Source organism: Candidatus Accumulibacter propinquus (assembly GCF_056856495.1).
This window is the reverse complement of sequence record NZ_JBSEHC010000005.1, coordinates 1-57,671: the sequence shown is the minus strand read 5'-3', so window position 1 is coordinate 57,671 and position 57,671 is coordinate 1. Positions and strand designations below refer to the sequence as shown.

At 62.1% G+C, this 57,671-nt stretch carries 49 protein-coding genes (1 of these 49 running past the window's edge); 18 read left to right on the top strand and 31 right to left on the bottom strand.

Annotated elements, in window-relative coordinates:
* From AC15MQ_RS17920 to AC15MQ_RS17910, 3 genes are all read right to left on the bottom strand, one after another.
* Window positions 1-816 carry the beginning of a methyl-accepting chemotaxis protein gene (locus AC15MQ_RS17920; RefSeq protein WP_483080862.1) on the bottom strand. 1,206 nt of this gene lie to the left of the window's left edge, so only the first 816 of its 2,022 coding nucleotides appear in the window; it begins with the start codon at window positions 814-816; the stop codon falls past the left edge of the window.
* A 66-nt stretch (window positions 817-882) separates the two neighbouring features.
* Complete coding sequence (gene lolD / locus AC15MQ_RS17915; protein ID WP_287668179.1) at window positions 883-1,569, bottom strand: lipoprotein-releasing ABC transporter ATP-binding protein LolD; 687 nt, start codon at window positions 1,567-1,569, stop codon at window positions 883-885.
* Window positions 1,562-2,809, bottom strand: a complete 1,248-nt coding sequence (locus AC15MQ_RS17910) for a lipoprotein-releasing ABC transporter permease subunit (protein ID WP_483080861.1) — start codon at window positions 2,807-2,809, stop codon at window positions 1,562-1,564. Before AC15MQ_RS17910 ends, lolD begins: the two co-directional genes overlap by 8 nt.
* Window positions 2,810-2,978: 169 nt before the next feature.
* Here AC15MQ_RS17910 and AC15MQ_RS17905 point away from each other — a divergent pair, with 169 nt between their 5' ends.
* Together AC15MQ_RS17905 and recJ are read left to right on the top strand one after the other, a co-directional pair.
* The gene (locus AC15MQ_RS17905; RefSeq protein WP_483080860.1) at window positions 2,979-4,034 is read left to right on the top strand and encodes a hypothetical protein; all 1,056 of its coding nucleotides are present in this window, start codon (window positions 2,979-2,981) and stop codon (window positions 4,032-4,034) included.
* A complete protein-coding gene (gene recJ, locus AC15MQ_RS17900) occupies window positions 4,031-5,749 on the top strand; it encodes a single-stranded-DNA-specific exonuclease RecJ (RefSeq protein ID WP_483080859.1) in 1,719 nt (572 codons plus the stop codon). Before AC15MQ_RS17905 ends, recJ begins: the two co-directional genes overlap by 4 nt.
* 59 nt (window positions 5,750-5,808) lie before the next feature.
* On the opposite strand, the gene AC15MQ_RS17895 is transcribed toward recJ, so the two are convergent.
* Window positions 5,809-6,642 (bottom strand): PEP-CTERM sorting domain-containing protein, encoded by an 834-nt coding sequence (locus AC15MQ_RS17895; RefSeq protein ID WP_287654501.1) that lies wholly within the window; start codon window positions 6,640-6,642, stop codon window positions 5,809-5,811.
* Window positions 6,643-6,716: 74 nt separating this feature from the next.
* Between AC15MQ_RS17895 and AC15MQ_RS17890 the strand changes: the two genes are divergently transcribed.
* The 4 genes from AC15MQ_RS17890 (at window position 6,717) to mnmC1 (ending at window position 10,845) form a co-directional block, all read left to right on the top strand.
* Window positions 6,717-7,028 (top strand): hypothetical protein, encoded by a 312-nt coding sequence (locus AC15MQ_RS17890; RefSeq protein WP_483080932.1) that lies wholly within the window; start codon window positions 6,717-6,719, stop codon window positions 7,026-7,028.
* Window positions 6,945-8,049, top strand: a protein-coding gene (gene prfB / locus AC15MQ_RS17885) for a peptide chain release factor 2 (protein WP_287654502.1) whose coding sequence is annotated in 2 segments (ribosomal slippage) — window positions 6,945-7,025 and window positions 7,027-8,049 — 1,104 coding nt in all. Because the reading frame shifts where the segments join, the coding sequence is not laid out codon by codon here. The genes AC15MQ_RS17890 and prfB overlap by 84 nt, the downstream gene beginning before the upstream one ends.
* Before the next feature lie 55 nt (window positions 8,050-8,104).
* Window positions 8,105-9,616 (top strand): lysine--tRNA ligase, encoded by a 1,512-nt coding sequence (lysS, locus tag AC15MQ_RS17880; RefSeq protein WP_483080858.1) that lies wholly within the window; start codon window positions 8,105-8,107, stop codon window positions 9,614-9,616.
* A 20-nt stretch (window positions 9,617-9,636) separates the two neighbouring features.
* The gene (mnmC1, locus tag AC15MQ_RS17875) at window positions 9,637-10,845 is read left to right on the top strand and encodes an FAD-dependent 5-carboxymethylaminomethyl-2-thiouridine(34) oxidoreductase MnmC1 (RefSeq protein ID WP_483080857.1); all 1,209 of its coding nucleotides are present in this window, start codon (window positions 9,637-9,639) and stop codon (window positions 10,843-10,845) included.
* 63 nt (window positions 10,846-10,908) lie between these two features.
* Here mnmC1 and AC15MQ_RS17870 read toward each other — a convergent pair whose 3' ends face one another.
* The 3 genes from AC15MQ_RS17870 to AC15MQ_RS17860 all read right to left on the bottom strand — a co-directional run bounded on the left by AC15MQ_RS17870 (window position 10,909) and on the right by AC15MQ_RS17860 (window position 13,934).
* A complete protein-coding gene (locus tag AC15MQ_RS17870) occupies window positions 10,909-11,403 on the bottom strand; it encodes a GNAT family N-acetyltransferase (protein WP_287654505.1) in 495 nt (164 codons plus the stop codon).
* Window positions 11,404-11,574: 171 nt separating this feature from the next.
* Window positions 11,575-13,248, bottom strand: coding sequence for an Eco57I restriction-modification methylase domain-containing protein (locus tag AC15MQ_RS17865; RefSeq protein ID WP_483080931.1), 1,674 nt, complete (start codon window positions 13,246-13,248; stop codon window positions 11,575-11,577).
* Window positions 13,249-13,310: 62 nt separating this feature from the next.
* Window positions 13,311-13,934, bottom strand: coding sequence for an iron chaperone (locus AC15MQ_RS17860; protein ID WP_483080856.1), 624 nt, complete (start codon window positions 13,932-13,934; stop codon window positions 13,311-13,313).
* 112 nt (window positions 13,935-14,046) lie between these two features.
* Here AC15MQ_RS17860 and AC15MQ_RS17855 point away from each other — a divergent pair, with 112 nt between their 5' ends.
* Entirely contained in the window at window positions 14,047-14,331 is a 285-nt protein-coding gene (locus AC15MQ_RS17855) for a hypothetical protein (protein ID WP_287654506.1), read from the top strand.
* A 177-nt stretch (window positions 14,332-14,508) separates the two neighbouring features.
* Here AC15MQ_RS17855 and AC15MQ_RS17850 read toward each other — a convergent pair whose 3' ends face one another.
* On the bottom strand, window positions 14,509-15,834 hold the full coding sequence (locus AC15MQ_RS17850; protein ID WP_483080855.1) for a ferredoxin reductase family protein: 1,326 nt from the start codon (window positions 15,832-15,834) through the stop codon (window positions 14,509-14,511).
* Between the two features lie 603 nt (window positions 15,835-16,437).
* Here AC15MQ_RS17850 and AC15MQ_RS17845 point away from each other — a divergent pair.
* Complete coding sequence (locus AC15MQ_RS17845; RefSeq protein WP_287654508.1) at window positions 16,438-17,028, top strand: YiiX/YebB-like N1pC/P60 family cysteine hydrolase; 591 nt, start codon at window positions 16,438-16,440, stop codon at window positions 17,026-17,028.
* A 293-nt stretch (window positions 17,029-17,321) separates the two neighbouring features.
* On the opposite strand, the gene AC15MQ_RS17840 is transcribed toward AC15MQ_RS17845, so the two are convergent.
* The 14 genes from AC15MQ_RS17840 to AC15MQ_RS17775 all read right to left on the bottom strand — a co-directional run bounded on the left by AC15MQ_RS17840 (window position 17,322) and on the right by AC15MQ_RS17775 (window position 35,416).
* The gene (locus tag AC15MQ_RS17840) at window positions 17,322-19,688 is read right to left on the bottom strand and encodes a GspE/PulE family protein (protein ID WP_287654509.1); all 2,367 of its coding nucleotides are present in this window, start codon (window positions 19,686-19,688) and stop codon (window positions 17,322-17,324) included.
* Window positions 19,689-19,811: 123 nt separating this feature from the next.
* The gene (locus AC15MQ_RS17835) at window positions 19,812-20,579 is read right to left on the bottom strand and encodes an MBL fold metallo-hydrolase (protein WP_287654510.1); all 768 of its coding nucleotides are present in this window, start codon (window positions 20,577-20,579) and stop codon (window positions 19,812-19,814) included.
* 93 nt (window positions 20,580-20,672) lie between these two features.
* Window positions 20,673-21,353 (bottom strand): FHA domain-containing protein, encoded by a 681-nt coding sequence (locus AC15MQ_RS17830; RefSeq protein WP_287654511.1) that lies wholly within the window; start codon window positions 21,351-21,353, stop codon window positions 20,673-20,675.
* 14 nt (window positions 21,354-21,367) lie between these two features.
* Window positions 21,368-22,198: a Stp1/IreP family PP2C-type Ser/Thr phosphatase gene (locus AC15MQ_RS17825; RefSeq protein WP_287654512.1), complete on the bottom strand. Its 831-nt coding sequence runs from the start codon at window positions 22,196-22,198 to the stop codon at window positions 21,368-21,370.
* A 144-nt stretch (window positions 22,199-22,342) separates the two neighbouring features.
* Window positions 22,343-23,302, bottom strand: coding sequence for an ornithine cyclodeaminase family protein (locus AC15MQ_RS17820; protein WP_483080854.1), 960 nt, complete (start codon window positions 23,300-23,302; stop codon window positions 22,343-22,345).
* 177 nt (window positions 23,303-23,479) lie between these two features.
* Window positions 23,480-24,373: a succinate--CoA ligase subunit alpha gene (gene sucD / locus AC15MQ_RS17815; protein ID WP_287654514.1), complete on the bottom strand. Its 894-nt coding sequence runs from the start codon at window positions 24,371-24,373 to the stop codon at window positions 23,480-23,482.
* 9 nt (window positions 24,374-24,382) lie between these two features.
* A complete protein-coding gene (sucC, locus tag AC15MQ_RS17810; RefSeq protein ID WP_287654515.1) occupies window positions 24,383-25,543 on the bottom strand; it encodes an ADP-forming succinate--CoA ligase subunit beta in 1,161 nt (386 codons plus the stop codon).
* A gap of 57 nt (window positions 25,544-25,600) precedes the next feature.
* Window positions 25,601-26,152, bottom strand: coding sequence for a DUF2889 domain-containing protein (locus AC15MQ_RS17805; RefSeq protein WP_287669890.1), 552 nt, complete (start codon window positions 26,150-26,152; stop codon window positions 25,601-25,603).
* 134 nt (window positions 26,153-26,286) lie between these two features.
* Window positions 26,287-30,960, bottom strand: a complete 4,674-nt coding sequence (locus AC15MQ_RS17800) for an NAD-glutamate dehydrogenase (protein ID WP_287669892.1) — start codon at window positions 30,958-30,960, stop codon at window positions 26,287-26,289.
* Window positions 30,961-31,092: 132 nt separating this feature from the next.
* Window positions 31,093-31,821: an amino acid ABC transporter ATP-binding protein gene (locus tag AC15MQ_RS17795; protein ID WP_287654518.1), complete on the bottom strand. Its 729-nt coding sequence runs from the start codon at window positions 31,819-31,821 to the stop codon at window positions 31,093-31,095.
* 65 nt (window positions 31,822-31,886) lie between these two features.
* Window positions 31,887-32,567: a glutamate/aspartate ABC transporter permease GltK gene (gene gltK, locus AC15MQ_RS17790; protein WP_287654519.1), complete on the bottom strand. Its 681-nt coding sequence runs from the start codon at window positions 32,565-32,567 to the stop codon at window positions 31,887-31,889.
* A 1-nt stretch (window position 32,568) separates the two neighbouring features.
* Window positions 32,569-33,306: an amino acid ABC transporter permease gene (locus AC15MQ_RS17785; RefSeq protein WP_287654520.1), complete on the bottom strand. Its 738-nt coding sequence runs from the start codon at window positions 33,304-33,306 to the stop codon at window positions 32,569-32,571.
* 70 nt (window positions 33,307-33,376) lie between these two features.
* Entirely contained in the window at window positions 33,377-34,444 is a 1,068-nt protein-coding gene (locus AC15MQ_RS17780; protein ID WP_483080853.1) for an asparaginase, read from the bottom strand.
* 66 nt (window positions 34,445-34,510) lie between these two features.
* A complete protein-coding gene (locus tag AC15MQ_RS17775; protein WP_483080852.1) occupies window positions 34,511-35,416 on the bottom strand; it encodes a glutamate/aspartate ABC transporter substrate-binding protein in 906 nt (301 codons plus the stop codon).
* A 318-nt stretch (window positions 35,417-35,734) separates the two neighbouring features.
* Here AC15MQ_RS17775 and AC15MQ_RS17770 point away from each other — a divergent pair, with 318 nt between their 5' ends.
* Together AC15MQ_RS17770 and pdxH are read left to right on the top strand one after the other, a co-directional pair.
* Window positions 35,735-37,528 (top strand): M61 family metallopeptidase, encoded by a 1,794-nt coding sequence (locus tag AC15MQ_RS17770; protein ID WP_483080851.1) that lies wholly within the window; start codon window positions 35,735-35,737, stop codon window positions 37,526-37,528.
* A 119-nt stretch (window positions 37,529-37,647) separates the two neighbouring features.
* Window positions 37,648-38,286 (top strand): pyridoxamine 5'-phosphate oxidase, encoded by a 639-nt coding sequence (gene pdxH, locus AC15MQ_RS17765; RefSeq protein ID WP_483080850.1) that lies wholly within the window; start codon window positions 37,648-37,650, stop codon window positions 38,284-38,286.
* Window positions 38,287-38,298: 12 nt separating this feature from the next.
* Here pdxH and AC15MQ_RS17760 read toward each other — a convergent pair whose 3' ends face one another.
* The 8 genes from AC15MQ_RS17760 to ompA form a co-directional block, all read right to left on the bottom strand.
* The gene (locus AC15MQ_RS17760; RefSeq protein WP_483080849.1) at window positions 38,299-38,760 is read right to left on the bottom strand and encodes a hypothetical protein; all 462 of its coding nucleotides are present in this window, start codon (window positions 38,758-38,760) and stop codon (window positions 38,299-38,301) included.
* Window positions 38,761-39,033: 273 nt separating this feature from the next.
* Window positions 39,034-39,744, bottom strand: coding sequence for a tRNA (N6-threonylcarbamoyladenosine(37)-N6)-methyltransferase TrmO (gene tsaA, locus AC15MQ_RS17755; protein WP_483080848.1), 711 nt, complete (start codon window positions 39,742-39,744; stop codon window positions 39,034-39,036).
* A complete protein-coding gene (locus AC15MQ_RS17750; RefSeq protein WP_483080847.1) occupies window positions 39,741-40,151 on the bottom strand; it encodes a sirohydrochlorin chelatase in 411 nt (136 codons plus the stop codon). Before AC15MQ_RS17750 ends, tsaA begins: the two co-directional genes overlap by 4 nt.
* An 83-nt stretch (window positions 40,152-40,234) precedes the next feature.
* A complete protein-coding gene (locus tag AC15MQ_RS17745; protein ID WP_483080846.1) occupies window positions 40,235-40,891 on the bottom strand; it encodes an HAD-IA family hydrolase in 657 nt (218 codons plus the stop codon).
* The gene (gene ubiG / locus AC15MQ_RS17740; RefSeq protein ID WP_483080845.1) at window positions 40,884-41,582 is read right to left on the bottom strand and encodes a bifunctional 2-polyprenyl-6-hydroxyphenol methylase/3-demethylubiquinol 3-O-methyltransferase UbiG; all 699 of its coding nucleotides are present in this window, start codon (window positions 41,580-41,582) and stop codon (window positions 40,884-40,886) included. Before ubiG ends, AC15MQ_RS17745 begins: the two co-directional genes overlap by 8 nt.
* Before the next feature lie 105 nt (window positions 41,583-41,687).
* Window positions 41,688-42,368, bottom strand: a complete 681-nt coding sequence (locus AC15MQ_RS17735; protein WP_483080844.1) for an OmpA family protein — start codon at window positions 42,366-42,368, stop codon at window positions 41,688-41,690.
* 76 nt (window positions 42,369-42,444) lie between these two features.
* A complete protein-coding gene (locus AC15MQ_RS17730) occupies window positions 42,445-43,770 on the bottom strand; it encodes a TRZ/ATZ family hydrolase (protein WP_483080843.1) in 1,326 nt (441 codons plus the stop codon).
* A 70-nt stretch (window positions 43,771-43,840) separates the two neighbouring features.
* Window positions 43,841-44,509 carry an outer membrane protein OmpA gene (ompA, locus tag AC15MQ_RS17725; protein ID WP_483080842.1) on the bottom strand — a complete coding sequence of 223 codons (669 nt, stop codon included), beginning with the start codon at window positions 44,507-44,509 and terminating at the stop codon, window positions 43,841-43,843.
* A 309-nt stretch (window positions 44,510-44,818) separates the two neighbouring features.
* Here ompA and AC15MQ_RS17720 point away from each other — a divergent pair, with 309 nt between their 5' ends.
* The 3 genes from AC15MQ_RS17720 (at window position 44,819) to AC15MQ_RS17710 (ending at window position 50,219) form a co-directional block, all read left to right on the top strand.
* Window positions 44,819-45,604, top strand: a complete 786-nt coding sequence (locus AC15MQ_RS17720; protein WP_483080841.1) for an SIR2 family NAD-dependent protein deacylase — start codon at window positions 44,819-44,821, stop codon at window positions 45,602-45,604.
* A 75-nt stretch (window positions 45,605-45,679) separates the two neighbouring features.
* Window positions 45,680-49,132 (top strand): transcription-repair coupling factor, encoded by a 3,453-nt coding sequence (gene mfd / locus AC15MQ_RS17715; protein WP_483080930.1) that lies wholly within the window; start codon window positions 45,680-45,682, stop codon window positions 49,130-49,132.
* Between the two features lie 13 nt (window positions 49,133-49,145).
* Entirely contained in the window at window positions 49,146-50,219 is a 1,074-nt protein-coding gene (locus AC15MQ_RS17710; protein ID WP_287669910.1) for a 3-deoxy-7-phosphoheptulonate synthase, read from the top strand.
* A 61-nt stretch (window positions 50,220-50,280) separates the two neighbouring features.
* On the opposite strand, the gene AC15MQ_RS17705 is transcribed toward AC15MQ_RS17710, so the two are convergent.
* Complete coding sequence (locus tag AC15MQ_RS17705; protein ID WP_483080840.1) at window positions 50,281-52,020, bottom strand: SulP family inorganic anion transporter; 1,740 nt, start codon at window positions 52,018-52,020, stop codon at window positions 50,281-50,283.
* Between the two features lie 194 nt (window positions 52,021-52,214).
* On the opposite strand from AC15MQ_RS17705, the gene AC15MQ_RS17700 reads away from it, so the two are divergent.
* The 5 genes from AC15MQ_RS17700 to AC15MQ_RS17680 form a co-directional block, all read left to right on the top strand.
* Window positions 52,215-52,523, top strand: coding sequence for a hypothetical protein (locus tag AC15MQ_RS17700; protein WP_332336627.1), 309 nt, complete (start codon window positions 52,215-52,217; stop codon window positions 52,521-52,523).
* Window positions 52,524-52,666: 143 nt separating this feature from the next.
* The gene (locus AC15MQ_RS17695) at window positions 52,667-53,200 is read left to right on the top strand and encodes a lipocalin family protein (RefSeq protein WP_287654450.1); all 534 of its coding nucleotides are present in this window, start codon (window positions 52,667-52,669) and stop codon (window positions 53,198-53,200) included.
* A gap of 115 nt (window positions 53,201-53,315) precedes the next feature.
* A complete protein-coding gene (locus tag AC15MQ_RS17690) occupies window positions 53,316-53,564 on the top strand; it encodes a hypothetical protein (protein WP_287654451.1) in 249 nt (82 codons plus the stop codon).
* A 176-nt stretch (window positions 53,565-53,740) separates the two neighbouring features.
* Window positions 53,741-54,940 carry an OmpA family protein gene (locus AC15MQ_RS17685; RefSeq protein WP_483080839.1) on the top strand — a complete coding sequence of 400 codons (1,200 nt, stop codon included), beginning with the start codon at window positions 53,741-53,743 and terminating at the stop codon, window positions 54,938-54,940.
* A 17-nt stretch (window positions 54,941-54,957) separates the two neighbouring features.
* The coding region (locus AC15MQ_RS17680; RefSeq protein ID WP_483080838.1) for a caspase family protein at window positions 54,958-57,671 on the top strand (2,714 nt) is incomplete at its 3' end.

Below are 57,671 nucleotides of genomic sequence, written 5' to 3'. Positions count from 1 at the left end.
CGAGAGAATGTCCTGGTTGACCAGCCCAGTCATCTTTTCTGCCGCCGCGCCCATATCGCGGATCACCGCCGCCAGCGAGGACTGCAAGCCCGGGTTATAGCGCGAGGTCTTGGTGAGATTGACCCGCAACGCGTCGACCGAGGCGTTGAGTCCGGCCAGCAAGACGGTGAACTCGACCTGCTGCGAGGGCACCAGCGGCACCTGCTTCGCCAGCACCCCCGTCCCGAGGCCCCGCAGTTGGCCCATGCGTTCAATCGCCCAAGGCAAGCTGTCGACCAGCGTATCGATCAGGTAGGTGGCGTCGATGTCGGGATCGTTGGTCAGGGCATAGGTATCGGCAATCGTCTTCTGGAAAGTCAAACAATCGGCGATCAATTCGGTGTGCGCCAGGAAGTTCTCGCGCGGGATCAACCCGAGGCCATCGCTCTGAAGGAACTGCCAGCCCTCCTGTAATTTCTTCCAGTCGGCGCCGGCGGCCAGTTGTGGCGTCAATCGGGCAGTCACGGCCTGCACGGCGCCGGCCACTACCTTTTCCGTGGCCGCGCGCTGCTCCTCCATCGCCGTGTTGCCGTTGAGCACCCCTGCTGAAAGCCCGCGATGCGCCTGCAATTGCTGCAGCGCGTGCGCCAACGGCACCAGGACCTGCAGGCCGCTCCGTTCCTGCAGCGAACTGTCGATCACGCGGTGCAGGCTCAGGAAGAGGTTGAGCAGCAGCACGGCGATGGCCATCAGCGCCAGTGCCCCCATGATCGCGAATTTCTTGGTGTAGCCCACTCGATTGAGTAACGCAATGGCCGGGGCAAACAGAGTCTTCATGGTCATTGCCCTTCAGGTCGCTGGTTCCCACAGCATAAAGGTCGCGCGTGCACGTCCGCCTGGCGCTCAATCATCGGCCGACTGCAGGCGCCCGTCACGCAGCGTCAGGATTCGCCCGACACGGCCAGCCAGCGCCGGGTCGTGGGTGACGACGACGAAACTCGTCTGCCGCGAGCGGTTGAGCGCGAGCATCAATTCGAAAACCCCTTCGGCGGTCTGCCGGTCGAGATTTCCGGTCGGCTCGTCGGCCAGCACGCAGGCCGGCTCGGTGACCAGTGCGCGCGCGATCGCCGCCCGTTGCCGTTCGCCACCCGACAGTTCGGACGGCGTGTGCTGCAGGCGGTGTCCAAGGCCGACCTCACCCAGCACCACCGCGGCGCGCGCTTCCGCCTCGGCTTTCGGCAGCCGCCGGATGAGCAGCGGCATGGCGACGTTCTCGAGCGCGCTGAACTCGGACAGCAGATGGTGAAACTGATACACGAAACCGAGGTGGCGGTTGCGCAGGATCCCGCACTGCGCGTCGTCGATCGTCGCCAGATCGTGCCCCATCAACTGGACGCTGCCACCGCTCGCGGCATCGAGTCCGCCCAGCAGGTGCAGCAGCGTGCTCTTGCCCGACCCCGACGCACCGACGATCGCCACCCGTTCGGCGACCTGGATTTCGAGATCGACCCCCAGCAGAACCGGGACGTCGGTGTCGCCCTGGCGGAAAATCTTGCTCAGGCCCTGGCAGGCCAGTACCGGCTCACTCATAGCGCAAGGCCGCCGCCGGATTGACCCGCGCCGCCCGCCAGCTCGGATAGAGCGTCGCCACCAGCGCCAGCACGAAGGCAACGCCGGTGATCGTCGTCACGTCTCCCCACTGCAACTCGGAAGGCAGGTTGGAAATGTAGTACACCTCCTTGGCCAGGAACTGCGTGCCGAGCAGGCGTTCGATAAACGGCACGACGACATCGACATTGAGCGCCAGGGCCACGCCGCCGGCAACGCCGAGGCCCAGCCCGATGAAGCCGATCAGCGCCCCCTGCACGATGAACACCGCCATGATGCTCAGCGGACTGGCACCGAGCGTGCGCAGAATGGCAATGTCGGCCTGCTTGTCGGTTACCGCCATGACCAGCGTGGAAACGATATTGAATGCCGCAACGGCGATGATCAGCGACAGGATGATGAACATCATGTTCTTCTCGATCTGCACGGCACGAAAGAAATTGGCATGGCTGCGCGTCCAGTCGCTGATGAAGGTATTGGTGTCGAGGGATCCCACCAGCAGGCGCGCCACGCGCGGCGCCTGGAAGAGATCGTCGAGTTTCAGGCGTACGCCGGTCACTCGATCATCCATGCGGTACAGGCGCTGCGCGTCGGCAAGATGGATCAGCGCCAGACCACTGTCGTATTCGTACATGCCGACCTCGAACAGTCCGACGACGGTAAAGGTTTTCAGACGCGGCACCACGCCGGCCGGGGTCACCACGCCTTGCGGCGCGATCAGCGTGACGCGGTCGCCGACGAAGACGCCAAGGGCGCGCGCCAGTTCGGAGCCGAGAATGATATTGAAGCGATCCGGAAGCAGGGCATCGAACTCGCCGCTCTTCATGTGGCGGCGAAAATCGGCCACCTGGTCTTCCAGATCCGGCTGGATGCCGCGCACCATGGCGCCGCGCACGGCTTGCCCGTAGGCCAGCATGCCCTGCGCCTGTACGAAGGGCGCGGCGGCGACAACCTGGGGTTGTGCCGCGGCCTGTGCTGCCACCCGCGGCCAGTCGACCAGTTCGCCGCCGACGCCACTGATCTCGACGTGCGAGACGACAGCGAGAATCCGCGACCGCAGCTCGGTCTGAAAACCGTTCATCACCGACAGCACGACGATCAGCGCGGCAACGCCCAGGGCGATGCCGAACATCGAAATCAGCGAGATGAAGGAGATGAAGTGGTTGTGCTTCTTGGCCCGCGTATAACGCAGGCCGATCAGCAACTCGTAGGGAAGGGCCATCGGCGGCGGCAACTCATATCAAGGCAGCGCTGCGAACGCCGCAAAGGCAAAAAGCGCTATGCTACACTTTTTCCGGGAGCGACCGCCCCTTGCCGGCTCCCGTCTTCCCGCCAGGCAGCGGCAGCGCGCGTCCACCCCCTGCCGCCACCGCCGAAAACCGCCCATCCCGATGCAGCTCACCCTGGTTGTTCCCGAACTCATCTGGCCCGAACCCGACGACCGCGAAAGCCTCGACGCCCTCCCGTGCCCGGGCCTGAACACGCTGATCGCGCGCAGCCGGTGCAGCCACCGTCCGCCGCAATCGCTCGAAGCGACCCTCTGCGACAGCTTCGGCCTGGGCGAGCATGCACCCTACGCCGCTTTCCGCGTCCTCGGCGAAGACGCCGCCCCAACGGCGGCCGATGCCTGCTGGCTGTGCGCCGACCCGGTGCATCTGCGCCTGCACCAGGAGCGACTGATTCTCGCCGACGGCGGCAGTCTCGGGATTCACTCCGCGGAGGCGCAGGCCATCGTCGACGAACTCAATCGCCAGTTCCCGGATCGCGGGACTTTTCACGCCGCCGCCGTCGACCGCTGGTACCTGCAACTGCCTGCCGGCACTGAACTCGGCCGCTTCGATGTCCTGCCACTGTCGGCCGTCGCCGGCCGCAGCGTCGGCCGGCAATTGCCCGCCACCCCCGAGACACGCTGGTTGCGCCAGATGCTCAACGAGGCGCAGATGATCCTGCACCAGCATCCGGCCAATGCCAGGCGCGAAGACGAAGGCCGATCGACGATCAACAGCCTGTGGCTGTGGGGTGCCGGCAAGCTGCCGACCGGCGGCGCGGGGGAATTCGCCGGCCTGTGGAGCGACCAGCCGCTGGCGCGCGGGCTGGGCCGCGCTGCGGCCATACCGGTGCAGGGGGTACCCGAAAACGCCGCGGCGCTGCTCGCCCGGTCACCGCCCGGCAGCCGCCAGATACTGCTGCTCGATGCGCTGCAATCGCCGGTGCAGTATGAAGACAGCGAGGCCTACCGCGCCACCTTGCTCGACCTCGAAGCCCGCTGGTTCGCGCCGCTGCAGAAAGCGCTCGCCGGCGGCAGGATGCAGCGCCTGCGCCTGGTAGCGACGACGGCTTACGGCGCACTGGCCTGGGACAGCAATCGCCAGGCGCAGTGGCAACTGTGGCGCCGCCCGCAGCCGCTGGCGGCCACCGCGCAGGCGCTGGCCAGAGGCGAGCGATGACCCAGCTGCGCAGCCGCCCCGTCTCGCAACGGGTCCAGTGGCAACTCGAACAGCAGGGTCTGCACCCGCTGCTGGCGCGCGTCTACGCCGGCCGCGGTATCGTCGCACGCAGCGAACTCGACTACGAATTCTCGTCGCTGCTGCTGCCGACTCGCCTGACAAACGCCGCCGCGGCGGCCGTCATCCTGGCCGACGCCATCGCCGACCGGCAGCGAATCCTGATCGTTGCCGACTACGACTGCGACGGCGCCACCGCCTGCGCGCTCGGCATCCGGGCACTGCGCGCCTGTGGTGCGACAGTCGATTATCTGGTACCGAACCGCTTCACCTACGGCTACGGCCTGTCGCCCGACATCGTCGACCTCGCGGCGAGCAGAAAACCGGCGCTGATCGTCACCGTCGACAACGGCATCGCCAGCGTCGACGGCGTGGCTCGCGCCCGACAGCTCGGCATCGCCACGCTGATCACTGACCACCACCTGCCGGGCGACGAGTTGCCGGCAGCCGACTGCATCGTCAACCCGAACCTCCCGGCCTGCGCCTTTCCGAGCAAGTGTCTGGCCGGCGTCGGCGTAATGTTCTACGTGATGCTCGCGCTGCGCGCCGAGTTGCGCAGCCGCAACTGGTTTGGCTCGGGCAGCGGGCGAAGCGAGCCGAATCTCGCCAACCTGCTCGACCTGGTGGCGCTCGGCACCGTCGCCGACGTCGTCAGCCTCGACCACAACAACCGCGTCCTCGTCAGCCAGGGTCTGCAGCGCATCCGGCAAGGCCGATTGACGCCGGGTCTGCGCGCCCTCTTCGGCGCCGCGGGCCGCAATCCTGCGCAAGCGTCGAGCTTCGACCTCGGGTTCATGATCGGCCCGCGCCTCAACGCCGCCGGCCGCCTGTCCGACATGTCGCTGGGTATCGAATGTCTGATCACCGACGATCAGGGACGCGCCCTGCACATCGCACAGCAACTCGACGCGCTCAATCGTGAGCGACGCGAGATCGAAGCCGGCATGCAGGAACAGGCGCTGCTGCAGGTCGCCAAGGCCGCCGCCGACCTGGAGGGTGAACCCGCCGCCGCGGTGTCGCTGTTCGACCCTGACTGGCACCAGGGCGTCGTCGGCATCGTCGCCGCGCGCATCAAGGAGCGACTGCATCGCCCGGTGTTCGCCTTTGCCCGTGGCGATGCCGGCGAAATCAAGGGCTCGGGACGTTCGATTCCCGGCCTGCATCTGCGCGATGCGCTCGATCTGGTGTGCAAACGCGCGCCCGGCCTGCTGCTGCGGTTTGGTGGGCACGCCATGGCCGCCGGGCTGACGCTGCGCGAGAGCGACTTTGCGCGCTTCCGCGAGCGGTTTGCACAGGTCGCCGAGGAGTTGCTCGCGCCCGCCGATCGGACGCGCACGCTGGAGACCGATGGCGGCCTCGAATCCGCTTACTTCTCGATCACCACCGCGCGGCTACTCGAAGCCGAAGTCTGGGGCCAGGGCTTCCCTGCCCCGCTGTTCGAGGACGAGTTCGCGGTCGAAAGCCAGCGCATCCTCAAGGACAAGCACCTCAAGCTACGGCTGCGCAAGGGGATGCAACAGTTCGAGGCGATCCAGTTCAACTTCCGGATGGCGCCGGGCAACCATATCCGTGCCGCCTACCGACTGGCAATCAACGACTTCAACGGCGTGCAGACGCCGCAGTTGATGATCGAGCACATCGAGAATCGCCCGGCGTAAGGGATCACCGGCCGGTCGCGGTGGCGCCGCCCACCCGGCCGGATCGCTGCTTCCCCCGCTCAGCCCGCCGGCCGGCGCTGACGTCGCCCGATCAGGCCGCAAACCAGACCGAGACCGGCCAGCGCAAGCGCGGAAGGCTCCGGGACGGCGCGGCTGGGCTCGGCATAGAGGAAGTCGTCCATCACCACGACATCATCGTTCGGGTTGCCGAGCAGACCATTGGCGACGATGGTATTCAGTCCCGACGTCAGGCGCACCCGGCTGATCTTTTCGCCACCGGTGGCCACCGCGCCGAGGAAGCTCAAACCCTGGTTGCCGGCGACCAGAACGTCGCGCGCATAAATCAGCGCGTCGCTGTCGTCGAAGAACTCCATTCTGCTCAAACCGGCGGATTCAACGTCAACAAAGACGGCGCCGAAGGCGCTGGTCGTGGCGGCGAGCGTCGTCCCCGGCACAAAGAACGTGACATCGGTGATGTTGCTGTTCACCGCGGTAAACAGCTTTTGCGCGCTGAACGCCTGGAAGTCGCCCGGAAAACCGAACAGCGTCGGATTGGCCGCGCCGCCGTTGGTACTGACCAGAAAACCGCTGCCCGGCGTACTGAAAACCACGCCGCGCGGTGAATTGACATTGAAGAAGTCGGCGGGCAACAGGTTGGGGTCGGTCCGCCCGTCAGGTACTCCGTCCCAGTTGATCTCGCGGCGCAGGCCGCCGAAGGAACCGTTGGCCGCGGCGATGCTGCCGCCGCCGACCGTGCTGCGAAAAGCATCGCGCGTCGGAGTGATCGCCGCCGCATCGGGACCGGTCGACTCGAAGGTGAGCAGCGCAGCCCAGGCCGATGGAGCCAACAGCAAGGCAGCCAGCACGCCCGCGGACTTGTGGATTGAAATCATCTTCTTTCTCCTCTCATTGATGGGATGCTGCGCCAGCGACGCCGCCAATGACTCGTGGAGGGCTGGAGCGGGCAATGCAAGCAAAATTCCCGCCAGAACATTTTGTTCTTTTACAACAATGTGCTATGGACAGCGTGCGGGTGCCATGCCTGGCCGGTGTAAAGAATCCCGACAGCCATCGGCAACGCACCCGCGCGACGGCGAAGACCTGCAGATTGACCGCGTGGCGCCCGGATGCCAGTCGCTATCGTCAGGCGTATATAATTCGGGGTTCATTCATCACGCGCGCAGGGATCTCATTCATGGAAGCCGAACAACTCAACACCATCGAAAACCGGCTCGCCGACCTGGGTCTGCGGGCCACTGAGCTGCGGAGGTATCTTTGACTACGATCAGAAAGCTGATCAGTTAAAGGCCGTCGCCCGCGAACTCGAAGATCCCAAGGTCTGGGACAACGCCGAACGCGCACAGGAACTCGGCCGCGAAAAACGGGCGCTGGAAAATGTCGTGCTCACCCTGAATCGGGTCGACGATGGCCTGCGCGACGCCGACGACCTGTTTGCCATGGCCCGCGAGGAAAACGACGACGACACGCTGCACGCGGTCGTCGCCGACATCGACGGCATCGACAAGGAAGTTGCCGCCCTGGAATTCCGACGCATGTTCAACAACCCGGCCGACCCGCTCAACTGCTTCGTCGACATCCAGGCCGGCGCCGGCGGCACCGAGGCACAGGACTGGGCGGCGATGCTGCTGCGCATGTACATCCGCTACGCCGAACGCAAGGGCTACGCGGTCGAGGTTCTGGAAGAATCGGAGGGTGAAGTCGCCGGCATCAAGACCGCCAGCATCAAGCTCAGCGGCGAGTACGCTTACGGCATGCTGCGTTCGGAAACCGGCATCCACCGCCTGGTACGCAAGTCGCCGTTCGACTCGAACGCCCGCCGCCACACCAGCTTCTGCTCGGTGACGGCCTACCCCGAAATCGACGACTCGTTCGAGGTGGACATCAATCCGTCCGACCTGCGCATCGATACCTATCGCGCCTCCGGCGCCGGCGGCCAGCATATCAACAAGACCGACTCGGCGGTACGCATCACGCACCTGCCGACCAATATCGTCGTGCAATGCCAGAATGACCGTTCGCAGCACCGCAACCGCGCCGAAGCGATGGCCATGTTGAAGTCGCGCATCTACGAAGCCGAGATGCGCAAGCGCCAGGCCGAGCAACAGAAACTCGAAGACGCCAAGTCCGACATCGGCTGGGGCCACCAGATCCGCTCGTACGTTCTCGACCAGTCGCGGATCAAGGATCTGCGCACCAACGTCGAAGTCGGCAATACCCAGGGCGTGCTCGACGGCGACCTCGACCAGTTCATCGAAGCCAGCCTGAAGCAGGGCGTGTAGCGCGTCCGACGCCTGTACTACCCATCCGAGCACCGATCGCGAGAATCCGCACATCATGTCCCAGACCCACAGCAGCCCCGAAGGCTCGCCACCCGACGAAAACCACATCATCGCCGAACGTCGTGCCAAACTCGCCGAATGGCGCCAGAGCGGGCAGGCCTACCCGAACGACTTCGCGCGCGAGAATACCGCCGGCAAGATCAACGACCTCTACGAAGCCAGAAGCCGCGAGGAACTGGCCGCGGCGCCGGTCGAAGTCCGGGTCGCCGGGCGCATCATGCTCAAGCGGGTGATGGGCAAGGCCTCGTTCATCACCCTGCAGGACCTCTCGGGCCGCATCCAGGTCTATGTCAGCCGCGACCACATCGGCGAGTCCGACTACGCGGCGTTCAAGCGCTGGGACATCGGCGACATCGTGGGCGCCGTCGGCACGCTGTTTCGCACGCGCACCGAAGAACTGACCGTCGAGTGCTCGGAGATCCGTCTGCTCTGCAAATCCCTGCGGCCACTGCCGGAAAAGTTCCACGGCCTGACCGACCAGGAACAGAAGTACCGCATGCGTTACGTCGATCTGATCACCAACGAGCAGTCGCGCTTCACCTTCGCCGTGCGCAGCCGCATCGTGCAGTCGATTCGCGGCCACATGGTCAAGCACGGTTTCCTCGAAGTCGAGACGCCGATGATGCACCCGATTCCCGGCGGCGCGACGGCGAGACCGTTCGCCACGCACCATAACGCGCTCGACATGCCGCTGTTCCTGCGCATCGCGCCGGAGCTCTATCTCAAGCGTCTGGTCGTCGGCGGCCTCGAAAAGGTCTTCGAGATCAACCGCAATTTCCGCAACGAAGGCATCAGCCCGCGCCACAACCCCGAATTCACGATGATGGAGTTCTACGAGGCGTACTCCGAGTACCGCCGGTTGATGGACTTCACCGAAGGTCTGCTGCGCCACAGCGCGCGCGAGGCGCTGGCCAGCGAGGTCTTCACCTACCAGGGCCGGACGCTCGACTTCGCCAGGCCGTTTGCCCGCCTGACGATCATCGAAGCCATCCGGCAGTTCCATCCCGGCTTCAGCGTCGCGCAACTCGGCGACGCCGCCTGGCTACGGCAGAAGTTGACGGCGATGAAGGTCGAAACCGGCGCGGAAGCCGGCGTCGGCGCGTTGCAACTGAAACTCTTCGAGGAAACCGCCGAAGCCGAACTCTGGGACCCGACCTTCATCATCGACTACCCGGCCGAAGTCAGCCCGCTGGCGCGCCGCAGCGACAGCAACCCGGAGGTCGCCGAGCGCTTCGAGCTGTTCATCGCCGGCCGCGAGATCGCCAACGGCTTCTCCGAGTTGAACGACCCCGAAGACCAGGCGGCACGTTTTCTCGAACAGGCGAAGGCCAAGGAGGCCGGTGACGAGGAAGCCATGTACTACGATGCCGACTACGTGCGCGCACTCGAGTATGGCCTGCCGCCGACCGCCGGCTGCGGCATCGGCATCGACCGGCTGGTGATGCTGCTCACCGACGCGGCGAACATCCGCGACGTGATCCTCTTCCCGCAGATGCGCGCCGAGTAGGCTGCCGAAGCCGCCGGCGCATGCGCCGCCACGCGATCGTCATCGGCGCAGGCCTGGCCGGCAGCAGCGCCGCCGAACGGCTGGCCGCGCGCGGCTGGGCGATCGCCCTGATCGAACGCGCTCAGGCGCCCGGCGAAGGCGCCTCCGGCAACCTCGCCGGCGTCTTGCGGCCCTTGCCCTCGCTCGACGACAACCGCCTCGCGCGGCTGACACGCGCCAGTTTTCAGTATACTTCCGCGCATCTCGCGACCCTGACCGCCGCCGGTCTGCCGCTGCGCTGGGGTCGGACCGGCGTGCTGCATCTGGCGCGTGACGAGCGACACGCGAGCACCCAGCAACGCGTCGTCGAAGCCCAGCAGCCGGCCGCCGACTACCTGCGCTTCGTCGACCGTGAACAAGCCAGCGCGCTCGCCGGCTGGCCGGTCGCCGGTGGTGGCTGGTGGTTTCCCGGCGGCGGCTGGGTCGATCCGGCGTCGCTGTGCCGGGCCAACCTGGCGCGACACGCCGCTTTGATCACCGCCCACTACGGTTGCCGGGTCGCGCGCATCGAACGCCACGCCGACCGGTGGTGCGCTTACGACGCCGCCGGAGATCGCATCGCCGAGGCGCCGGTGCTGATTCTCGCCAACGGCAGCGCGACCCGCGACTTCCCGGCGGCCGCACATCTGCCGCTGCGCGCCGCGCGCGGACAGGTTTCGCATCTGCCTGCCGAGGCGGTGTCGGCGCCGGCCATCGTCGTCTGCCGCCTCGGCTACGTGACCCCGGCGATCGACGGCCTGCGCTGCGCCGGAGCCACCTTTGCCGTCGACGACGACGAAGCGGCGCTGCGCGTCGCCGACCACGCCGAGAACCTCGCCAAACTCGATTTCATCCTGCCCGGCTACAGCCGTGGCCTGCGTCCCGAGGCCCTCGCCGGCCGCGTCGGCTTCCGCCCGCTGTCACCCGACCGCCTGCCGTTGATCGGCGCTGTCGCCGACGCCGGCGCGGTCGACCCCGGGCGTCCCTCGCCGCCCCTTGATCAGCTGCCGCGCCTGCCGGGCCTCTACCTGATCAACGGCTTCGGTGCGCGCGGCATCGTCTGGTCGGCGCTGGCCGGCGAACTGCTGGCCTGCCTGATCACCGGCGAAGCACCGCCGCTCGCCGGCGAGCTGGTCGACGCCGTCGATCCCGGGCGCTTCCTGCTGCGTGGCCGCCGGCGGTCTGGATTGCGGCTTCCTGACGAGCGTTGAAGGCGGCGCGTGACCCGCGCCTGGCGGCGAATCCAGAGCGGGCACACGCGCCCCGCGTCAGGTTCAGGTCGGCGCGGCCTGCAGCGACACCTGCTTGCTGCCGCCGGCCACCCACTGGGTGCCCTGCTCCCTGAAGCCAAAGCGGTCGTGAAACAGGCGTGACGGCTCATTGGCCGGCACGATGTTGTATTCGCAGGTCACCACCGGCAGGCCCTGCCGGCGCGCGTAGCGGAAGAGGTCTTCGTACAGCAGCGAGGCCAGGCGCCTGCCGCGAAACGCCGCCGACACCACGATTCGGTCAATATACAGAAAGCGCGGGTAATGCCGGGAGAACCAGCTGAAGTTGTCGTTCTCGTATCGCGCGTCGTGACGCATGGCCAACAGAAAAGCGACAACTTGCCCTTCGACGCAGCCCAGCTTGTGGTAACAGGCAAGCCGGTCGAGAGCCTGCAGGCGAGCGACGTCCATGTCGCTGGTGTGCTGCACCTCGGCGAGATTCAACGCGCAGATGGACTCGAAGTCGCCTGACGCAGCCTCACGAATGGCAATGTTCTGCATGGAAAATCCTCACGAAGCCGGATGGACGCGTACTGATGCAGTTCCGGATCATGTGTCGGTGAGCGCGCCCGGCGGCGACGGCGGCGCTTGCATTGCACCCCGGCAGCATGCGTCAGCCGAGTCTGGCAGCCTCTCCGGCAATGTGACCAGCCAGAGCGGTAACGAATGTCTTCACTCTCCATTCCCTCCAAGGGTTGACTGCTCTTCGCTGCTCAGGCCATACAGTTTGAATACGGCACGGTTGCACGCCTGCAGGTCCCTTTTGATGGCGGCATCTGCCAGTTCCGCCCGCAGTTGCGCGGATACCTCCGCCCAACGTGGAATGCGGATGCGCCGCAGGTACTGCGCCTGAAACCTCAGGAACCCGCCACGCATCTTCGTTGAGTAAGTGGATACGAAAAGACGGGTCGCGGCTGAGAGCATGACGGCCTGCAAGGCTCGCAAGTCCCAATCCTTCGATACGACATAATAGAGGTTGTGATGGGGATACAGCTCCCCCCCTTCGAAAACCACATGCGCCTCACCTTTGATGTCTGGTATCAGGAGCTTCGGAGTCGTCGCGAGTGCCGGCGTGATGCGGTCAATCGTGCGATACCAGTTGGCCGGATTCTTTTGCGCGCAGTGACGACCGGCAATGACGTCGCGACGCAGTTCCAGGTAAAGGCGCAGGCGCGGATAATGGCGGAGATCGACAAGACCTCCACCCTCGGCAAACGGATTGACGATGCCCTGCCCCCGCCATTGCACTTCGCCGGAGGCAATGTCCCTGGTGGTCACCAGCGGCAGTTTGCGATCCGCCTCGACATCGAGCGCCTTGAAGTCAGCGATGTATGCCTTGTCCGCGCCGGTCGCTACGCCGATCCCCACCTTGCAGCCCACTTCCTCAAGGCTGGGAAAACGCCGCTCCAGGCGGCGAATCAAGGCCATCTGATCCAATGATTCGAGCAGCCACGGCTGCGAACCATCGGCAACGCCCACCATCTCGCGCACCAATCCAGGCTCCTTCGGCACGATCCGCGCGCACAGCGCATCGGTCAGTGTCGCCAGCGTCGCGCGGTCGATGGCCGGGCGATGGGCAATGCGTGTCGTGCCTGGCGCTTCGCGCGTAATGACGGTGATCGCCGGATACGCGATCACATCGGAGTGGAATGCTGGAGTGTCCATCATGTCGATATAGATCTTCAGGTGGAACTGCTCGGCCACGAGGCTGCGCAGCGGCCCGCCATAGCGGTTCTTCATCCAGCGATCCGCGCAGATGAACGCCAGACTGCCGCTCTTGCCGAGCAGCGAAAGTGAACGCTCAATAAACGGGATGAAGATATCGGCCCGGTCATACATCGTTTGATAGCGGCTGCGGTATTCTGCCAGCAGCGGCGCCGGAATCGATTCCTGGCGAACATAGGGCGGATTGCCAACCACGAAGTCGAATGGCCCATCGAGAGGAGCCAACAGGAAGTCGCCCAGGGAAAGCCAACGCTCGGCCAGGAGCATCGCCGTTCCGGCAGCCAGGCCTTGCTGCCTGAGCAAGGCCTGCACGGCCGCGTGCGTCGCCTGAAAAGTCTCACGATGCAGCTCGACGGCCCGGATGGCATCGCCCAGATCTTCCAGCGGCGAGTCGGTTGCCCGCTTGGCCCGCCACGCCCGCAGCAGCCTGCCGACGACGGGCAGCAGGAAATCGCCGCCGCCAAATGCAGGCTCCAACAATCGCTTCGCATGCAGCGGCTGGTCGTCGGTATAGCCCGCAAGGTCGAGGATGAAATCAACCACCTCGGAGCGGGTAAAGATGGCGCCACGCGATTCCGTTCCGGCGGCACTGGACAGTTTCTCGATCGCCGCAGCCACCATTGGCGAATGCCCAGTGTTCCGATCGTCACACAGATCAAGGCTGAACTGCCTGGACAACACCTTCATGATCCTCCCTGCCTGCTGCCAGATTTTTCACCAGGTACGTCGCCGGCCGCATCGCTGGCCGGGCGGCGGCCAGACCCGCTCAGCGCGGGCACGGCAACATCCTGCCGACAGGGCGACGCCGGAGTATCCGCCCGGCCCTTGCTGCCGGCCCTGGCGAGGTTCTCCCCGACCCGGAAGCGGGTCATCGCGGTGATCAGCGCGACCGGAATATCGACGCTCAGCGGCAACTGCAGCGTTCCCTTCGATGTGGGATAGGCGGCGATCTCGTCGCGGAATTCGGCGATCGCCGACGCGCCCGGGTAGAACCCGAGGTGATTGGTGAACGCGGCAAAGTGCACCAGGTTGCCGTGCTGGACAAAGGTCGGGATCCGGTAGCTGATCTTCTCCGTCGCGTCCGGCGCCGCCAGCCTGATGGTCGCGCGCATCGCTTGCAGAACGGCCTGGATGTCCGCGGGAAACGCCGCGATATAGGCATCGATGTCTTCGGGGATTACCGGGTTCGCTCGCATCGTGGACTTTCTGCCGGAGAAATTCGGGGCGTCACTGCCCGACAACGGTGGCGCAGCGGTGGCGACTTCCTGTCGATTCCGATGCCGCGTCAACCTGGCCGGCGTGCTCATGATGCCACGCCGGCCGACTCCGCGCGAGTCAAGGCGTTGTTTATCGAGCTGCTGAGCGAACGCATCGTCGACGGCAAACCGGCAGCCGCGATCAACGCAGAGACCGGGCCGGGTGCCGCAGCAACCACAACAACAACCAGTTTCGGGCCAGGTGCCGAGTACCTATCTTCTCGCACACCATGTTCCGGATGTGCCAAAACCCGTGACATCAGGAAGGATTGATCAGCCATCTGCTTACAACTTTGAGTTCATCGAACCAGGACTGCAATGTCGCAAGGTCAAGGTTTACAGAACCAATGATGCGGCAGAACAGCTTTACAAGGATACGATCCCGCTTGATCAGGGTGGCTTCCAGATCATTGTCGTCGGCACGCGTAATCCCGACTATATTCCTTGAACAACTGACATCACAGGGGCGCGAAGCTCATTCGGAGACCTGACCACGAAGTTTCGCTACGGTCCACTGGCAAGACCGGCACTGCCTAGGGCGGAGCCATCGAGGCGCAGCCCGCCAGCAGCGCGGCGGGCGCCAGCATGGCTGGTAGCGATCTGGCGTGGCACGGTGGCGTGGCGGTCACCGCAGTTCGAACAGTTCTTGATGGAAGTCCTCGGCAGGCAATCGCCTGGCACGGAAATCGCGGCGCAGATCATGGCCAAAGCCCGACGGACCACAGAACCAGATATCGCTGGATTGCCATTTCGGAACGACCCGCGTGATCCGTTCCACGGTCAACGGGGTGTCCCCGCCCTTGAGCACGTGCAGCGTGACCTTCGCCACCTGCGCGTCGCGTCGCAGGCGGCTGATGATCTCGTCGTCTGCCCGAGCGGTACTGTAGAACAGGTCGACGATCTTGCCATCGGGTTGCCGCGCGAGTTTTTTCATGCGCGCCACGAACGGGGTGATGCCGATGCCACCGGCAATCCAGATCTGGCGCGGTTTGTTTCCGATAAAGTTGAACTGGTCGTAGGGACCCTCGACCTTGACCGGATCGCCGACCTTCAGCGTCGCCGGCAGGGTCTGCGTATAGTCACCCAGGGCCTTGATCGCAAAGCGCAGGCGTCCATCGCCATTCCACACCGAGGTGATGGTGAACGGGTGCGGACCTTCCTGCGCATCGAAAGTGACGAAAGCGAACTGCCCGGCCTGGTGACCGCGCCATCGACCCTTGAGCCGAATCGCCACTTCGAGGACGTGGATGTCCTGATGGCGGCTGATTTCGTCGATCACCGCCACCGCCCGACGGCTCTGCCCCACGCGGCTGCAGAGGATGCCCAGGGCGGCCGCGCTGCCGGCCATCAACAACCCTGCCAGCACCGGCCCGACGGCCTCGCGCCAGTAGCTGAACTTCATCAGCACCACCGAATGAAAGACCAGGAACAGATACGCCACCGCCAGCAGGCGATGGGTCTTGAAGAAGTGGCGATAGGGAAAGCGCTTCAGCAGCGCCAGCACGATCAACAGCGCGGTGGCGTAGAAGGCCCATTCGCCGATCCCCTCCGCCAGCCCGCGCTGACTCTGGAAGAATTGCTGCACGCCTTCACCCGGCGCGGGCGCACCATGGCGCGCAGGCCGCGCCATCAAGCCGAGACCGACGAGCCATTGCGGTGCCTGCGTCAACAGCCAGTGCGTACTGGCCATCAGCAGCGCGCCGATACCGAGCCACTTGTGCAGTCGATACATCTTGTCGAGGCCACCCAGGAAGGGTTCGAAGAAGACCGGCCTGACCGCCAGGATCATGGCCACGCTCATCATGCCGATGGCGATGATGCCGCTGTAGTTGATCAGCAAAGCACGCAGCACCAGGAATTCGTATGGCACCGAAAACGGCGGCTCGGCCGCCAGGCACAGCCCGGTCAGCACGATCGCGATGCCCCAGAAGCTCAGCTTGACAGGCTTCATGGCACTTCCAGCGTGCCGCGTCGCGCCGGCCCGGCAAAGGTCAGCGAAGTCTGGCGAAGATCCATTCCTGGGCAGGCGGGGACTGAGGCACTGCTGATGATCGAGAGAGGCATTTGTTGTTCTTGCGAGTTGATCACTGACCCTCCGGGTGGGCCTGGGCACTGCCTCCGTATCGTGAGCGCACGGCGCCGGGTGGTCTGTGCGCCAGAGCACCGAGCCGGTTGAGCTGCGCCGCTCGTGGATTCGCCAATCCAGCCAAGGTCGAAGTTTACTTGCGCAGTTACCCGAACCTCTGGCACGAACTCTCCTACCGCTACGGCATCACCGACGGCAATTGCCAGATCCGCGCCGACTGGAAGCGGCTGTTCGAAAAGTACCGGAACGTTTTCTGATCGGATCGGATACCTGGATCGACGAGCGCTGGGACAGCTACGGCAGTATCATGGCCGACTACCGCGCCTGGTTGCGACAACTGCCGGCCCAGGTGGCCGAAGAAATCGCCTTTCGCAACGGCGAGCGACAGTTTCGCAGATCATGGCGGCGCCCTTTCCGCGTTCGCGATGGCCGCGGCCGCAGAACCTTGACCCCTCACCGGAGCCCCGCATGGCCGATACCCTTGCCGTCAAGACCGTCGCCAGGCTCCCCGTACTTGACTATGAGCAGGTGCGCGACCAACTGCGCACCGGTGATCTGGTTTTCTGCTCGGGCAGCTATTTCTTCTCGAAGACGATCCAGTGGTTCACCCGATCCGTCTGGAGCCACGTCGGCATCATCTATCGCGACGACAACCTGCAGCGCATCTTCGTTCTGGAGAGCGAGACCGTCATCGGCGTTCGCCTGGCGCCGCTTTCCAAGTATCTTCGCGACTACCACGGCCGCAACAAACCCTACAAGGGACACATCATCATCGGCCGCATCGATCCCGCGCCGGACCACGAGAAGCTCAAGAAGGCGATCAGCTTCGGCATGGACGAACTGACCAGACCCTACGACAACTGGGAAATCTTCCGCATCGCGATGCGCATTCTCTTCAAGCGCGGCCGCAAGAACCGCGACCGCAAGTACATCTGTTCAGAACTGGTCTACGAGGCGTTCCGCAAGGCCGAGATCGCCTTCAGGTTCAACCGCAACTCGATCAGCCCCGACGACATCTGGCAGGATGGACGCGTGCTGATGAAATTTCGGATCATGTGACGGCGAGCGCAGCCGGTGGCGATGGGGCTGGGAGCTTCGGCAAGAATAGGAGGGGGGCAGGCTTGCTTTCTCAGCCCCTGCAGCAACCGCTTGAATGCCCAGTGTTCCGATCGTCACACAGATCGAGGCTGAACTCTGCCTGGACAACAACTTCAGATTCTCCCTGCCTGGCGCTGGAAGTCACTCATAGTACTTTCCTCGCCTCGGGGCCACCAGTCTCGAAGCCCTCTTCCCGACCGGCTGATCGCCAACACCAGGCCATTCGCCAACCGCGGCGGCCCCCTTGCGGGCAGCTACTTGATGCAGACCGCCCGCACCTGCTTCAGGTCGGTAACTCCCGACAGGACTTTTTCGATGCCGTCCATCTTGAGGGTGTGCATGCCTTCATTGAGCGCGGTGGTAAGCAACTCGGCCACGCGCGCGTGCTCCTGAATCTGACGCTTGAGGCGGTCGGTACCGATCAGCAGTTCGTGCAGGCCGACACGCCCCTTGTAGCCGCTGCCCGCACAGGCATCGCAGCCGCGGGCACGGTAGAGAGTGAAGCGGCCCTCGCTGGCGTAGCGCGCCAGCCATTCCTGGCGCACGCGCTCGATGGCAGCCTGCGCGTCGGCCTGCCATTGCGCCGTGTCCTTCATTTCGGCGCAGTACTCCGAGAGCAGCAACTGGATGTCTTCCGGCGTCGCCTGGTAGGCAGTCTTGCATGATTTGCACAAGCGCTTGCCGAGCCGCTGCGCAAGAATGCCCAGCAGCGCATCGGCGAAGTTGAAGGGGTCCATGCCCATGTCGAGCAGGCGGTTGATCGACTCCGGGGCGCTGTTGGTGTGCAGTGTGGCGAACACCAGGTGGCCGGTCAGCGACGCTTCGATGCCGATCGACACGGTTTCCTTGTCGCGCATTTCGCCAACCATGATCACATCGGGGTCGGCTCGCAGGAAGGCACGCATCACGGTCGCGAAATCGAGTCCTGCCTTCTTGTTGACCTGTACCTGCCGCAGACCTTTCTGGGTGATCTCGACCGGGTCCTCGGCCGTCCAGATTTTCGTTTCCGGCTTGTTGATGTAACTCAGGATCGAATGCAGGGTGGTCGTCTTTCCCGATCCGGTCGGGCCGCAAACGAAGAACAGCCCGTAGGGCTTGGCGATCACGTCTTTAAGCCGTTCGAGGTTATGTGGCGTCACACCGAGATCATCGAGTGGAATCGGCTCGCCGGCGGCGAGGATGCGCAGCACGACATCCTCCATGCCGCCGGCCGTCGGCAGCGTTGCCACGCGCAGTTCGATGTCCAAAGGCCCCCACTTCTTGAACTTCATCTTGCCATCCTGTGGCCTGCGCTTCTCGGAAATATCGAGATCGGACATGATTTTCAGGCGCGCGATCAGGGCGCTGCGATAGGATGCCGGCACTTCGATGTAAGGCGCCAGAGAACCATCCCGACGGAAGCGAATCAGCGTCTTTTCCTTGCCGGGCCGAGGTTCGATGTGAATATCGGAGGCCCCTTTCTGGTAGGCATCGACGATGATCTTGTTAACCAGCCGCACGAGTTCGTTGTCCGCTGCGGCACTGAGGACCTCGGCATTGCTGCCGGGCGTATCGCCCACTTCATCGTCGTCGAGACCGGACAGCAGATCCCCGACCGAATCGATGTTCGACAGGGCGCCGAAGAATTGGTCGACCAGTTGCGAGAAATCCCGCTGCGTGGTGACGCGGTAAACAATCCGCCGCTTCGGGAAAATGTTGTTGACCATCCGCGAACCCTTGAGGCGCTCAGGGTCGATGGTGACCACCACCACGCCCTCGCTGGTCTCCTCGATCGGCAACCAGTGATTGGCCTCGGCGTAGTCCCGCTTGAGATTCTTCAGCAGATCGATCGGCCGGATGCGCTCGCTCTGGAAGGGCTCGTAAGGAACGCCGAAGAACTTGGCCAGTGACGCCCCGATCGCCGGCAATTCAACCTGGAATTCCATGCGCAGGACTTCTTCGAGACTGCTGTTCTTGCGGCGTGCAGAACGTTGCGCGAGTTCAAATTCAGCGGACGAGATGATCGCATCGCTCACCAGTGCATCGTATTTCCCTTTCAGCACCGGGCGTTCCTTCTGGCGCTGCGCAAAGGCTACCGCCAGGGTCTGTGCCAGGGCCTGGATGCCTTCGTCGGCGACGCCCGGAAACGGGATGTCCGAGCGATTGTTGATCAGTTGAACAACCCCCAGCAACTCACCGTTCTGGGCGTTGACAATCGGCGCGACCAGCATCTGCTTGGATCGGTAGCCCGTACGCTGATCGACTTCTTTAAGGAAATACAGGCGCGGGCTATGGCCCGCCAACTCGCGATCATCGTAGACGTCGCGAATGTTGACCGCCTTGCCGGTCGCGGCGACATAGCCGGCAACGCTCTGCTCGGAAATCGGCAACCTGATCTCCTGATGCGAAGCGAGCCCGGTTTTTACCTTGGAGACGATGCTCTTGCGGTCGTCGCTGATCAGGTAGATCGTCAGGCGATCGCTGTGGAACAACTCGCAGATATCCTCCGACATCTCGAGGATGATTTCGTCGATGTTGCTGGTGCCGTGAATCTTGGTCGTGACGCGCTGCAGGTTCTTGAAGAACCCGAGGCGGCGACTCATGTCACCCAGGTTGGTTTCTAGCGGCCAGTCGGCTGACATCTATGCTTATCCTCGTTGCGCGGCAGCATCCGGACTGCCGCCGGCACGTATTGCAAGTGGTGGTACTGGAAATCACACAGGGAAAATCTACCGCGGTTTGCCGTCCCGTTCATCGCCGATTGCTCAAAATTCGAAGACCTGATTGTTCTGCAGCATTCGGGGCCGGAAGTCTGCGGCGCAGGCCTGGATTTCAGCCATCGTCAACTCGATCTGGCTGGGCTTGAGATGACTGATATAGATCTCGGCGGCGATCGACAGCTTCCTCAACTCACTGGCCAGCAAGCTTGGACACAAGTGTTTGGATAACTCCGCAAGCCGCTGTTCGCGATTCGGGAAGGCGGTTTCGATCAGTAGATAACGCAGATTGGCAATGCGATTGACCACTGGCCAAAAGCGGTCATTGACCGTTGTGTCGCCGGTGAAAACCAGGCTGCCAGCCCCGGAATCAAGCTGATAGCCCACCGCTGGAACCGTGTGCTCGGCAGGGAGCGCCGTGATCGTTCTCTCGCCCAGCCGGACGGACTGTCCCAGAGCGATGGCCCGATACTGCATGAGAGCTGCCTCCGGGCTTGGGATCATGGTGAAATCCGGCCAGATCGCCCAGTTGAAGATGTGCTCGCCGAGGATCTCGAGCGTCGCGGCCGTGGCATGAACCGTCAGCGGTTTGTCTCGCAGATCACTGACCGAGTCGATCAACAACGGCAGCGAGGCAATGTGGTCAAGGTGTGAGTGGGTGAGAAAGACATGGTCGATCAGCGCCAGTTCGGCAAGCGGGAGATCGGCGACACCCGTACCCGCGTCGACGAGAATATCGTGGTCGATCAGCATCGAGGTGGTCCGCAGATGGTAGCCGCCAATCCCGCCACTGCAGCCGAGAACCCTGACTTTCATGCTAGTTTCGCCGCATCCTCTGCTCCCCGGATCTGCCGCTTGCCTTGGTTGCGGTCTTGTTGCACCTTCGCCCAAGCGGCATACTATTGCCCATCAGTTCTTCAGAAAGAATTCCATTTTCACACCTGCCATCTCGATCAGGTCATGATCCTCGAGGCGCTGCGCCTGCGCATCGACGACCCGGCCGTTCAGCACCGGGAAGGCTGCACCTTCAGCGTGCGTCAAAAAGTAACCATGCGGCCGCCGGGCAATCACCGCCACCTGCCCAGGCTTTCCAAGCGTGGTCAGCGTCTTGGTCAACTGCAGTTGGTGGCCGGCGTTGCTGCCGCTGAGCAACCTGATCGCAGCGGCCGGTGGACCAGGCGGCGCCACGTTACTCGCTGCCTGGCTGGTGGCGAGTACATCAGCGCCATGCGCAAGCCCTGGCCCCGGAATGGACGCGACGCCCACCGTACCGCTGTAGTCCGAGGCCTCTCCCGAGGCTGCCGGTGCGGCAAGATACTTCATCTTGTATTTGCCAAGCTCGATGACGTCGCCGTCCTTCAGGAAATGCTTCTTGACCGGCTGACCATTGACCAGCGTTCCGTTGGTACTGTTCAGATCCTCGAGAAACGAATCACTGAGAATCGTCACCACCGCCGCATGTTCGCCACTGATCGCCATATTGTCGATCTGGATGTCGTTGTGTGCCTTGCGGCCCACGGTCATGCGTTCCTTGACCAGCGGGATTTCCTTGAGTACCAGCCCATCCATGCTAAGTATCAGCTTTGCCATCGCTATTCTCGCCCTTAATTGAGCCATGACCAGAGTTTCGACCAGCCGCCTCTGGCGGCAGGAAACTCGCGCAGAACCTTGACCACCGCCACCGAGATATTGTCCTCGCCACCGTTGTCGTTGGCTATCTTGATCAGTTGCATCGCCGACAGATCAAGATTTGCGCCGGACATTTCCAGGACGTGCTGGATTTCCTCCTCCTCGACCATATCGTACAAGCCATCCGAACACAGCAGATAGACATCGCCCGCCCGTACCGGATAGACGTGAATTTCCGCTTCCACATCGGGATCGACGCCGATGGCGCGGGTCACCAGATTCCGGTTGAGCGCGTGCCGCGCTTCTTTGGCGGTGATCAGACCGCGATCGATTTGTTCCTGGAGGACCGAGTGATCGTGGGTCAGGGCCACGAACTCCTCACCGCGTAAACGATACAGGCGCGAATCGCCGACATGCGCGACGATCACCTTGTCATCGCAGAACACGGTCGCCACCAGCGTGGTGCCCATGCCGCCGAGTTGCGACTGACTCGCCGACGCGACATAGATCGCCGCATTTACCGACGCAATCTGCTCCCCTAGAGAACGGCGCGCAAACGGCTGCCCCGTCTCAATGTCGTGTTCGTATGCTGCGGTGACCTTGAAGGCCTCTGCCAGTTGCCTGGCCAGCAGCGTGGTGGCCATGCTGCTGGCGACTTCACCGGCGTTGTACCCGCCCATGCCATCGGCGAGGATCGCCAATCCCTGGCTGGCATCACCAAACACCGAATCCTCGTTCTGACCGCGCACCAGCCCGGGGTCGGTATGGACGACGATTTCCAGCGCACCCAAGAGACTGTTTGTCACGTACTCCCCCATCACTGAACAGCACCACCGACCAACAGCAATCTGCCGCATGTCCGAAAGGATCCCCGGACCGAAAGCCCGGCTGCAACGGCAACGAGAGGCATCAAGCCCCTTGGACTGCAAACACCCAGCATTGTGCCAAGACTAGCTACCATAAGGCAATTCAATGCCAACACCGAGTTCACGCGCCAGCTCCTCAAGGTGGACCGCCACCGCCAGATCCTGAATGGCCATGCCCTGGGACTCGAACAACGTAATCTGGTCATCGGTCGAACGTCCGGCGTGCCGGCCGCAGATCACCTCCCCGAGTTCGAGCAACTCGCGCGCGTGCAGGCGCCCCTTTTCCAGCCAAGGCAGCAGATCACCGGCCTCACGCAGAGCCGTTTCGACGCTGTCTACGACGATCGGCGAGCAGCGTTTCAGGACGTCCTCACCAAGTTCCCGACGAATCAATGAATTCGAACCGGCAGCATTGACATGTGTGCCCGGTGACAACCATTCGGCATTGAACAGGGGCGTCGCCGAGGTGGTGACCGTACTGACGATATCACTGCCTCGTACCACATCTTCCGGCGAAACTGCGGCGATCACTTCGATGCCAAGGCGCGCGGACATTCTGGCGCAGAAGGCAGCCAGCTTTTCGGTGCGGCGCGCAAACACCTTCACCCGCCTTAGCGGTCGCACTGCGGCAAGCGCTTCGATATGCCCCTCGGCCTGCCAGCCGGCGCCGAAGACACCGGCCACCTGCGCGTCGGACCGCGCCAGCCAGCGTGTGGCAATGCCTGCGGCCGCACCGGTACGCATCATGCCCAGGCGATCGGCCTCGATGACCGCACGCAGGCTGCCGCTTGACACCCTATAGAGATGTACCAGAAAGCGCACGCCCGAACGATTGCTGGTGTAGGCCTTGTACCCGATGGCGTCCAGCCTGGGCAAAGCGCCCTGCAGAATATGCAGGGTCGTCGTCGGCAGGCGGGTACGTTGCCTGGGCACATCGCAAGCCTGCCCCGACGAAAGATCGCGGTGCGCCGCCTCGACGGCCTCCAGCACCATCGGCATGCTCAACAGTTGTTCAACATCCTTTTCACTCAGAAACAGGGACATCCTGGCCTCGAACGGGGAAATTCAACGATCAACACGCTGTGCTCGCAGCAGCCCGACAAATGGCGCCAAACACTTTCATCGACGATTCTACCGGCAATTGACGCGCAGCAAGGGCAAACAAAAAAGGCAGACCGCAGTCTGCCCCTTTTGCCACGACTTCATGCCGGCACACTGCCCTTAGATCAGCGCCTTGATCAGCTTGCCCATTTCCGACGGATCGCGGGTCACCGTGAAGCCACACTCTTCCATGATCGCGAGTTTGGCATCCGCAGTATCTGCCCCCCCCGAAATCAACGCACCGGCGTGTCCCATGCGCTTGCCCGCCGGTGCGGTCACACCGGCAATGAAGCCGACGATCGGCTTTTTCATGTTGGCCTTGCACCATACCGCCGCATCGGCTTCATCCGGACCGCCGATTTCGCCGATCATGATCACCGCATCGGTTTCCGGATCATCGTTGAACAGCCGCATGATGTCGATGTGCTTGAGGCCGTTGATCGGGTCACCACCGGTACCGACTGCCGAAGACTGGCCCAGACCGATTTCGGTCAGCTGCCCCACTGCTTCGTAGGTCAGCGTACCTGAGCGTGAAACCACGCCGATACGACCCTTGCGGTGGATGTGACCGGGCATGATGCCGATCTTGACTTCGTCCGGCGTAATCAGACCGGGACAGTTCGGGCCGAGCAGCAAGGTCTTCTTGCCTCCGGCGGCTTCTTTCCGCAACATCTTGTTGCGCACCACCAGCATGTCGCGCACCGGGATGCCTTCGGTAATGCAAACCACCAGATCGAGATCGGCTTCGACCGCTTCCCAGATCGCGGCCGCTGCACCAGGTGGCGGTACGTAGATCACCGAGACGGTTGCACCAGTCTGGGCAGCTGCCTCCTTGACCGAGCCATAGATCGGGATGCCGAAAATACTCTCGCCCGCTTTCTTGGGGTTAACCCCGGCGACAAAGCAGTTCTTGCCGTTGGCGTACTCCTGGCACTTTTCGGTATGGAACTGTCCGGTCTTGCCGGTGATGCCCTGGGTGATGATTTTGGTATCTTTGTTAATCAGAATCGACATGGTGGCTCCTTAACTGACCGCAGCAACGATCTTGGTGGCGGCTTCAGCCATTGAATCGGCAGTGATGATGGGCAAACCTGAATCGCTCAGAATCTTCTTGCCGATGTCCTCGTTGGTCCCCTTCATGCGTACGACCAGCGGCACGGAGAGATGCGTGACCCTGGCTGCTGCCACGACGCCGGTGGCGATCGTGTCACAGCGCATGATGCCACCGAAGATGTTGACCAGAATGCCCTTGACCTTGGGATTTCTGAGCATGATCTGGAAAGCCTCGGTCACCTTCTCGGTTGTCGCGCCGCCACCGACATCCAGGAAGTTCGCCGGCTCGGCGCCGAACAGCTTGATGGTATCCATGGTTGCCATGGCCAGTCCGGCGCCGTTGACCAGGCAGCCGATGTTGCCATCGAGCGAAATGTAGGACAGATCGAACTTTGAAGCTTCGAGTTCGTCAGGATCTTCTTCGTCGAGGTCGCGGTAGGCAACGATTTCCGGTTGCCGATAAAGTGAATTGGAATCAAAGTTGAACTTGGCGTCGATGGCTTTGATGTTGCCGTTGCCCTCGAGGATCAGCGGATTGATCTCGGCCAGCGAAGCATCGGTTTCCATGTAGCACGTGTACAGGCCCTTCAGCGCCGCAACCGCGCGGTCAACCGACTCCGCCGGAACACCAATGCCGTTGGCCAGCTGTGCCGCCTGCTCGTCGCTCAGCCCATCCACGGGATCGATGAAGACCTTGAGGATCTTCTCGGGCGTCTTGTGGGCAACTTCCTCGATATCCATGCCGCCTTCGGAAGAAGCCATCATCGCGACCTTCTGCGTCGTCCGGTCGGTCAGCGCCGCCACGTAATATTCCTTGCGGATGTCGGCACCTTCCTCGATCAGCAACCGGCGCACTTTCTGGCCCGCCGGTCCGGTCTGGTGCGTGACCAGTTGCATGCCAAGGATCTGGTCGGCGAACTGGCGAACCTCGTCCAGCGACTTGGCCACCTTGACGCCACCGCCCTTGCCACGACCACCAGCGTGAATCTGGGCCTTCACCACCCAGACCTTGCCACCCAGGGATTCGGCTGCCTTGACCGCGTCATCGACGGATTGACAGAACACCCCGCGCGGAACCACAACGCCGAATTTCTTCAGGAGTTCCTTGCCCTGATATTCGTGAATTTTCATGCGCTTTCCTTGCTTGAGTTAAGGTTGCGAAACGTAATGAACCACAGGCAGAACGTCCTACCCGGGCTTCTGGCCACGGTACCAGCGCGGGTAAAAGCGCCGAACCGCGTCCGAATGCGATTCCAGGGCGTGGCAACGGTCAAGCTGATAGGGCTTCTGCCCGCTATCGTCGTTGTCGCGTACGTCACTGGCAAAGGTCTGCAGCGCCGCGGTCGGCAGGAACATCAAGAGTTCGCTGAGATGCGAGCAACCACGCGTGCCACGGAACAGGGTCTTGACTGCCGTCCGGAAACCGTGAAAGAGGTTGAGGCCGACCACTTGGGCGTAAGCCGGGGCAATCTGGTCGCAATAGCCCGCGTAGGGCATGGCATCGGTGCAGGCGATGGCATCCAGGATGTTCATCTGGTGGTCAATGGTCACCCGTACCCACATGTCGTGGACCGCCTCGCCCCGCTTCCGCAGGCCGGACGACAGCGGATAGTCATGGTCCTTGACATCGACCAGGCGTGCCTCGATGTCCCAGCAGCCGTCGGTACGCTTGTAACCGTCGAGCTGAACGCTGCGAAGGTGCATGCGGGTGCGGTGGACAGAGGGGGGGGGCAGCGGCATCGATGATCCTGAGGGGATTCGCGCGCGTGTCAAAGCTTCACGGCTGGCACCGAATTCTACACCAAATCACCCCACGCAATCTCGTCAAAATTCATAATTATGAGTGCTCGATGGTGTTCAGGCGGTGACCATCATCAGCAGGCAACGATACGTCTGATTTCCGCCAACCCGGCCGAAAGCATGGCCAGATCCTGTGGCTCGCTGCTCTTCAGCTCATCGAGGACATGTTGGGCGTCGCCGATGGACAGCGGGCGGCCGCCGAGAACCTGCCGCAACAGATGCTGCCGCAGATCAGCCACCTCGGTGGTGAGCTGCGCGCGCGCCCTCGCCTGCCAACGGTTGCCGGCGGGAAGGCGGTTGACTGCAGCGCCGAGCCAGTCCAGATCGATCTGTACTCCCATTTCCCGAAGCGCCTTGGCGACCTCGTACAGAGGATGGCCACAGGCGCTGGCAAGATTCACCAGTTCAAACGCCGCAACGATCGACGCCCGCTCATCGATCAGTGCAATCAGCGCCTGCCCAGCATTCTTGCCGTGACGAATCCGCTGCATGCTTTCGGCAACAGCCGTGCGATAGTCGGCCACCAACTGGCCAATTCTGGCACCACCGAGATGCCTCGTCAGCACCAGCGGAGTGGCTGCCGCGGTCATGGACCGCAATCCCGCCATCAGCGCCATCTGGCGGTCGGCCGGAACCATCAGGTCGAGCGCCTCCAGATCATGCCACAATGCTTCGGCGCCAAGGACGCAGCTTGCGGCGTACCACGCCCCGGCCACCTGCGCCGGCGAGGCGCCCGTCTCGTCACTCACCTGCATGACGAAGGTCGTTCCCATGCGATTGACCAGACGATTGACGAGTTGCGTGGCGACGATGTCGCGCTTCAGCGGATGTGTCGACAACAGTTCGCGGCAGGACTCGAGCAAGGCCGCGGGAAAGTAGTTGACCAGCAGTTCATGGACATCGTCGGAGTCGGGCAGACTCGACTTCAGGAGTGCCTGCTTGAGCGTGATCTTGGCATAGGCCAGGAGCACCGCGATCTCCGGCGCGCTGAGACCGCGTTTCTGCTGTGCCCGTTCGCTGAGGCCCTTGTCGTCGGGCAGCGCTTCGATGGCACGGTGCACGGCGCCCTGGGCTTCGAGATTGCGGATCAGGCGCCCATGCACCTCGATCAGGCCCGGTGCCACCGCAGCCTCCAATGCTATGGCCAGCGTCTGCTGGTAATTGTCGACCAGAACCAGCGAACCCACTGCTTCGGTCATTGAGGCCAGCAGCAGATCGCGCTGCTTGCCGGTCATGTCACCGCGCCGGATCAGCCCGGCGAGCAGGATCTTGATGTTGACTTCATGGTCAGAACAATCCACGCCAGCCGAATTGTCGATCGCGTCGGTGAAGATGCGCCCGCCATTCAGCGCAAATTCGATGCGTCCCTTCTGCGTCAGACCGAGGTTGCCGCCCTCGCCGATCACCCGCGCTTTCAGCTGGCTGGCATCAACCCGCAAGATGTCGTTGCCCCGATCATTGGCCTCCTGATGACTCTGCGTACTGGCCTTGACATAGGTACCGATGCCGCCGTTGTAAAGCAGGTCGACCGGCGCCTGCAGAATGGCCTTGATCAACTCGGCAGGTGTCATATGCAGCGTTTCGGTACCCAGCCAGGCGCGCACCTCCGGTGAAAGCGGAATGGACTTGGCGCTGCGCGACCAAACCCCGCCACCGTGAGAAATCAAAGCCGGATCGTAGTCGGCCCAGGAAGAACGTGCGAGCGCGAAGAGGCGTTGCCGCTCGGCAAAACTGCGCGTGGCGTCCGGATTCGGGTCGATGAACAGATGGCGGTGATCAAAGGCCGCCAGCAGCCGCACTTGCGACGACAACAACATGCCGTTGCCGAACACGTCGCCGGACATGTCGCCAATCCCGACGACGGTGAACGGCTGTTGTTGCGTGTCCAGTCCCAACTCGCGGAAGTGTCGCTTGATGGCCTCCCAGGCGCCGCGGGCGGTAATCGCCATTTTCTTGTGGTCATAACCGACCGAACCACCCGAGGCGAACGCGTCGCCGAGCCAGAAACCATATTCTATGGCAATGGCGTTGGCAATGTCCGAGAAGGTCGCCGTTCCCTTGTCTGCAGCCACCACCAGATAGGGGTCGTCGCCATCGCGACGGCGTACGCCGCTGGGCGGTACGACCTGCTCGTCGACCCGGTTGTCGGTCAGGTCGAGCAGGCCGCGAATGAAGGTCGAATAACAGGCAATACCCTCGGCCTGAAAGGCTTCCCGTTCGCCCACGGACGGCAGACGCTTGCAGACAAACCCGCCTTTCGAACCCAAAGGAACGATCACCGCGTTCTTCACCATCTGCGCCTTGACCAGACCGAGTACCTCGGTGCGGAAGTCTTCCATGCGATCGGACCAGCGCAGGCCGCCACGTGCCACCCGCGCACCGCGCAGGTGGACGCCTTCGACACGCTCGTTGTAAACGAATATCTCGTAAAGCGGCGCCGGCGCGGGCAGGAAGGGAATGTCCTGCGAGGAGAACTTGAACGACAGGTAGCCTTTGGCCTTCCCATCGCTACCGATCTGATAGGCATTGGTCCGCAAGGTGGCTTCAATCACCGTCTGCAGGGCAGCAATAATTCGATCATCATCAGGATTGCTGACCTGCAGCAAGGCCGTGCTGACTTCATCGTAGAGGACCCTGGCGCGAGCATCGTCTGCGCCCGGAGAAAAAAGGGCTTCGAAGAACTCGACCAGAGCACGCGTGATCTGAAAATGCGTGGCCAGGCAGCGTTGCACATAGGCCTGGCTGAACGGCAGGCCGGCCTGCCGCAGGTAACGGCTGTAGGCGCGCAGAATGCCGATCTGTCGGCCGTCCAGACCTGCCAGCAGGACCAGGCGGTTGAAACCGTCGTTCTCGGCCTCGTCACGGAGCAGGCTTTCCAGCAGTTCGACAAACGCCCGCCGTGTGCTGTCGTCGTCGAGGGCCGCCGCTTGCGGCAACTGCACGGCGAAGTCGGCAATGTGCAGGTCACTCCTGGGCAGGCTGAATGGCTGCTCGGAAAGCACCGTGAGTCCCATGTTTTCCAGCACCGGCAGGATCGCCGAAAGCGGCCGCGGACGGCCGCGCCGGAACAGTTTCAGGTGCTGGTGAGCTCCGTCGTCCCCTTGCGCAGCGCTCAGCTTGACTTCGACTCGACCACTCTGCTCTGCCGCTTCCAGGCGTTCGAGGTCGGATACCGCTGACGCCGGCGTGACGCGCTCTTGATAGGAAAGAGGCAACTCGTTGGCATAACGACGCAGCAGGCTGTTGCCCCGTTCCTCGCCGTAGTGCCCCACGAGGTTCTGTTTCAGTTCGTCACTCCAGCCGCGTACGATGCGCGCCACCTGCCTTTCGATGGCTCCAGCATCGTATGCGTAACGCGTGCCAACCGGCGTCCGGGCGATGAAATGCAGCCGCGCCAGCCGCGATTCTCCGAGCATCACAAAGAAGTCCACACGCTCGGCGACCAGAGTTTCGCAGAGCAGGGACGAGATCCGCTCGCGCAGGATGGTGTCAAAACGGTCGCGCGGCATATAGACGATCGCCGACACATAACGCCCCCAGGCGTCGTCGCGCAGAAAAACACGCACCTGTTCGCGCTCGTACAAGGACACGATGCCACGCGCAATGCGGATCAGGTCGTCGTGCGCGATTTCGATCAATTCGTCGCGGGGATAGGTTTCGAGGACATTGAGCAGGGTCTTGTCACGGTGGCTGCGCGGCAGGAAGCCGACATCCTGTCGGACGGCGGCAATCTTGCGCCGCAATAGAGGTACGTCGGTTGCCGCCACATGGTAAACGTGCGAGGTGTACAGGCCGACGAAAGCCCGTACACCGACAATGCTGCCGCTCGCGTCATAGCACTTGACGCCGATGAAATCGAGGTAAGCAGAGCGATGCACGGTCGAACGGGCGTCGGCCTTGACCAGGATGGCAGGCAGGGGATCTCTTGCGAGTTCTGCGACAACGCCTGGAATCCCAGCCAGGCAAGTGCCGAAGCGGGGATGATCGGGGTAGCGAAGAATCCCCAGTCCGCTCTCGGCAACACGCGTGAGGCTGCGACTGCCAGACGCCGCACGGTATTCGGCGTAACCCAGAAAAACGAAATTGTTGACGGCGATCCAGCGCAGATAAGCCGCGACTTCGTCACAGGCTTCGGCCGTCGCCGCGGCCATCTCGACATCCGCTTCATGCATGCGTTGCTGCATGGTCGCGCCATCTTCCACCGCAGCGCGCACATCGGCGAGTACGTCCACAATTTCGCGGTGCAGGTCCGCGATCAGGTCGGTATCGCCGATGCGGTCAATCTCCAGGTGAATCCAGGATTCCGGCTGGCTACCGGCGGCGCCACGCGGGAGGGTGCGCAGCAACTTTCCTTCGGCGTCGCGTTCGGCACTGATGAGGGGGTGCAACAAGCGATGGATGACCAGGCCGCGACGGTACACCACCATGGTGATCGAGTCGACCAGAAAGGGCATGTCGTCGGTGACGACATCGATCACGGTGTGCGGCGAGTGCCAGCCGTGACGGTCGAAATCAGGGGTGTACAGCACGCTGACCGCTGCGCGTGCCGGACGAACCTCACCCAGACGAAAATGCTGCGTCGCCGCGCCCAGCAGTTCTTCCGGACTGGCGTCGCTGGCAGCATTCAGTTCGACATCGACGAAATAACTGTCAAGGTACTCGCCGACGCGTGCCGAGAAGTTCTGATGCTCGGCGATCTCGCGCAGGTTGCGGCGCAGGTTGTGGGTCGATTCTGTCACCGTTGGCATGTCGCTCTCCTCTCGCGATGTCGATCGAGTCACTACGGTTCCACGCTTTGGTCGCCGACGCCTGCGCAGCCGAAACCTCTGGACTGCCCGCACGGCAAAACGCCGGATCGGCAGTTGGTCAGCGGCACACGCTCAGTGATGCAGAATCTTGGCCAGGAACTGTTGCGCCCGCTCCGAACGGGCGTGGTCGAAGAAGGCATCCTTGCTGTCGTCCTCGACGATCCGCCCCTGATCCATGAAGATCACCCGACTGGCAACGCGTTTGGCAAACCCCATCTCGTGAGTGACGCACATCATGGTCATCCCTTCCTGTGCCAGTTCGGTCATCACGTCGAGCACTTCGTTGACCATCTCCGGGTCGAGCGCCGACGTGGGCTCGTCAAACAGCATGCAGATCGGGTCCATGGCCAGAGCCCTGGCGATGGCCACCCGCTGCTGCTGACCGCCGGAGAGCTGGCCGGGATACTTTTCCGCCTGCGCACGCAGGCCGACCCGATCAAGCAACTTGAAACCCTTCTCGCGCGCCTGATCCTGTGTGCGCCCAAGCACCTTGACCTGGGCAATCCCCAGGTTATCTATGATGCTCATGTGCGGGAAGAGTTCGAAATTCTGAAACACCATGCCTACCGTCGAACGCAGCTTGGAAAGATTGGTTTTCGGATCGCCAACGGAAACGCCATTGACGATGATTTCACCGCTTTGAAAGGGTTCGAGGCCATTGACGCATTTGATCAGCGTTGACTTGCCGGAACCGGAGGGACCACAGACGACAATCACTTCGCCCTTGTGAACCTGCGTCGTGCAGTCGGCAAGAACCTGGAAAGAGCCGTAATGCTTGCTGACCTTGTTCATCGAAATCATCGGAAATCTCCTCGGTCGTTGCTGCAGGATGGCCGCCGGCCGTCCTGGGGGTATTGGTGTTGGCCTCAGGCCACCTTGAGCTTGTTCTGGTAGTGGCGAACGATTCGCGACGCGGTGAAGCAGATCACGAAATAGACGGCACCGGCAAAGAGCAGCAACTCGACCAGCCGCCCGTCGCGATCACCAACCTTGTAGGCCGCCCCGAAGAAGTCGGCGAGGGCCGAAACGTAGACCAGCGAGGTATCCTGAAACAGGATGATCCCTTGCGTCAGCAACAGAGGCACCATGTTTCGGAAAGCCTGCGGCAGAACCACCAGGCGCATCGCCTGGCCATAAGTCATGCCCAGGGCGCTGGCGGCGCCCATCTGGCCTTTCGGAACCGACTGGATACCGGCGCGGATAATCTCCGAATAATAGGCTGCCTCGAACAGCGCGAAACCGGCGATCGCCGATGATAAACGCATATCGGAACCGCGCGGAAAGCCGAAGATGCTTTCCAGCAGATGGGGCACGATCAGGAAGAACCACAACAGCACCATGACCAACGGTATCGCCCGGAACAGGTTGACGTAACCCGCGGCAAACCAGGACAGGGGCTTGACCGGGGACAGTCGCATCAGGGCCAGCAAGGTACCCCAGACAATCCCGAAGATCACGGCAGTCACCGTGATCTCCAGGGAAATCTTCATTCCATCCCACAGAAAGGGCAAGGCATTGGGAATCGAAGACCAGTCGAATTCGTGCATCTCACTTGCCTCCAAGATAGCCGGGGACGCGCACGTGCTCTTCAACCCAGCGCATGCCGAACATCACCACCACGTTGATCAACAGGTAGGCAAGCGTCACGGCGATGAACGACTCGTACGGCTGCGCCGTGTAATCCACCAGTTGCCGACCCTCCGCGGCCAGTTCAAGGAGGCCGATCGTCGAACACACGGCCGAGTTCTTGAAGATGTTGAGGAACTCCGAAGTCAACGGTGGGACGATCAGCCGCACCGCCATCGGCAACATCACGTAGCGGTAGGTCTGCGGCAGCGTGAAACCCATCGCCAGACCGGCGTTCTTCTGACCGGGGGGCAAGGAATTGATCCCCGAACGGACCTGTTCGGCAACACGAGCGCTGGTGAACAAAGCCAGGCAGACCATCGAAGCGAGAAACTGCTGCATGATCGGATTGGTCTGCTTGAAAGCGTTGCCGACGCTCTCGGGCAACAGCTCTGGCATCACGAAATACCAGAGGAACAGTTGCACCAACAGCGGAATGTTGCGAAAGATTTCGACGTAGGCCGTGGCGATTCCCGACAACCACTTGTTCGGGACCGTCCGCAGGACGCCGACGACGGCCCCCACTGCCAGCGCAATCAGCCACGCCGACAGCGACAGTGCGATGGTCATCTTGAAGCCGTAGAACATCCAGCCGAGATAAGTATCGTCACCCGTCGCCGTCGGCTGCAGGAAAATGCCCCAGTTCCAGTTGTAACCCATCTATGCTTCCCCCGAGGAGAATGGCCGGACGGCCGCTACGGACCAGCGTGATCCGGCCGCCGAACAGGACTCAGTACTCCCAGAAAATCCGCTGCAGTTCCTTGCTGTCCTGTGTCTTGCTCAAAGCCACGAGGGCGAGAATGCGCGCCTTCTGCGGATTGAGGTCGTGCGCGACCACCCAGTCGTACTTGTCGTCGGGTTGCTCGGCGTTACGCAACACAAAGCCGCCTGCGTTGACGTGTGACGAACGGATGATCTGGACGCCTTTGCCGCGCAACTCCTGCAGCGTCGGTACCACGGCACTGCTCACCGAACCATTGCCCGTCCCGGCGTGGATGATCGCCTTGGCACCACTGCCTGCAAAAGCGCGATAAGCGGTATCCGAGGCGTTGCCCGAACCATAGGCGATCTCTACCGACGGCAGCGTGTCGATCTTTTCGATGTCGAACTCCGAAGTCATGGTGTGCCGCTTAGCCGGTAGTCTGAACCAGTAGTTCTTGCCCTCGACGACCATGCCCAAAGGTCCCCATGGACTCTTGAACGCTTCGGTCCTGAGGTTCACCATTTTGGCGACGTCGCGACCACTGTTGATCTCGTCATTCATGGTCACCAGCACGCCCTTGCCACGCGCATCCTTGCTCGCCGCCACGCTGACCGCATTGAACAGGTTCAAGGTTCCGTCAGCCGACATGGCCGTCCCGGGCCGCATCGAACCAACCACCACGATAGGCTTGTCGGTGTGCACCACCAGATTGAGAAAATAGGCAGTTTCCTCGAGCGTATCGGTGCCGTGCGTGATGACTATGCCATCGACATCCTTCTGCTTGACCAGCACGGCGACACGCTTGCCCAGGGTGACCAGATTGGCATTGGTGAAACTTTCCGAAGCAATCTGGAATACCTGCTCGCCACGCACCTCGGCAATCGTGCTCAATTGTGGGATGCCGGCGATCAGCTTGTCCACCGGCACTTTCGCGGCCTGATAAGTGGCACTGTTGGTCACGTCTGCACCCGCCCCGGCAATCGTGCCGCCAGTGGCCAGGATCACGACATTCGGTTTTTCGGCAGCCAGTGAAGCACTGAAAACGAGCATTGAGGCGATTGCGACCAGCCAACGTCTTGCGGTTATCGACAACATGGCATCCTCCTTGGCTTGGGATTCATACTCCAGGGGCAGCAGGCCCGCCCCGGGCCTGTGCAGCATTTACTCGAAGGCTTTGTCGTTGGGTGCCTTGTACAGTTTCTTCACGGCTTCCGAAAGCGGGAAATTGAGGTTCAGACCCTTCGGCGGAATCGGCTGCAGGAACCACTTGGCGTAGATCTTCTCGGCTTCGCCCGAGGTCATCGCCTTGGCCAGAGCCGTGTCGACGATCTTCTTGAAGGCTGGGTCATCCTTGCGCAACATACAGCCATACGCTTCGAACGACTGCGGTGTACCGACCACGACCCAGTCGCTGGCACGCTTGGCCTTGGCCATTTCGCCGTAGAGCAGAGCGTCATCCATCATGAAGGCGACGGCGCGACCGGTTTCCAGCGTCAGGAAGGCTTCCCCGTGGTCCTTGGCGCTGATGATGTTCATCTTCATCTGCTTGTCTTCATTCATCTTGCGCAGCAGACGTTCGGAGGTGGTTCCAGCGGTAGTCACCACATTCTTGCCGGCCAGTTCGGGAAAGTCACTGATTCCGGAGTTGGTCTTGGTCATCAGACGAGTGCCGATGATGAAGATGCTGTTCGAGAAACTGACCTGCTTCTGACGCTCGGTGTTGTTGGTCGTCGAACCACATTCGAGGTCGACCGAACCGTTCTGCACCAGCGTAATGCGGTTCGCCGAAGTCACCGGCATCATCTTGATGTCCAGTTTGGCCAGTTTCAAATCCGCCTTGATGGCGTCAACCGCCTTCAGCATCATCTCCTGCGAGTAGCCGATAACCTGCTGCTTGTCGTCATAATACGAGAAGGGAATCGACGACTCGCGATGCCCCAGCGTTATGACTCCGGTGTCCTTGATCTTCTTCAGCGTCCCGCTCAACTCCTGAGCGAGAACCGGCGCAGAAAGCAGAGCCGTCGCCAGTGTCGCCGCCAGCACCAGGCGTTTGGAATTTTTGATCATTTTCACTCCTCCAGATATAGGTCATTGCGCAGGATGCGGTCCATGGAAATCAGCCAATCGGCCAACGCTGCTGCCCAACGTCGACAACGGGCGGTTCGCGGACGAACCGATTGTGGCACGACTGGCGCAGGGAGCCAAGCGCTAATCTGTTAATGATAAGGCCATGAAAAGCAGCGTCCTGATCTGGGATACCATGCACACCACATCAAACGATCGTTACCCGCCATGCTCAAGCGTCTGCCGCCCTGCTTGCCCTTCGGACCGCGCGCCTGCCCTGGAATTCCGTCAAGTTCCTGAACAACCCCTCGCCGACACCCCATGAAGCCTGCACCCATTCGCTACAGCATTCGCCCGAGCAACCCAGAAGCGCATCTGCTTGAAGTCCGCTGCACGCTGGCCGAGAGCGACCCCGCCGGCCAGCGCTTTGCCCTGCCAGCCTGGATTCCCGGCAGTTACCTGATTCGTGATTTCGCCCGGCACATCATCGCGATCCATGCCGAGACCGCCGGCCAGCGCGTGCGCCTGCACCGGATCGACAAACACACCTGGCAGGCGTCGCCCGTCGGAAAACATGAGGCGCTCACGGTGATTTGCGAGATCTACGCCTGGGACCTCTCGGTACGCGGGGCACACGTCGACCAGACACACGCTTTTTTCAACGGCTGCAGCGTTTTCCTGCGCCCGATTGGCAAGGAAGAAGTGCCATGCCTGATCGATCTGCAACGACCGCCGGGCAGCCGGTTCAAAGAGTGGCGAGTCGCTACGGCGCTCGCATCTGCACGTGGGGAAAAGGACGCAGCCCGTCCACACGCTTTTGGCCTTTATCGCGCCGCCAACTACGACGAACTGATCGACCACCCCATTGAAATGGGGACATTCACCCTGGCCAGGTTCACGGCCTGCGGGGTACCGCACGAGGTCGCGATCAGCGGAAAGCACGACTGTGATCTGACGCGCCTGACGTCCGACCTCAGACGAATCTGCGAGTGGCAGATCCGTTTTTTTGGCGAACCAGCGCCCATGCCGCACTACGTCTTCCTGATCACCGCCCTGGGCGACGCCTACGGTGGACTTGAGCACCGGGCTTCGACGGCGCTCCACTGCGCACGCGACGACCTGCCTTACCACGGCATGCATGGCATTCCTGAGCACTATCGCAAATTCCTTGGACTCTGCAGCCACGAATATTTCCACACCTGGAACATCAAGCGCATCAAACCAGCAGCGTTCACTGCCTACAATCTCGATGCCGAGAACTACACCACCCTGCTCTGGGCGTTCGAGGGTTTCACTTCCTACTACGACGATCTGGCGCTTCTGCGCTGCGGAGCGATCAAGATTGAGCACTGGCTGAAAGTGATCGCTGCGACCATCGACAAGGTTCAGCGCGACCCAGGCCGGCAACGGCAGACACTGGCCGAGTCGAGCTTCGACGCCTGGACCAAGTACTACCGGCCAGATGAAAACACACCCAATGCTGTGGTCAGCTACTACGCCAAGGGCGCCCTGGTCGCGCTGGCGCTCGACCTGACATTGCGCGCCGGAACGGCGGGCCGGATTTCACTGGACGATGTGATGCGTACGCTCTGGCAACGCTACGGTGAGTCCGCGCAAGGGGGTAGGGTCGGCGTCGGCGACGAGGACATCCGGCTGATCGCCGAAGAACTTTCGGGGCTCAAACTCGAAAGTTTCTTTGCCGACGCCGTGCATGGCACGGCCGATCTGCATCTGGCTCAATTGCTGAAGCCTTTCGGCATCCGCCTGAAGTGTACCGCGTCGTCCACAATGCCATCGATCGGCGTACGCACCGGTAACGAGGGTAACGATGTCAGGCTGACGACGGTATACCAAGGCAGCCCCGCGCAGTCCGCCGGACTGTCAGCCGGTGACCTGCTGGTCGCGATCGATGGCTTGCGCGTCATGCCATCTACCCTGGAACGGCTATTGGTTCGCCGCAGCAGCGGCGAAAGCGTGAGCGTCCATGCCTTTCGTCGCGACGAACTGATGGCCTTCTCGGTTCAGCTCGGAGCGCCGGTCAAGGACCAGCACACGTTGTTGTTGACCGATAAGCACAACGAACTTCGGCGGAACTGGCTGCAGGAGCCATCCTAGCGAATGATTCCGGTCAGCGATCAGGCGAAGAAATCGACGTCGACAGACGCCCGTCGACGATAATGAAGATCTGGCCTGCCCAGGTTTCTGCAACCTTTTTTTGCCGCTCTGTCCCCGCGATGACCTATCTCGCCAATCTGCGAAAAAACTACGAACGTGCCGAACTCAGTGAAGACGCGTCCTGTGCCGACCCGCTCAAGCAATTTGAACAATGGCTCAATGAAGCGATTGCCGCACGGTTGCCGGAACCGAACGCCATGACTCTGGCAACTGTAGATCGTACGCAGCGGCCGTCGACCCGTGTGGTGCTGATCAAGGGCTATGATGAACGCGGCCTGACCTGGTTCACCAACTATGACAGCCGCAAGGGACGGGAACTGGCCGCCAATCCCTGGGCAGCGCTGCAGTTCCATTGGGTAGAACTGGAACGGGTCGTGCGCATCGAGGGACGCGTCGACAAAATCAGCGACGCCGAAAGCGACAGCTACTTCGCGAGTCGCCCGCTCGATTCGCGTATCGGCGCCTGGGCCAGTCCGCAGAGCGATGTGATTGCCAACCGCGGCGTGCTGGTCGCCAACGCCGCCTTGTACGGTGCGCGCTTCCTGCTGCACCCTCCGCGCCCAGCACACTGGGGCGGCTACCGCCTCCAGCCTGACACCTGGGAGTTCTGGCAGGGCAGAAAAAGTCGTTTGCATGACCGCCTGCGCTACCGACTCGACGGCGACGAGCAATGGCTGCGCGAGCGCCTGGCGCCATGATCTGTCTCAACCCTATTTATTGACCGGCGCCACCTTCTCCCATCCGCCAGCACACTGCCTGACCGCCGGGTAGTAGGCGCCCCGTTCCCGGCAGTAATACCAATATCCGGGTTCAAGCACTTCCCCACTGCCCGGCATTGGCTCTGCGCTGACTTCGCCCTGCTCGACATAGACCACTGCTGGCGGCACCGTAGCCACCGGTGGATAAACCACTGACGGCGGGTAATAGGCAGGCGCCCCCCACGGCCAGCCCCAGACCAGGGGTGCGCCAAAATACACACCGACTCCTGGCCCATAGCCGCGCCATCCGGAACCGTAGTAGCCGCCCCTGGGGCCGTAGTAGTAGCCTCCCCGCGGCCCATACCCCGGATAACCGCCGACGACCACGGCGCCGGAAACCACTGGACGGCCGGCTAGACTGATTGTCGGCTGCATCAGCACCATCAGAAGCAGCGCACCCAACAACGATTTCATGCAACGCTCTCCAAGCTGTTGGCTATCCACAGGGACGATCATGATGTGCATACCTTTCTTCTGCTGGCCAGCTATTGCCCGAGCCACGCCGACACGACATTCCCGGGTGATCATTGAATAACGCAGCAGCAGTGCCTACGCCGACAACCCTCGCCAACTCCGGTCTCTTCCCTCCGACAGGCCGGGGCGACCGTTCCGCCACCACGAGCCGCGCCTGGGACCCGTCGGATACCGGCAAACCCTGCCCGCCTGGGCACCGATCGCGACCGCAGATCACGACGCCCGCTCTGCGGTAGCCGTCACAATTTCCTCGACGATGGCCCGCGCTCCGGTGCACCGCCATTTTACTTCCAGGTCGTAGAGGCGGAAGCCATACTGCCGCAACGCATCATTCGCGTAGGCCGGGCGCGGGTCCTGCGCCAGGACCTCGCACAGCAGCGCCGGGAGGTCGGGCCAACGTGCTTCGTGCCAGCGCAGTTGCGTCATGGCCTGCGCGGTGAAATCCACCACCAGTTGTGGCGGTGGACCATCGACAAAACCCGCGCGCGCCGTCGGTTCACTTTCGACAAACGGAATATACGGCTTGATGTCGAGAACCGGCGTACCGTCAAGCAGGTCGACGCCCCCCAAAGTGAGCACTACACCCGCGCCGGTTTCAATGGACAGCAACTCGACCAGTGACAAACCCAGAGAGTTGGGGCGAAATGGGCTGCGGCTGGCGAAAACGCCAACCCGTTCGTTGCCGCCAAGGCGTGGGGGACGAACCGTCGGTCGCCATTCGCCGACGCACCCGTGGAACACGAAAGTGAGCCAGACATGCGAAAACGCCTCCAGCCCACGCACCGCCTCCACGCGGTCATAAGGTGGCAACAGGCGCAAGCAGCCGCGTGCATGGGGCGCCAGCCGTGGCTGCCGGGGAATGCCGAAGCGATCCCGAAACGGGCTGGCGAGGTAGCCGATCGGCGAAAGACTGAACTCAGTCACCTTCCTGGTCGTTCAACTCCGGAATTCGCGTCGGGAATGCCGGTGAGCCCCAGCGCATGCAGGGCCATCGCCTGCACGACAGTTTCGACCTCACCGATCGCTGACGCCTGTTCAAAACACGCCCGCGGGTAGCGATTCTGCAGTTCGTCCAGCAACGCCGGCACGTCACGCCGCAGATGGCCCCCGCGGGCAATGAACATCGGCAGAACAATGATACGTTCGAAATCATCCGCGAGCAGTGTTTCGGCACAGGTACGCAAATCGGGGGTCATGAATTCCAGGAAAGCGAGTTCGACGCGCACCTCGGGACATCTATCGCGCACGGCAGCACAGACGCGGCGCATCGGTTCTGCCCATTGCGGATCACGTGCGCCGTGGGCAAAGAGGATAAGTGCGGTTTTCGACATCCGACTACTTTACCGCATCGCCAACTGCGATAGCGATCTCGGTGGGTACCGCCTCCCACGGTACACGAAAACCCAGGCCGGGATCACTGCACACCGGCAAGCGCGGCAATTTCCTCGGCATGGTCGACGAGATGGTCGGCACCCCAATTCTCAATAGGATCACCGTCACCAAGATAGCCGTAGCGTACAGCCACGGTCGCCATGCCGACAGCGCGGCCAGCCTGGATGTCACGCGAGTCGTCACCAACGTAGAGGCAACGCGCGGGCTCCTTGCCGATCAGCGCGCAAGCCAGGCGCATGGGTTGGGGTGCGGGCTTGGCGCGCGGCGCGGAGTCACCGCTGACCACACAGGCGGCGCGTTTGGCATAACCCAGTCGGGTCAGCAACGGCAGAGTGAAGCGTTGAGCCTTGTTGGTGATGATCCCCCATGGCGAACCGCGGCCCTCGAAGCTAACAAGGAGTGCGTCGATACCGGGAAAAAGAGTCGTCGCCACACAGATGTCCTGACTGTAATAGTGCAGGAAGCGTTCATAGAATTGCGCATAGAGCGGATCGCCCGGGCGCAGGTTGAGCCCCGCGTTGAGCATGCCACGTACCCCCTGAGAAGTGAAGCGACGCAACTGCCCCGGCGGGACTGGCGCCAGATCAATATCGGCACGCAGGCGGTTCAACGCCGCAGCTAGATCTGGTGCCGTATCGGCAAAGGTCCCATCCAGGTCGAACAATACGGCTTCAAACATTCTTTACGGTGTGCAGCAGGTAATTGACGTCGGTATTGCGACCGAGGGCATATTGTCCGGTAAAGGGATTGTAGGTCATTCCCCGCAAATCGCCCGGATCGAGATCGACATCCCTTGCCCAGCGGAGGAGTTCCGACGGTTTGATGAACCTGGCGTAGTCGTGCGTGCCCCTGGGTAACATCTGCAGAACATATTCGGCACCAATCACCGCCAGCAGGTAAGCCTTCGGATTGCGGTTGATGGTCGAAAAGAAGACGTGCCCTCCAGGCTTGACCAGTGCCGCACAAGCGGCAACCGAACTGGACGGATCGGGTACGTGTTCGAGCATTTCCATGCAGGTAACGACATCGTAACCACAGGCTTCCTGGGCGGCGAGTGCTTCGGCGGCGATCTTGCGGTAGTCAACCGTGCGCCCACTTTCGAGCAGATGCAGACGCGCCACACTGAGCGCTTTGTCGGAGAGATCAATCCCGGTCACCGTCGCTCCCCTGTCGCACATGCCTTCGGAGAGCAGACCGCCGCCACAACCGACGTCAAGCACCCGCTTGCCGGCGAGTTGGCAGAGGCTGTCGATCCAGTCAAGGCGCAATGGGTTGATGTCGTGCAGCGGCTTGAAGTCGCTGCCGGGATCCCACCAGCGATGCGCAAGCTGGCTGAATTTCTCGAGTTCGCTCTGGTCCGCATTGATCATGATGTCTGGGTTATCCGTAAAATGGTCTGGCACATCGGCTGCGCCTACATGCCACACACAAAAAAACCCCGCAGAAGCGGGGTTTTTTTGCACGCGGTACCTTGATTACTTGGTGCCGATGAGTTCGATATCGACACGACGATCGGGTTGCAGGCACTCGATGACCTTCTTGCTCTTCGCGCCCGGGCATTGATCCGGCTTGGTCACCGGGTTCTTCTTGCCCTTGCCTTCGGTATACACGCGGTTGGCTTCGACACCCTTGCTGACCAGATATGCCTTGACCGCAGCCGCACGCTTCTCGGACAGTTTCTGGTTGTAGGCGTCGGAACCAAAGCGGTCGGTGTGACCCACGGCGATGATCACTTCGAGCTTGATTTCCTTCGACTTGGCGACTACTTCGTCAAGCTTCTGCTTGCCGGCCGGACGTAGCGTCGCCTTGTCGAAGTCGAACAGCGCATCGGCAGCCACCGTGATCTTGTCAGCCGAAGGCTTGGCACTCGGTCCGGCAGCAGGCGCTGCCTTGGCGATCACCGCCGGCTCGCAAACCTCCTTCGGCAGCAGGTCCTTGTCGCACTTGCAACCCGCCGGGTCCTTGGCCGCCGCCGCCGGTGTCCAGAATCCCGTCCGCCAGCAAAGGCCAGCGCCGCTCATCGCGACTTCACCACGTTGGTCGATCACGTACACCCGATCCAGCGGCATCGAGGTCTGTGCCTGAGCCAGCGAGGCGCCGAAGCCGAGAGTAGCGGCGAGCACGGCCATTATGGAGTTTCTTGCAGTTCTGTTCATCTGGGTTTCCCTCGTTAGTTGAAGCCTGCGGAACTGCTCCGCATGGCCTGTTATGCCTCGTTGTTGACTGAACTCATCACGGACGAATTTTATTTTGCCACAAGAGGGCCAGTTTTATCAATCCGGTTGCGTTGTTTTCAACCAGTTGCCGGTTTTCAACGCGTATCCGCCCGCCCACCCAGACATCAGAAACATGCTCACGGCCTACCGAGTAGGTCAGGTGTGAAACGGGATCATAGCAGGGCGCGAGGGCGATGTCGTTGAGGTCGATGGCACACAGATCGGCGCACTTGCCAGGCACAATCGAACCGATATGCGCATCGAGACCGAGTGCCCGCGCGCCACCCAGCGTCGCCATCTGCAGCACCCGGTGGGCGTTGATGGCATCGGCGCGTCCGCCGTTCTCCTTGGCGAGAAGAGCGGCCAACCGCATTTCCTGAAGAAGATCGAGGCGATTGTTGCTGGCCGCGCCGTCAGTGCCCAGCCCGATGTTGACGCCTCTTGCCGACAATGCCGTGATCGGCGCGATACCGCTGGCAAGCTTGAGATTCGAGCTGGGGCAATGGGCAACGGAACAGCCATGCTGGGCCAGCAATTCAATTTCATGGGCATCGAGGTGGACCGCGTGCACCGCGATCAGTGCCGGGCTGAGCAGACCCAAGCGACGGATACGCTCCATCGGACGCATACCGAAGCGCTGCAGGCTGTCATCGATTTCCTGGACAGTCTCATGCAGGTGGAGATGGATCGGCAACTCGAGCTGTTCGGCCAAGGTCAGCACCCTGGCAAAACTTCGCTCGCCGACCGTGTACGGCGCATGCGGTGCCAGACAGAACGACAGCAGCGACTGATCCAGAAACTGATCACGGACCGCCAGGCCCTTGGCCAGGTAGTCCTCCGCATCGGCCGCATAGTTGCTCGGGAAGTCTACCGTGATCAACCCAATCGCCGCACGCATTCCAGAAGCAAGAGCCGCTTCGGCCGCGGCCTGGGGAAAGAAATACATGTCGTTGAAACAGGTGATACCGCCACGCAACATCTCTGCACAGGCCAGCAAGGTGCCGTCATGGACGAACTGTGGCGAGACATGCTGCGCCTCGGTGGGCCAGACGTGCCTCTGCAGCCACTCCATCAGTGGCAGGTCGTCTGCCAGACCGCGCAACAAGGTCATCGCGGCGTGGGTGTGCAAGTTGACCAAGCCTGGAATCAGTACGTGCTGGTCGAGCCGCTTGCGGTTGCGCGGCAAAAAACGGCCGGCAACCTCACTCTGTGGGAGGAGATCAATGATGCGGCCACCATCTACCGCAACGGCGTGGCTCTCGAGAACCACATCCGGCGGATCGACGGGCACGATCCAGCGTGCCTCGATCAGCAGATCGACAGGGCGCACGCTCTCAGTCATTGGGAAAATCTCTCGCCAGACCTAAAAAAAACCCCGCAGAAGCGGGGTTTTCTTGCACGCGGTACCTTGATTACTTGGTGCCGATGAGTTCGATATCGACACGACGATCGGGTTGCAGGCACTCGATGACCTTCTTGCTCTTCGCGCCCGGGCATTGATCCGGCTTGGTCACCGGGTTCTTCTTGCCCTTGCCTTCGGTATACACGCGGTTGGCTTCGACACCCTTGCTGACCAGATATGCCTTGACCGCAGCCGCACGCTTCTCGGACAGTTTCTGGTTGTAGGCGTCGGAACCAAAGCGGTCGGTGTGACCCACGGCGATGATCACTTCGAGCTTGATTTCCTTCGACTTGGCGACTACTTCGTCAAGCTTCTGCTTGCCGGCCGGACGTAGCGTCGCCTTGTCGAAGTCGAACAGCGCGTCGGCAGCCACCGTGATCTTGTCAGCCGAAGGCTTGGCACTCGGTCCGGCAGCAGGCGCTGCCTTGGCGATCACCGCCGGCTCGCAAACCTCCTTCGGCAGCAGGTCCTTGTCGCACTTGCAACCCGCCGGGTCCTTGGCCGCCGCCGCCGGTGTCCAGAATCCCGTCCGCCAGCAGAGGCCAGCGCCGCTCATCGCGACTTCACCACGTTGGTCGATCACGTAAACGCGATCAAGAGCGGTCTGGGCTTGTGCAGCACCAGCCGCGGCAAAGAGGCCGATAGAGGCCAGCAGGGTAGTAATGATTTTCGATTTCAAGATGTTCCTCCTCGATTAATCTCTGTTAGGTCCGAATGCGTGAAACGCGATGCGATTTTTGCGCAGTCAGGAGATTTAAGCATACAAACTTGATTTGCTTCAAGCATTGGCCTGGCATTGTGTTGCATTTTCACAACGAATCACGATCGATGGCGTGAGCGCTACGCTGTCATCTCCTGTCCCGCACTGCCCGCATTTCAACCAGGCTGCACCGAGCAATGGGCACGTTCCCAAGTGGAGCATGCGACAATCGCGATCGCCAGTGGCGCTTATTGCTGCTGCGGACGAGACGAGACCGAGGAGAAAAAAATGCCATCAATGAGCCTGGAGGCCATCGTGTCGATGCTGGAAGATGCGCAGCAAGTGGTCGTCTTCTCGGGTGCCGGGCTTTCCGCCGACAGTGGCATTCCGACCTTCCGCGACGGCGCAACCGGTCTCTGGAACAACGTCGATCCGGACGAAGTGGCGAGCATTGACGGATTCCTGCGCAATCCACGCCGGGTCTGGAACTGGCTGCTGCAACTGAAGAACCTGGTCGATGACCGACGGCCGAACGCTGGCCACCAAGCCATCGCTCGCCTTGAAGCCATCTGCGCCGCGAAACAGGTCACCGTCATTACCCAGAACATCGACGGCTACCACGCGCGCGCGGGCAATGAACACGTACTCGAGGTCCACGGCACGATTCATCGCGTTCGGTGTCATCGGCGTTGCGGCTTCGCGGACAGCTGGGACCATCGCGCGGAAGAACCGTATCCCTGCCCGGCTTGCGGCGCGCCGGTACGGCCGGACCTGGTGATGTTCGGCGAAGCGCTCGAAGAAGAGGTTTTTGCTGCTGCCGAAGCGCGTAGCGTCAGCGCCGATATATTCTTCTGTGTCGGCACCTCACTCACCGTGCAACCTGCGGTTCGCCTGCCAATGTGGGCGAAAAGTGCCGGCGCCGTGCTGGTGGAAGTCAATCCTCACCCCACACCTCTGTCGCCAACCGCCGATTATTCGATTCGCAGCGGAGCTTCGCAGTTCTTTGCCGCGCTCTGCGGAGAAGTTGAATCACGCCCGCTGCAGACGGGAAAACGGGATGATCAGTGCCGCTGATCGGCGCCACCGATCAGCTATAATGCGTCGTTTAGCTGCCTCGCCTGGAACCGGCGTACGCAGACCACTCCATTCCTGCAGTCGAGTCGCGAGCCGTATTCCTTGTCCTTTCCGCTTCCCCGATCGCCGTTGCCCAAAATCGGCGAAAGGCTTCAGTTCCCCTCGTTTGCGGGCTCGGCCGACGCGCTCCTGATCGCACATGCCGCGTCGGAAGCCCGCGATGACGCCAGGCCGCGCATGCTCGCCGTGCTCACCGCCCATGCCGGCGACGCTCATCGCTTGCTGCAGGAAATTCCCTGGTTCGCCGCTAATCTGCGGGTACGCCTGCTCCCGGACTGGGAAACGCTACCCTATGACAGTTTTTCGCCGCACCATGATCTGGTTTCAGAGCGCCTGGCAACGCTCTATACGGTCATGCGCGGCGAGTGCGATGTGCTGCTGGTCCCTGCCGGCACGGCGGCTTATCGGCTTTCGCCGCCGACCCACCTGGCGGCCTATACCTTCTTTCTGAAGCAAGGCGAAAAGCTCGATGCCGGGCAGTTTCGGGCCCAGATGACACTGGCCGGCTATGCGCATGTGACCCAGGTCGTCGCACCTGGCGAGTACTCGGTTCGCGGTGGTCTCGTCGATCTCTTCCCTATGGGCTCGCCACTCCCCTACCGCCTCGATCTCTTCGACAATGAGATTGAAAGTATCAAGACCTTCGACGTTGACAGTCAGCGCACGCTCTACCCGGTGCCTGAGGTTCGCCTGCTGCCAGCACGCGAATTCCCGATCGACGAACAGGGCCGCACACGCTTTCGGCAACGCTTCCGCGAACTATTCGAGGGTGACCCCGGCCGCTCGGGAATCTACAAGGACGTATCGAACGGCATTCCTTCCGCCGGCATCGAGTACTGGCTGCCTCTCTTCTTCGAGGAAACCGCCACCCTTTTCGACTACCTGCCGAAAACTGCCGTGCTTTGCTTACACGGCAACGTGCCCGAAGCAATTCGTGCGTTCTGGAACGAGGCGCAGTCCCGCTACACCATGCTCTCAGGCGACCGCAACCGGCCGCTGCTGCCGCCAGGAGAGCTTTTTCTGGCCGAAGAACCCTTTTTCGTGGCCGCCAAGGCCTACGCCCGCCAGACCCTGACGGCCGGCGACGACGGTCCCGTGCACAGCTTGCCGCCGCTGGCCATCGATCGCCGCGCGGAAAACCCGCTGTCCCGCCTGAAGGAGTTTATCGGCGGATTCGATGGGCGCGTGCTGCTGCTTGCCGAAACACCCGGCCGTCGCGAGACCCTGTCGGGACTGTTTTCGGAATACGGACTGGCCCCACAAGCCAGCGCGAGCTTCGCGGAATTCATCGCCGCCGACTGCAGACTGTCGCTGGCCATTGCTCCGCTTCACGATGGCTTCCTGCTCAATCAACTGGCGGTCATCACCGAAGCAGAACTCTACGCCGACAGTCCGTCACGGCGCGCGCGCCACCTGGCGCAGCGCAAGACTTCGGTGGACAACTGGCTGCGTGACCTCGCAGAACTGAAGGTCGGGTCGCCAGTGGTGCATGAACAACATGGCATCGGACGCTATCAGGGCCTGCTCCACCTTGACCTGGGCGAAGGCGAGATGGAGTTCCTCGAACTGCATTACGCCGGCGACGCCAAGCTCTATGTACCGGTATCGCAGTTGCATGTCATCTCGCGCTACTCGGGTGCCGATCCCGACACCGCCCCCTTGCACACCCTCGGTTCGCAGCAGTGGGAGAAGGCCAAGCGCCGTGCCGCGCTGCAGGCACGCGACACGGCCGCGGAACTGCTCGCCCTCTACGCCCTGCGGGCAGCACGGCAGGGCCACGCCTGCGAGTTCAAGGCACATGACTACGACGCCTTCGCCGACGGTTTCGGTTTTGAAGAGACACAGGATCAGGCAACCGCGATCACCGCAGTCATCGAAGACATGAAATCGGGCCGACCGATGGACCGTCTGGTCTGCGGTGATGTCGGCTTCGGCAAGACCGAAGTCGCCCTGCGCGCCGCCTTCTGCGCGGTGGCTGGCGGCAGGCAGGTGGCGGTCCTGTGCCCGACCACCCTGCTCTGTGAACAGCACTTCCAGACTTTCAGCGACCGCTTCGCCGACTGGCCGGTCAGAATCGCCGAACTGTCGCGTTTCAAGACCGCCCGGGAAGTCAGCCAGGCACTGCAGGAACTGTCCGACGGCAGACTGGACATCGTCATCGGGACGCACAAGCTCTTGCAGAGCGATGTGCACTTCTGCCGTCTCGGCCTGGTGATCATCGACGAGGAGCATCGTTTTGGCGTCCGCCAGAAGGAAGCACTCAAGGCGCTGCGCGCCGAGGTCGACGTGCTGACGCTGACCGCAACGCCGATTCCGCGCACCCTCGCCATGTCGCTCGAAGGCATGCGCGACTTCTCGGTGATCGCCACCGCCCCGCAGAAGCGGCTGGCGATCAAGACGTTTGTCAGCCGCTTCTCAGACGGCATCATTCGGGAAGCGCTGTTGCGCGAGTTCAAACGCGGTGGCCAGGTCTACTTCCTGCATAACGAAGTGGACACCATCGACAACATGCGCGACAAGCTCGGCAAACTGCTGCCCGAAGCACGCATCGTCGTCGGCCACGGCCAGATGAAGGAGCGCGACCTGGAGCGCGTGATGCGCGACTTCACGCAACAACGCGTCAACCTGCTGTTATGCACGACGATCATCGAAACCGGCATCGACAACCCGCACGCCAACACCATCGTCATCAATCGTGCAGAGAAATTCGGTCTGGCGCAGTTGCATCAGCTCCGCGGCCGGGTCGGGCGCTCGCACCACCAGGCCTACGCCTACCTGCTGACACACGACGATGCTGCGCTCAACAAACAGGCCAGGCAGCGCCTGGAGGCCATCCAGATGATGGACGAACTCGGTGCCGGTTTCTACCTCGCCATGCATGACCTCGAAATCCGTGGTGCCGGCGAAGTGCTGGGCGCCAACCAGTCCGGTGAAATGCAGGAAGTCGGCTTCAACCTCTTCACCGAGATGCTCAATCGTGCCGTCGCGGCGCTCAAACAAGGCAAGGAGCCAGACCTCACGCAGCCACTGGCCATCGCCACCGAGATCAAGCTGCACACACCCGCCTTGCTCCCCGACGACTATGCACCGGACGTCCATGAACGGCTGACGCTCTACAAACGCCTGGCCGACTGCCAAGGCACCGAAGCCCTGGACAAGCTGCAGGAAGAATTGGTCGATCGCTTCGGCGAGTTACCGCAGCAGGCCCGGGCACTGCTTGACAGCCACCGCCTGCGGCTGCTCTGCAAGCCGCTGGGAATCAGCAAGCTCGACGCCGCGGTGGAGCAGGTCGTCGTGCAGTTCGAGCCTGATCCGCCGATCGACGCCATGCGCATCATCAACCTGATTCAGAAAGACCGCAACTACCGGCTGGCAGGACAGGACAAGCTGATCCTCAGACGCCACTGCGCAACGCTCGCCGAACGCGTTGCTGCGGTAAAGGATATTATTCATCAACTGTGCAAATGAACCTGCGGACGCCATGACTACCCACGACATCGACAACATCAACGTTAGCGCCTTCGACCCCATGCCTTCGCCGGAGGAAATCCATGCCCGTTTACCGCTTACGGCAAGTGCCGCCAGCCTGGTGATGCACGGCCGCGAAGTCTTGCGCAACATTCTCGACCGCCGCGACCCGCGGCTGTTTGTCGTCGTCGGTCCGTGCTCGATCCATGATCCGGTGGCCGGGCTCGACTATGCGCAGCGTCTCAAGGCGCTTGCCGACGCGGTCGGCGAGACGCTCTATCTGGTGATGCGCGTGTATTTCGAAAAGCCGCGCACGACGACCGGTTGGAAAGGCTATATCAATGACCCGGATATGGACGATTCCTTCCGTGTCGATCAGGGCATGCACAAGGCACGCGAGTTTCTGTTGCAACTCGCAGAACTCGGCATGCCCACTGGCACCGAAGCACTCGACCCGATCGCCCCGCAATACCTCGGCGATTTGATGTCCTGGACGGCAATCGGCGCCCGCACAACCGAGTCGCAGACCCACCGCGAGATCTCTTCTGGACTATCCACGCCGGTCGGCTTCAAGAACGGCACCAACGGCGATGTCGGTATCGCCGTCAACGCCATCCTCTCGGCCTCGCGCCCACACAGCTTCCTGGGAATCAACGGCCAGGGCCGCACGTCGATCGTGCGCACGCGCGGCAACCGCTACGGCCACCTCGTCCTGCGTGGCGGCGACGGCCGACCAAACTATGACACGGTCAGCGTGCAGATGGCCGAACAGGCGCTGCGTAAAGCGGGTTTGCCGAGCAACATCGTCGTCGACTGCTCGCATGCCAACAGTTACAAGAAACATGACCTGCAACCGCTGGTCATGGCCGACGCGGTCAATCAGGTCCGCCTCGGGAACAAATCGCTGGTCGGAATGATGATTGAGTCAAATATCGTCGCCGGCAACCAGGCGATTCCGGACGACCTCTCACAGCTCAAGTATGGCTGTTCGGTGACTGATGCCTGTGTCGACTGGGAAACCACCGAAAAAATGATCCGCGACGCCGCCGCCCTGCTACGGACGGTCCTGCCCGGACGCATCGGCTGACACTGAACCTGCCTGCGGACCGGTCTTCGCCCGGTCCGCAGGAACGCTTGCGCCTAGGCGCTTAGCGCGGAGAAGCCGCGTACTTCAATCCGGCCTGGCTCTTGGAGACCTGAGCCTGCTCGAAGGCCTCGACCGCTTTCTTGACCGAGACAAAGAAATCGTTCCTGCCGATTTCGTCCGAGAGCCCGACCTTGGCGAGTTCTTCAAGGAATGGCCGCGGGGCATCGGCAATCTTGACGTCAATACCCTCCTCGGCGAGTTCACGATGCAACTCAGCAAAGCGCTGCGCGGCGGTGACATCCATGTCGTGAATCGCCTGTGCATCGATCACCAGCCACCTGATCGGTGAATCAGCCTCGTCCACCAGCGTCCGGATGCGCGTCACGACGTGCCGTGCGTTGGCGAAGTTCAGCGGCGCGTAGAGCCGGTAGATCAACAGGCCGGGGACGCTTTCCGCGGCTTCGTCATCGCGACAGTCGTGGAACCGCCCATCGCTGACCCGTCGGCGAAGTACCGCATCGCCAGGGCGTGAGACTTCCACAAGAATCGAGATCAGAGACAGCAGCAGGCCGAGGATGATCCCCGGCACGACCCCGGCGATCAGGATGGCCATGGTCACGCCCATGGCGATGCCGAACTCGACACGATCGACCTTGTACAGCCCGCCCAGCGACGCCACTTCCAGCATTCCGATCGCGGTCACGATAAGGATCGCGCCCAGCGCCACTTTCGGCAGCAAGGCGATCAACCCGGTTAGAAAAAACAGGAACAGCAGCAAGCCCAGCGCCACCACCAGTTGCGCCACCTGTGACTTGCCGCCCGCCGAATCGACGATCGAAGTACGCGACTGACTGGCGGAAACCGGAAATCCCTGCCAGACGCCGGCAAGGATGTTCGCCGAGCCAAGAGCTACCAGTTCCCGATTCGGGCGGACCTCGTAACCATTTTTTTCGGCAAAGGTCTGGGCCAGAAGAATACCGTCCGAAAAGGCGAGAAAGGCAATCGCCACCGCTGCCGGCGCGAGCGCTGAAATGTCGGCCCAGTGCACTTTCGGGATCGTCAGGTGCGGCACACCCGAGGGCACCTGACCCACCAGTGCCACGCCGTAGCTGCCCAGGTCGAGCGCGAAACTTGCAGCAATCGCTACCGCACACACCGCCAGCGCGCCCGGCACCCGTGGCATCCAGCGCGCCAGTCCGACCAGCAGGCCAACCAGCAGGACACCGAAGACAAAGGTCGGCAGGTGCGTCTCGGGCAACCTCTCGATCACGACGTAGACCAGTTCGAAGAATTCCTCGCCCTCGGTCTTGATGCGAAACATCTTGCCAAGTTGGGTGGCAATCAGCACCAGAGAAGCCCCGTTCAGATAGCCGATCAACACCGGTCGCGACAGCAGATCGGCGATGATGCCCAGTTTCAGGCGGGCAGCAAGCAGCAGCACACCGCCCGAAAGGATGCTCAGCACCGCCGCCAGTACGACGATGCGCGCCGGATCTCCCAGCGCGAGAGGCAGAATCGCCGAACCCGCCAGCAGGCCGATGGCCGCGTCCGGCCCGGCGATGACGTGCCGCGAACTGGAGAACAGCGCGTAGCCGACGGCCGCGGCCAGCGCAGCGTAGAGTCCGGTAATCGGTGGCAAGTGAACCAGTTCAGCGTAGGCAATCACCGACGGAATCGACACGATACACGCTGAAAGCCCTGCGATCGCATCCTTGCTCAGCCAGGCCAGGCGATACTCTTTCAGCGTGCTGATCAACGGCAAACCGGACTGCAGGTACTTGAGCAATACGGCAGTTTTCATGTGAGTGGCTCCAGGCACAAAGACATAGATCGGCAATATACCTTGATCTACCGGAAATCCAGCAACAGATAACCCCTTTGGCAAAACTCGCGGGATTCAGACAGCCTCATGCCACCACAATTCTTGGGCCTGAGCGACGATGACGCGTTTACCCTGATCCGGCGCGTGCGCTGGAGCGATGCGGACGAAGTGGTTTGCCCGCACTGCGGCAAAGCGCACCGGCAGACTTCCGCCCAACCCGCACGATTTGGCATTCTGCAGGCTGGGCGGAAGCTTTCCTGTCCACGTCCGGAACGATTTTCGTTTTCCACAAGTTGCTGCTGTGCCTGTACCCGGCGGCGGTCATCCTGTTGGCCAACACCGTGCAGGGCAAGATACACGTGGATGGCGCGTATGTCGGCGGGAAGGTGCAATCGGAGGACAAACGCATTCTGGCCCAGCCGAAAGTCGGCCGCAGGGGGAAACTGCTCCTTTATTGCTGCTACTATTGCGTTTCTTCATAGACTTTGGACTAACCAGCCATGCGCCACGGTTGGAATTCAATTCATCGTACCGCCGGATACGTAATCCGTACCTCCGGAGGTGTCGGAGTGAAGAGCCGCGAGGCTTCTTCCTATCCCGATTAGCCACCAGCGAGGTTGATCGCATGTGCGCCCTGCGTTTCCTGCTGCTCTGCGGTTCATGGCTGTTGCTCGTTGCCTGTACCGGACTCCCGGAAGGGATCACTCCGGTCAGCCACTTTCAACTCGATCGCTACCTCGGCAAGTGGTATGAGATAGCCCGTCTCGACCATTCCTTCGAACGTGGCCTCAGCGACGTCTCAGCGCAGTATCACCTGCAGCCCGATGGCAGCGTCAAAGTGATCAATCGCGGTTACAGCGCCGAAAAGGACACCTGGAAGGAAGCTATCGGCAAGGCGTTCCTGATCGGCGAGGCGACGCAGGGCTCCTTGAAGGTTTCGTTCTTCGGGCCCTTCTACGGCGGCTACCACATCGCGGCGCTCGACGAGCATTACTACCGCTGGTCACTGGTCGTCGGTCCCAGCCGAGATTATTTGTGGATACTCTCCCGCGAGCGCAGCCTGCCGACAGGGGTCCGCGAGCAACTGCTGACCAAGGCCAGTGAACTTGGGTTCGACACCAGCCGACTGATCTGGGTAGTCCAGGATCGACCGGAATAGAGTCGCGAAATCCGACCAAAGGAGTATTTTGCATGACAGGTACGTACCACCCTGGAATCGATACCCGCACACACGAGCCGATGACCGCGCAGTGCGGCGGCGGGAGCCTCCGGCCATGAGTGGCTTCGAAAACTACGGCCGGGAGATGGCCGAACTCGATCGGGAAATCGTTCATTACGCTGCCATTTGCGGTGTCGATCTCTCCGATCAGGCGGCGGTGAAAACCTGCATCGAGGACCCGCACGCGACCTGGGCAGCAGACAAAGCACGGCAATCGCTGCGCGGCCTGCTGATGTTGCGCCTCAAGCTGGAAACCGAGATGCTGGAGCAGGGCCTGTCGCCGGGCAGCCTTGGGAGCAAGTAACCCGCCGATGGCAAACGGGCGCCCGACGACTGCGTTCCTGCCGCCACGGCAGCAAACAACCGGCGATGGTCGTCGCAGTTCGCCCGCAGGTTGTCCGAAGACTGTTGAAACACCAGTCACGAACGCCTTCGGCCGTGCCTTGTCGAATCCCAATCTACTACCAGGAGTGAACCATCATGTCATGCAAAACCCGCCTTCTCGCAGGCCTTGGCTTTTCCGTCGGACTCCTCGTCGCGGGTTGCAGCACCACCGAGGAAAAACCGATAGTGGTAGCGGCAGCGCCTGTTCCAGCACTGGTCGCCCTGCCCTACGACCAGGCAGTGCGCAAGGCCGCACAGGACCTGCTGGCCAATGCCAACCTGGCCAAGGACCAACGCTACACCATGATCGTCGATCCCCTGGTGGACGGCAACAGCGGCATGCAGACCGAAGCGACTGCAGCGATGGAACAATCCGTAGTGCAACTGGTGAAAGCGGACTATCAGCAGGTAGATGTCAAACGTTTCAGCAGTGAAAGTGTCTCGGCGCTTCCGTTGCTGATGGTCGGTACCTTCACGCCAATCAACCTGCAGGGAAAGGCTGACGGCGAACGGGATGCCTACCGTATCTGTTTCGCCCTCGCCGACCTGAAAACCGGCAAGATCATCAGTAAGGGTCTGGCGCGCTCGCTTCCCGACGGGTTCGACCCGACACCCCTCGCATTTTTCCGGGAAATGCCCGTGTGGTCGAAGGACGCGGCGGTTGACGGCTATGTCAAGACCTGCCAGGGAACCAAAGCGGGTGACCCGATCAATCCCGCCTATATTGACTCCGTGCTGGCCGCGTCGACGATCAGCGAAGCGCTGGCAGCGTACCAGGCCAAACGCTACAAGGACTCGCTCGCACTCTACGAAGCGGTGCTGAAGAATCCCGCTGGCAACCAGGCGCGCGTGTATATCGGCATTTACCTCAACAATCAGAAACTGGGGCGCAAGCAGGCGGCCATGCAGGCTTTTGGGCGTCTTGTGGAAATGGGACTGGCAACCGACCGACTGGCCGTCCAGTTCAACTTCAAGCCTGGGGCGACCGCGTTCACCCAGGATCAGCAGCCCTATGCCCAGTGGATGACGGAGATTGCCAAGCAATCGCAGCGTCAGACGGCATGCATCGAAGTCGCAGGACACACGCGGCGAGGAACCTCCGAACAGATGGATGAACGCCTTTCCCTGCAACGCGCCGAGTTCGTCAGGCAAAAGATCGGCTCGGTCAATCCCGGCTTTGCCAAGCGCTCCGTGGCCAAGGGTTATGGTTCGCAACGCGCTGTCGTAGGTACCGGCAAGGGCAACGATTCCGATGCCCTGGACCAGCGCATCGAGTTCAAGAAGGTTTCCTGCTGATTCTCCGCGCATTCTCCATGCCTCGGGAATCCTGGCGCCCGCCGAGGACGCTGCTCGTACTATTCCTCTGCTCGCTGCTGAGCGGCCTGCTGCTTGCCGGTGGGAGCGGCGCGCAGGAAGCAACTCCCAGCCTGCGCCTGGAAACCGGTGCGCATGTCGCACCAATCCGCGCGACGAGCATGGACCGCGATGGCCGCTATGTGGTCACGGCGTCGGAAGACAAGACCGCGCGCGTCTGGGATGCCGGCAGCGGTGCGCTGCTGGCAGTGTTCAGGCCGCCTTCCGCAGCCGGCAACGATGGCAAACTCTATGCCGTGGCGATGACCCCGGACGGGTCGACCTTTGCCGCGGCGGGCTGGTCGTCGAACAATGACATCTATCTGGTGCGACGCAATGATGGCCAGATCATTCACCGCATTTCCGGGCTCCCGGACGTGCTCACCCATCTGTCGTTTTCTCCAGACGGCACAATGCTCGTCGCCGGGCTATGGGGAAAACAGGGAGTACGACTGTTTCTTGGCGCCGACGGCTGGAGCAGCGCACGCGAGATGCAGGGCGATGCCGATTTCAGCGACGAGGTCAACGCCACGGCCTGGTCACCGGACGGCAAGTCCCTGATCGTCAGCAGCGCCGACGGTTTCCTGCGCGCCTACGAAGTCACCAGCAAAGGCCTCAAGTTACTGTCACGGGACACCCTGGTCGGCACCGGGATACCTTTCGGGCTGGCCTTTTCACCCGACGGGCAGAGTTTGGCGGTGGGTACCGCCGACCAGGGCAACGTCGCCCTGCTCGACGCCAGAACACTGAAACAGAAGAAGCAGCTCTCGCCGGCCCAGGCCGGACTGTCACGAAGTCTCAGTGTCGTCGCCTGGTCGGCCGACGGCAAACGGATCTACGCGGCGGGAACATGGACCACGGTCAAGGGCCAGTTTGCCCTGTGCGTCTGGCCTGACGCTGGCATGGGCACGCCGGCTTCGGTGATCCCCCTGACCAGCAACACGATTACCGCGTTGCACGCCACGCGCGACGGTCGCCTGCTGTATGCTTCCGCCGATCCCGCGTGGGGAATCCTTGCCGCCGACGGACAACCACTGCTCGGTATCGGCAACAACCTGCTGGACTTCCGCAATCTGCGCAGCCGCTTCCGGCTCGCGGGCGACGCCAGCGGCGTGGCTTTCCGTGAAGCACGCCCCGCTGGCGCCGGCGAAGCGTTCGATATCCGGCAATTGGCCTGGGCAAAGCCCGGCAAGGAGTGGCAAGCACCGAGAACGATGTCCGGCAGGACCAACATCGACAACTGGTTCGAGCGGCAACGGCCGTTGATCAACGGCAAGGCACTCACTCTCGATGCCGGAGAGTGGTCACTCTCGGCCAGCGTCTCGCGCGACGGCGAACACGTTGCCGTGGCGACGAACCACAAGCTGCATCTCTATGACCGCAATGGTCGCGAGTTGTGGCGCACTGCTGCGCCCGCCACGCCGTGGCAGATCAACATCAGTGACGACGGGCGATGGATCGTCGCCGCCTTCAGCGATGGCACGCTGCGCTGGTACCGACAACCGGATGGGAGCGAGCAACTCGCACTCTTCCCGCACGCTGACGGACGCCGCTGGGTAATGTGGACCACCAGCGGCCACTTCGCTGCCAGCCCGGGGGGAGAAGGGCTGGTCGGCTGGCAGGTCGAGCGTGGACCAGCACAGGCTGCGGACTTCTTTCCGGTATCGCGCTTTCGCGCCGAATATTACCGGCCGGAACTGATCGCCGAGGTCATTGGCAAAGGCATTGGCAAGGCCACGCCCACAGCACTCGCCGACAGTGGCGTGCATCCGACCGGCGGTAAGGCGATTCTCGAACGACTGCCGCCGACGGTTCGGATCGTCTCTCCAGATGCCCAGAGCATCACCCGGGACAACGAGGTCAAGCTGCAGGTTGCCGTCCGCGCACCGGAAGACGCCCCGGCAACGCAACTGCGCGCGCGCGTCAATGGGCAACTGGTCACGCTGCCAGCGCTTTCTGCGCTCAGGAACATGCGCACCAAGAACAAGGGCGAAAGCATTTTCGAGGTACCGCTTTCCCTGCCGATGCTGGACGCGCAGATCCTGTTGTTCGCCGAAAACAAGCATGGCGTATCTTCGGAAGCCGCATTGACCGTCAAGAGACCGCCAACCGAACTGCCCAGGGAACAGGACCAGGCCACGCTGAGCACGCCCGCCGGTCAGTCGGGCCCCGCCGGCGTGGACCTCCGACCGAACCTCTACGTGCTCGCCATCGGCGTCAGCAAATACCAGGATCCATCGATCCAGCTCGAGTTCGCCGCCAAGGACTCAACCGATCTGTCGAATTTTCTCAAGACACAGGAGGGCGGACTGTACCGCAAGGTTTCCGTCCGCCTGCTTACTGACAGCGGCGCAAAGCGCGACGATGTCCTCGATGGACTGGAATGGATACGCCGCGAACTGACAGCAAGAGACGTGGCCATGGTGTTCATCGCCGGACACGGCGTCAATGATTCCGACAGCACGTATTACTTCCTGCCGCAGGACGTCAACATCAAATCACTGAAGCGCACCGGTGTGATCTTCACGGAGATTCGCAACACGCTCGTTTCCTTGCCCGGCAAGGCGATGTTCTTCATCGATACCTGCCATGCCGGCAACGTGCTGGGAACCGGTACGCGCTCCTTGCGCATGGATACCACCGCAGTGGTCAACGAACTGTCGAGCGCCGACAT

Bases quoted from the DNA above. Each gene is read 5' to 3' on its own strand.
- ubiG (WP_483080845.1), bottom strand. From the start codon at position 41,582: ATGATCAATGCGGACCAGAGCGAACTCGAGAAATTCAGCCAGCTTGCG.
- sucD (WP_287654514.1), bottom strand. From the start codon at position 24,373: ATGTCGATTCTGATTAACAAAGATACCAAAATCATCACCCAGGGCATC.
- AC15MQ_RS17735 (WP_483080844.1), bottom strand. From the start codon at position 42,368: ATGAACAGAACTGCAAGAAACTCCATAATGGCCGTGCTCGCCGCTACT.
- AC15MQ_RS17760 (WP_483080849.1), bottom strand. From the start codon at position 38,760: ATGAAATCGTTGTTGGGTGCGCTGCTTCTGATGGTGCTGATGCAGCCG.
- AC15MQ_RS17865 (WP_483080931.1), bottom strand. From the start codon at position 13,248: ATGGTGGCTGCGGCGATCGAGAAACTGTCCAGTGCCGCCGGAACGGAA.
- AC15MQ_RS17870 (WP_287654505.1), bottom strand. From the start codon at position 11,403: ATGCAGAACATTGCCATTCGTGAGGCTGCGTCAGGCGACTTCGAGTCC.
- AC15MQ_RS17730 (WP_483080843.1), bottom strand. From the start codon at position 43,770: ATGACTGAGAGCGTGCGCCCTGTCGATCTGCTGATCGAGGCACGCTGG.
- pdxH (WP_483080850.1), top strand. From the start codon at position 37,648: ATGACCTATCTCGCCAATCTGCGAAAAAACTACGAACGTGCCGAACTC.
- AC15MQ_RS17795 (WP_287654518.1), bottom strand. From the start codon at position 31,821: ATGATTTCGATGAACAAGGTCAGCAAGCATTACGGCTCTTTCCAGGTT.
- mnmC1 (WP_483080857.1), top strand. From the start codon at position 9,637: ATGCGCCGCCACGCGATCGTCATCGGCGCAGGCCTGGCCGGCAGCAGC.
- AC15MQ_RS17835 (WP_287654510.1), bottom strand. From the start codon at position 20,579: ATGAAAGTCAGGGTTCTCGGCTGCAGTGGCGGGATTGGCGGCTACCAT.
- AC15MQ_RS17840 (WP_287654509.1), bottom strand. From the start codon at position 19,688: ATGTCAGCCGACTGGCCGCTAGAAACCAACCTGGGTGACATGAGTCGC.
- lolD (WP_287668179.1), bottom strand. From the start codon at position 1,569: ATGAGTGAGCCGGTACTGGCCTGCCAGGGCCTGAGCAAGATTTTCCGC.
- AC15MQ_RS17685 (WP_483080839.1), top strand. From the start codon at position 53,741: ATGTCATGCAAAACCCGCCTTCTCGCAGGCCTTGGCTTTTCCGTCGGA.
- AC15MQ_RS17750 (WP_483080847.1), bottom strand. From the start codon at position 40,151: ATGTCGAAAACCGCACTTATCCTCTTTGCCCACGGCGCACGTGATCCG.
- AC15MQ_RS17785 (WP_287654520.1), bottom strand. From the start codon at position 33,306: ATGGGTTACAACTGGAACTGGGGCATTTTCCTGCAGCCGACGGCGACG.
- sucC (WP_287654515.1), bottom strand. From the start codon at position 25,543: ATGAAAATTCACGAATATCAGGGCAAGGAACTCCTGAAGAAATTCGGC.
- AC15MQ_RS17745 (WP_483080846.1), bottom strand. From the start codon at position 40,891: ATGTTTGAAGCCGTATTGTTCGACCTGGATGGGACCTTTGCCGATACG.
- AC15MQ_RS17845 (WP_287654508.1), top strand. From the start codon at position 16,438: ATGGCCGATACCCTTGCCGTCAAGACCGTCGCCAGGCTCCCCGTACTT.
- AC15MQ_RS17720 (WP_483080841.1), top strand. From the start codon at position 44,819: ATGCCATCAATGAGCCTGGAGGCCATCGTGTCGATGCTGGAAGATGCG.
- recJ (WP_483080859.1), top strand. From the start codon at position 4,031: ATGACCCAGCTGCGCAGCCGCCCCGTCTCGCAACGGGTCCAGTGGCAA.
- AC15MQ_RS17905 (WP_483080860.1), top strand. From the start codon at position 2,979: ATGCAGCTCACCCTGGTTGTTCCCGAACTCATCTGGCCCGAACCCGAC.
- AC15MQ_RS17695 (WP_287654450.1), top strand. From the start codon at position 52,667: ATGTGCGCCCTGCGTTTCCTGCTGCTCTGCGGTTCATGGCTGTTGCTC.
- AC15MQ_RS17805 (WP_287669890.1), bottom strand. From the start codon at position 26,152: ATGCCGCTGCCCCCCCCCTCTGTCCACCGCACCCGCATGCACCTTCGC.
- AC15MQ_RS17895 (WP_287654501.1), bottom strand. From the start codon at position 6,642: ATGATTTCAATCCACAAGTCCGCGGGCGTGCTGGCTGCCTTGCTGTTG.
- AC15MQ_RS17850 (WP_483080855.1), bottom strand. From the start codon at position 15,834: ATGAAGCCTGTCAAGCTGAGCTTCTGGGGCATCGCGATCGTGCTGACC.
- AC15MQ_RS17800 (WP_287669892.1), bottom strand. From the start codon at position 30,960: ATGCCAACGGTGACAGAATCGACCCACAACCTGCGCCGCAACCTGCGC.
- AC15MQ_RS17710 (WP_287669910.1), top strand. From the start codon at position 49,146: ATGACTACCCACGACATCGACAACATCAACGTTAGCGCCTTCGACCCC.
- AC15MQ_RS17770 (WP_483080851.1), top strand. From the start codon at position 35,735: ATGAAGCCTGCACCCATTCGCTACAGCATTCGCCCGAGCAACCCAGAA.
- AC15MQ_RS17780 (WP_483080853.1), bottom strand. From the start codon at position 34,444: ATGTTGTCGATAACCGCAAGACGTTGGCTGGTCGCAATCGCCTCAATG.
- AC15MQ_RS17820 (WP_483080854.1), bottom strand. From the start codon at position 23,302: ATGTCCCTGTTTCTGAGTGAAAAGGATGTTGAACAACTGTTGAGCATG.
- AC15MQ_RS17860 (WP_483080856.1), bottom strand. From the start codon at position 13,934: ATGAGCACGCCGGCCAGGTTGACGCGGCATCGGAATCGACAGGAAGTC.
- AC15MQ_RS17890 (WP_483080932.1), top strand. From the start codon at position 6,717: ATGCAAGCAAAATTCCCGCCAGAACATTTTGTTCTTTTACAACAATGT.
- AC15MQ_RS17775 (WP_483080852.1), bottom strand. From the start codon at position 35,416: ATGATCAAAAATTCCAAACGCCTGGTGCTGGCGGCGACACTGGCGACG.
- AC15MQ_RS17830 (WP_287654511.1), bottom strand. From the start codon at position 21,353: ATGGCAAAGCTGATACTTAGCATGGATGGGCTGGTACTCAAGGAAATC.
- lysS (WP_483080858.1), top strand. From the start codon at position 8,105: ATGTCCCAGACCCACAGCAGCCCCGAAGGCTCGCCACCCGACGAAAAC.
- AC15MQ_RS17690 (WP_287654451.1), top strand. From the start codon at position 53,316: ATGAGTGGCTTCGAAAACTACGGCCGGGAGATGGCCGAACTCGATCGG.
- gltK (WP_287654519.1), bottom strand. From the start codon at position 32,567: ATGCACGAATTCGACTGGTCTTCGATTCCCAATGCCTTGCCCTTTCTG.
- AC15MQ_RS17910 (WP_483080861.1), bottom strand. From the start codon at position 2,809: ATGGCCCTTCCCTACGAGTTGCTGATCGGCCTGCGTTATACGCGGGCC.
- AC15MQ_RS17705 (WP_483080840.1), bottom strand. From the start codon at position 52,020: ATGAAAACTGCCGTATTGCTCAAGTACCTGCAGTCCGGTTTGCCGTTG.